The sequence below is a fragment of the Pseudomonas sp. LBUM1669 genome (assembly GCF_059695705.1).
The window spans coordinates 5,170,974-5,226,045 of the sequence record NZ_CP166784.1 but is presented as its reverse complement, the minus strand read 5'-3'; the positions used below and the strand labels follow the sequence as shown (position 1 = coordinate 5,226,045).

The 55,072-nt window shown below is 56.2% G+C and carries 60 protein-coding genes and 1 tRNA gene (2 of these 61 only partly in view); 33 read left to right on the top strand and 28 right to left on the bottom strand.

Going from position 1 to position 55,072, the window contains the following annotated elements; all coding sequences use genetic code 11:
* Positions 1-1,054 carry the 3' portion of an aspartate aminotransferase family protein gene (locus tag ACA051_RS24240; protein ID WP_497305280.1) on the top strand. Its footprint begins 122 nt before the window's first position, so only the last 1,054 of its 1,176 coding nucleotides appear in the window; its start codon lies off the left edge, out of view; its stop codon occupies positions 1,052-1,054.
* Between the two features lie 137 nt (positions 1,055-1,191).
* On the opposite strand, the gene ACA051_RS24235 is transcribed toward ACA051_RS24240, so the two are convergent.
* From ACA051_RS24235 to ACA051_RS24210, 6 genes are all read right to left on the bottom strand, one after another.
* The gene (locus tag ACA051_RS24235) at positions 1,192-1,626 is read right to left on the bottom strand and encodes a bleomycin resistance protein (protein WP_497372252.1); all 435 of its coding nucleotides are present in this window, start codon (positions 1,624-1,626) and stop codon (positions 1,192-1,194) included.
* Positions 1,627-1,638: 12 nt separating this feature from the next.
* Positions 1,639-2,148 carry a P-loop NTPase family protein gene (locus ACA051_RS24230; protein ID WP_497305277.1) on the bottom strand — a complete coding sequence of 170 codons (510 nt, stop codon included), beginning with the start codon at positions 2,146-2,148 and terminating at the stop codon, positions 1,639-1,641.
* Between the two features lie 14 nt (positions 2,149-2,162).
* Entirely contained in the window at positions 2,163-4,085 is a 1,923-nt protein-coding gene (locus ACA051_RS24225) for an alkaline phosphatase D family protein (protein ID WP_497372250.1), read from the bottom strand.
* 113 nt (positions 4,086-4,198) lie between these two features.
* Entirely contained in the window at positions 4,199-4,564 is a 366-nt protein-coding gene (locus ACA051_RS24220) for a hypothetical protein (RefSeq protein WP_497305273.1), read from the bottom strand.
* Positions 4,565-4,668: 104 nt separating this feature from the next.
* Positions 4,669-4,932 carry a hypothetical protein gene (locus ACA051_RS24215; RefSeq protein ID WP_497372248.1) on the bottom strand — a complete coding sequence of 88 codons (264 nt, stop codon included), beginning with the start codon at positions 4,930-4,932 and terminating at the stop codon, positions 4,669-4,671.
* A complete protein-coding gene (locus ACA051_RS24210) occupies positions 4,922-5,713 on the bottom strand; it encodes an MlaA family lipoprotein (protein WP_497372246.1) in 792 nt (263 codons plus the stop codon). Before ACA051_RS24210 ends, ACA051_RS24215 begins: the two co-directional genes overlap by 11 nt.
* Before the next feature lie 167 nt (positions 5,714-5,880).
* Between ACA051_RS24210 and ACA051_RS24205 the strand changes: the two genes are divergently transcribed.
* From ACA051_RS24205 to ACA051_RS24195, 3 genes are read left to right on the top strand one after another with little or no spacing between them, the layout of a single operon-like run.
* Positions 5,881-6,591: a response regulator gene (locus tag ACA051_RS24205; RefSeq protein ID WP_497372244.1), complete on the top strand. Its 711-nt coding sequence runs from the start codon at positions 5,881-5,883 to the stop codon at positions 6,589-6,591.
* On the top strand, positions 6,588-7,928 hold the full coding sequence (locus ACA051_RS24200) for a sensor histidine kinase (RefSeq protein WP_497372242.1): 1,341 nt from the start codon (positions 6,588-6,590) through the stop codon (positions 7,926-7,928). The genes ACA051_RS24205 and ACA051_RS24200 overlap by 4 nt, the downstream gene beginning before the upstream one ends.
* Positions 7,929-7,957: 29 nt before the next feature.
* Positions 7,958-8,326 (top strand): PH domain-containing protein, encoded by a 369-nt coding sequence (locus tag ACA051_RS24195; protein WP_497305266.1) that lies wholly within the window; start codon positions 7,958-7,960, stop codon positions 8,324-8,326.
* A gap of 135 nt (positions 8,327-8,461) precedes the next feature.
* Here ACA051_RS24195 and ACA051_RS24190 read toward each other — a convergent pair whose 3' ends face one another.
* The 4 genes from ACA051_RS24190 to ACA051_RS24175 are packed head-to-tail and all read right to left on the bottom strand — an operon-like array spanning position 8,462 to position 13,564.
* Entirely contained in the window at positions 8,462-8,683 is a 222-nt protein-coding gene (locus ACA051_RS24190; RefSeq protein WP_497372240.1) for a formate dehydrogenase subunit delta, read from the bottom strand.
* Positions 8,680-11,562, bottom strand: a complete 2,883-nt coding sequence (gene fdhF, locus ACA051_RS24185; RefSeq protein ID WP_497372238.1) for a formate dehydrogenase subunit alpha — start codon at positions 11,560-11,562, stop codon at positions 8,680-8,682. The genes ACA051_RS24190 and fdhF overlap by 4 nt, the downstream gene beginning before the upstream one ends.
* On the bottom strand, positions 11,559-13,091 hold the full coding sequence (locus ACA051_RS24180; RefSeq protein ID WP_497372236.1) for a formate dehydrogenase beta subunit: 1,533 nt from the start codon (positions 13,089-13,091) through the stop codon (positions 11,559-11,561). Before ACA051_RS24180 ends, fdhF begins: the two co-directional genes overlap by 4 nt.
* Entirely contained in the window at positions 13,088-13,564 is a 477-nt protein-coding gene (locus ACA051_RS24175) for a formate dehydrogenase subunit gamma (protein ID WP_497372234.1), read from the bottom strand. Before ACA051_RS24175 ends, ACA051_RS24180 begins: the two co-directional genes overlap by 4 nt.
* Before the next feature lie 417 nt (positions 13,565-13,981).
* Here ACA051_RS24175 and ACA051_RS24170 point away from each other — a divergent pair, with 417 nt between their 5' ends.
* Together ACA051_RS24170 and ACA051_RS24165 are read left to right on the top strand one after the other, a co-directional pair.
* Complete coding sequence (locus ACA051_RS24170; RefSeq protein WP_497372232.1) at positions 13,982-14,323, top strand: potassium channel family protein; 342 nt, start codon at positions 13,982-13,984, stop codon at positions 14,321-14,323.
* 76 nt (positions 14,324-14,399) lie between these two features.
* Positions 14,400-14,768, top strand: coding sequence for a PH domain-containing protein (locus ACA051_RS24165; protein WP_077431301.1), 369 nt, complete (start codon positions 14,400-14,402; stop codon positions 14,766-14,768).
* Positions 14,769-14,915: 147 nt separating this feature from the next.
* Here ACA051_RS24165 and ACA051_RS24160 read toward each other — a convergent pair whose 3' ends face one another.
* Positions 14,916-15,227: a DUF3077 domain-containing protein gene (locus ACA051_RS24160; protein WP_497372229.1), complete on the bottom strand. Its 312-nt coding sequence runs from the start codon at positions 15,225-15,227 to the stop codon at positions 14,916-14,918.
* 784 nt (positions 15,228-16,011) lie between these two features.
* Between ACA051_RS24160 and ACA051_RS24155 the strand changes: the two genes are divergently transcribed.
* Together ACA051_RS24155 and ACA051_RS24150 are read left to right on the top strand one after the other, a co-directional pair.
* On the top strand, positions 16,012-17,868 hold the full coding sequence (locus tag ACA051_RS24155) for a DEAD/DEAH box helicase (RefSeq protein WP_497372227.1): 1,857 nt from the start codon (positions 16,012-16,014) through the stop codon (positions 17,866-17,868).
* Positions 17,865-18,293: a hypothetical protein gene (locus ACA051_RS24150; protein WP_497372225.1), complete on the top strand. Its 429-nt coding sequence runs from the start codon at positions 17,865-17,867 to the stop codon at positions 18,291-18,293. The genes ACA051_RS24155 and ACA051_RS24150 overlap by 4 nt, the downstream gene beginning before the upstream one ends.
* Positions 18,294-18,485: 192 nt before the next feature.
* On the opposite strand, the gene ACA051_RS24145 is transcribed toward ACA051_RS24150, so the two are convergent.
* A complete protein-coding gene (locus ACA051_RS24145; protein WP_497372223.1) occupies positions 18,486-19,043 on the bottom strand; it encodes a hypothetical protein in 558 nt (185 codons plus the stop codon).
* On the bottom strand, positions 19,044-19,373 hold the full coding sequence (locus ACA051_RS24140) for a hypothetical protein (RefSeq protein ID WP_497372221.1): 330 nt from the start codon (positions 19,371-19,373) through the stop codon (positions 19,044-19,046). It abuts the gene before it with no gap.
* A 1,503-nt stretch (positions 19,374-20,876) separates the two neighbouring features.
* On the opposite strand from ACA051_RS24140, the gene ACA051_RS24135 reads away from it, so the two are divergent.
* The 5 genes from ACA051_RS24135 (at position 20,877) to ACA051_RS24115 (ending at position 26,404) form a co-directional block, all read left to right on the top strand.
* Positions 20,877-22,202, top strand: a complete 1,326-nt coding sequence (locus ACA051_RS24135) for an S-type pyocin domain-containing protein (RefSeq protein WP_497372219.1) — start codon at positions 20,877-20,879, stop codon at positions 22,200-22,202.
* Between the two features lie 7 nt (positions 22,203-22,209).
* Entirely contained in the window at positions 22,210-22,464 is a 255-nt protein-coding gene (locus ACA051_RS24130; protein WP_497372217.1) for a bacteriocin immunity protein, read from the top strand.
* 497 nt (positions 22,465-22,961) lie between these two features.
* Positions 22,962-24,107: a nucleoid-associated anti-phage protein gene (locus ACA051_RS24125; RefSeq protein ID WP_497372215.1), complete on the top strand. Its 1,146-nt coding sequence runs from the start codon at positions 22,962-22,964 to the stop codon at positions 24,105-24,107.
* Complete coding sequence (locus tag ACA051_RS24120; RefSeq protein WP_497372213.1) at positions 24,108-25,406, top strand: anti-phage protein; 1,299 nt, start codon at positions 24,108-24,110, stop codon at positions 25,404-25,406.
* Between the two features lie 56 nt (positions 25,407-25,462).
* Complete coding sequence (locus tag ACA051_RS24115; protein WP_497372211.1) at positions 25,463-26,404, top strand: hypothetical protein; 942 nt, start codon at positions 25,463-25,465, stop codon at positions 26,402-26,404.
* Between the two features lie 245 nt (positions 26,405-26,649).
* Here the strand turns inward: ACA051_RS24115 and ACA051_RS24110 are convergent, their stop codons facing one another.
* The 13 genes from ACA051_RS24110 to ACA051_RS24050 form a co-directional block, all read right to left on the bottom strand.
* Entirely contained in the window at positions 26,650-27,015 is a 366-nt protein-coding gene (locus ACA051_RS24110; RefSeq protein ID WP_497375630.1) for a histone-like nucleoid-structuring protein, MvaT/MvaU family, read from the bottom strand.
* Between the two features lie 68 nt (positions 27,016-27,083).
* Complete coding sequence (locus ACA051_RS24105) at positions 27,084-27,272, bottom strand: hypothetical protein (RefSeq protein WP_497372209.1); 189 nt, start codon at positions 27,270-27,272, stop codon at positions 27,084-27,086.
* Positions 27,235-28,179, bottom strand: coding sequence for a chromosome segregation protein SMC (locus ACA051_RS24100; RefSeq protein ID WP_497372207.1), 945 nt, complete (start codon positions 28,177-28,179; stop codon positions 27,235-27,237). Before ACA051_RS24100 ends, ACA051_RS24105 begins: the two co-directional genes overlap by 38 nt.
* Before the next feature lie 91 nt (positions 28,180-28,270).
* Positions 28,271-31,177 carry a DUF927 domain-containing protein gene (locus ACA051_RS24095; protein ID WP_497372205.1) on the bottom strand — a complete coding sequence of 969 codons (2,907 nt, stop codon included), beginning with the start codon at positions 31,175-31,177 and terminating at the stop codon, positions 28,271-28,273.
* Positions 31,174-31,446, bottom strand: coding sequence for a DUF3077 domain-containing protein (locus ACA051_RS24090; RefSeq protein ID WP_497372203.1), 273 nt, complete (start codon positions 31,444-31,446; stop codon positions 31,174-31,176). Before ACA051_RS24090 ends, ACA051_RS24095 begins: the two co-directional genes overlap by 4 nt.
* Positions 31,443-31,727, bottom strand: a complete 285-nt coding sequence (locus tag ACA051_RS24085; RefSeq protein ID WP_497372201.1) for a hypothetical protein — start codon at positions 31,725-31,727, stop codon at positions 31,443-31,445. Before ACA051_RS24085 ends, ACA051_RS24090 begins: the two co-directional genes overlap by 4 nt.
* On the bottom strand, positions 31,724-32,206 hold the full coding sequence (locus ACA051_RS24080) for a hypothetical protein (RefSeq protein WP_497375662.1): 483 nt from the start codon (positions 32,204-32,206) through the stop codon (positions 31,724-31,726). The genes ACA051_RS24085 and ACA051_RS24080 overlap by 4 nt, the downstream gene beginning before the upstream one ends.
* A 48-nt stretch (positions 32,207-32,254) precedes the next feature.
* Positions 32,255-32,560 (bottom strand): hypothetical protein, encoded by a 306-nt coding sequence (locus ACA051_RS24075; RefSeq protein WP_497372199.1) that lies wholly within the window; start codon positions 32,558-32,560, stop codon positions 32,255-32,257.
* The gene (locus ACA051_RS24070) at positions 32,557-33,165 is read right to left on the bottom strand and encodes a hypothetical protein (protein WP_497372197.1); all 609 of its coding nucleotides are present in this window, start codon (positions 33,163-33,165) and stop codon (positions 32,557-32,559) included. The genes ACA051_RS24075 and ACA051_RS24070 overlap by 4 nt, the downstream gene beginning before the upstream one ends.
* On the bottom strand, positions 33,162-33,416 hold the full coding sequence (locus ACA051_RS24065; protein WP_007903543.1) for a helix-turn-helix transcriptional regulator: 255 nt from the start codon (positions 33,414-33,416) through the stop codon (positions 33,162-33,164). The genes ACA051_RS24070 and ACA051_RS24065 overlap by 4 nt, the downstream gene beginning before the upstream one ends.
* Before the next feature lie 83 nt (positions 33,417-33,499).
* A complete protein-coding gene (locus tag ACA051_RS24060) occupies positions 33,500-34,438 on the bottom strand; it encodes a hypothetical protein (protein ID WP_497372195.1) in 939 nt (312 codons plus the stop codon).
* Positions 34,439-34,684: 246 nt separating this feature from the next.
* Positions 34,685-35,926, bottom strand: coding sequence for a tyrosine-type recombinase/integrase (locus ACA051_RS24055; protein WP_497372193.1), 1,242 nt, complete (start codon positions 35,924-35,926; stop codon positions 34,685-34,687).
* Between the two features lie 165 nt (positions 35,927-36,091).
* A tRNA-Leu gene (locus ACA051_RS24050) sits at positions 36,092-36,176 on the bottom strand.
* 107 nt (positions 36,177-36,283) lie between these two features.
* Between ACA051_RS24050 and queA the strand changes: the two genes are divergently transcribed.
* The 6 genes from queA to ACA051_RS24020 all read left to right on the top strand — a co-directional run bounded on the left by queA (position 36,284) and on the right by ACA051_RS24020 (position 42,371).
* Entirely contained in the window at positions 36,284-37,333 is a 1,050-nt protein-coding gene (gene queA, locus ACA051_RS24045; RefSeq protein WP_497372191.1) for a tRNA preQ1(34) S-adenosylmethionine ribosyltransferase-isomerase QueA, read from the top strand.
* 14 nt (positions 37,334-37,347) lie between these two features.
* On the top strand, positions 37,348-38,463 hold the full coding sequence (gene tgt, locus ACA051_RS24040; protein WP_191635033.1) for a tRNA guanosine(34) transglycosylase Tgt: 1,116 nt from the start codon (positions 37,348-37,350) through the stop codon (positions 38,461-38,463).
* 43 nt (positions 38,464-38,506) lie between these two features.
* Positions 38,507-38,845 (top strand): preprotein translocase subunit YajC, encoded by a 339-nt coding sequence (gene yajC / locus ACA051_RS24035; RefSeq protein ID WP_007916913.1) that lies wholly within the window; start codon positions 38,507-38,509, stop codon positions 38,843-38,845.
* 64 nt (positions 38,846-38,909) lie between these two features.
* Entirely contained in the window at positions 38,910-40,778 is a 1,869-nt protein-coding gene (gene secD, locus ACA051_RS24030) for a protein translocase subunit SecD (RefSeq protein WP_497372189.1), read from the top strand.
* Between the two features lie 9 nt (positions 40,779-40,787).
* Positions 40,788-41,702: a protein translocase subunit SecF gene (gene secF / locus ACA051_RS24025; RefSeq protein ID WP_497305245.1), complete on the top strand. Its 915-nt coding sequence runs from the start codon at positions 40,788-40,790 to the stop codon at positions 41,700-41,702.
* Positions 41,703-41,822: 120 nt separating this feature from the next.
* The gene (locus tag ACA051_RS24020) at positions 41,823-42,371 is read left to right on the top strand and encodes a glycine zipper 2TM domain-containing protein (protein ID WP_027922743.1); all 549 of its coding nucleotides are present in this window, start codon (positions 41,823-41,825) and stop codon (positions 42,369-42,371) included.
* Positions 42,372-42,607: 236 nt separating this feature from the next.
* On the opposite strand, the gene ACA051_RS24015 is transcribed toward ACA051_RS24020, so the two are convergent.
* A protein-coding gene (locus tag ACA051_RS24015; RefSeq protein WP_497303223.1) for an IS3 family transposase occupies positions 42,608-43,833 on the bottom strand; the annotation gives its coding sequence in 2 pieces (ribosomal slippage) (positions 42,608-43,482 and positions 43,482-43,833; 1,227 coding nt in all).
* Between the two features lie 103 nt (positions 43,834-43,936).
* Positions 43,937-44,755, bottom strand: a complete 819-nt coding sequence (suhB, locus tag ACA051_RS24010) for a type III secretion system regulator SuhB (RefSeq protein ID WP_137218382.1) — start codon at positions 44,753-44,755, stop codon at positions 43,937-43,939.
* 146 nt (positions 44,756-44,901) lie between these two features.
* Between suhB and trmJ the strand changes: the two genes are divergently transcribed.
* From trmJ to ACA051_RS23940, 14 genes are all read left to right on the top strand, one after another.
* Positions 44,902-45,672, top strand: a complete 771-nt coding sequence (gene trmJ, locus ACA051_RS24005) for a tRNA (cytosine(32)/uridine(32)-2'-O)-methyltransferase TrmJ (RefSeq protein ID WP_010457884.1) — start codon at positions 44,902-44,904, stop codon at positions 45,670-45,672.
* A gap of 2 nt (positions 45,673-45,674) precedes the next feature.
* Positions 45,675-46,451: a serine O-acetyltransferase gene (cysE, locus tag ACA051_RS24000; RefSeq protein WP_033061461.1), complete on the top strand. Its 777-nt coding sequence runs from the start codon at positions 45,675-45,677 to the stop codon at positions 46,449-46,451.
* 238 nt (positions 46,452-46,689) lie between these two features.
* A complete protein-coding gene (iscR, locus tag ACA051_RS23995) occupies positions 46,690-47,181 on the top strand; it encodes a Fe-S cluster assembly transcriptional regulator IscR (protein ID WP_007903581.1) in 492 nt (163 codons plus the stop codon).
* Positions 47,182-47,231: 50 nt separating this feature from the next.
* Entirely contained in the window at positions 47,232-48,446 is a 1,215-nt protein-coding gene (locus ACA051_RS23990) for an IscS subfamily cysteine desulfurase (RefSeq protein ID WP_497305242.1), read from the top strand.
* A gap of 84 nt (positions 48,447-48,530) precedes the next feature.
* Positions 48,531-48,917: a Fe-S cluster assembly scaffold IscU gene (gene iscU / locus ACA051_RS23985; RefSeq protein ID WP_003443374.1), complete on the top strand. Its 387-nt coding sequence runs from the start codon at positions 48,531-48,533 to the stop codon at positions 48,915-48,917.
* A gap of 28 nt (positions 48,918-48,945) precedes the next feature.
* Positions 48,946-49,269, top strand: a complete 324-nt coding sequence (iscA, locus tag ACA051_RS23980) for an iron-sulfur cluster assembly protein IscA (RefSeq protein WP_007903589.1) — start codon at positions 48,946-48,948, stop codon at positions 49,267-49,269.
* Positions 49,270-49,277: 8 nt separating this feature from the next.
* Positions 49,278-49,799: a co-chaperone HscB gene (hscB, locus tag ACA051_RS23975; protein WP_497310654.1), complete on the top strand. Its 522-nt coding sequence runs from the start codon at positions 49,278-49,280 to the stop codon at positions 49,797-49,799.
* A gap of 51 nt (positions 49,800-49,850) precedes the next feature.
* Entirely contained in the window at positions 49,851-51,713 is a 1,863-nt protein-coding gene (gene hscA, locus ACA051_RS23970; RefSeq protein WP_497372187.1) for a Fe-S protein assembly chaperone HscA, read from the top strand.
* 2 nt (positions 51,714-51,715) lie between these two features.
* Positions 51,716-52,057 (top strand): ISC system 2Fe-2S type ferredoxin, encoded by a 342-nt coding sequence (gene fdx / locus ACA051_RS23965; protein ID WP_219094529.1) that lies wholly within the window; start codon positions 51,716-51,718, stop codon positions 52,055-52,057.
* 14 nt (positions 52,058-52,071) lie between these two features.
* Positions 52,072-52,272: a Fe-S cluster assembly protein IscX gene (iscX, locus tag ACA051_RS23960; RefSeq protein ID WP_282375258.1), complete on the top strand. Its 201-nt coding sequence runs from the start codon at positions 52,072-52,074 to the stop codon at positions 52,270-52,272.
* Positions 52,273-52,364: 92 nt separating this feature from the next.
* Positions 52,365-52,790, top strand: a complete 426-nt coding sequence (gene ndk, locus ACA051_RS23955; RefSeq protein ID WP_007916882.1) for a nucleoside-diphosphate kinase — start codon at positions 52,365-52,367, stop codon at positions 52,788-52,790.
* A gap of 28 nt (positions 52,791-52,818) precedes the next feature.
* Entirely contained in the window at positions 52,819-53,961 is a 1,143-nt protein-coding gene (gene rlmN / locus ACA051_RS23950) for a dual-specificity RNA methyltransferase RlmN (protein WP_497305237.1), read from the top strand.
* A gap of 17 nt (positions 53,962-53,978) precedes the next feature.
* Positions 53,979-54,737, top strand: coding sequence for a type IV pilus biogenesis/stability protein PilW (gene pilW / locus ACA051_RS23945; RefSeq protein ID WP_497305235.1), 759 nt, complete (start codon positions 53,979-53,981; stop codon positions 54,735-54,737).
* Positions 54,737-55,072: the 5' portion of a RodZ domain-containing protein gene (locus ACA051_RS23940; RefSeq protein WP_497372185.1), read on the top strand. Its footprint extends 702 nt past the window's final position; 336 of the gene's 1,038 nt are visible here — the first part of the coding sequence; its start codon is at positions 54,737-54,739; its stop codon lies beyond the right edge, outside the window. The genes pilW and ACA051_RS23940 overlap by 1 nt, the downstream gene beginning before the upstream one ends.

The following is a 55,072-nucleotide window of genomic DNA, read 5'->3' as shown; positions in this document are numbered from 1 at the left end:
GGTGACCAACGTCGGCCACTCTCATCCCAAAATCGTGTCGGCGATCAGCGAGCAGGCCGGGCTGCTGTTGCACACATCCAACCTCTACAGCATCGACTGGCAGCAGCGGTTGGCGCAGAAGCTGACGAAGTTATCGGGAATGGAGCGGGCGTTCTTCAACAACTCCGGTGCCGAAGCCAATGAAACCGCGCTGAAACTTGCGCGGCTTTATGGCTGGCACAAAGGCGTCGAGCAACCGCTGGTAGTGGTCATGGAAAACGCCTTCCATGGCCGGACGCTGGGCACGTTATCCGCCAGCGACGGCCCGGCCGTGCGCCTGGGGTTCAATGAATTGCCCGGCGACTTTGTCAAAGTGCCTTTCGGCGACCTCAACGCGCTGGAAAAGGTGCGGCAAGCCCATGGCCCGCGCATCGTTGCCATTCTGATGGAACCGATTCAGGGTGAAAGCGGCGTCCAGTTGGCGCCTGCAGGCTATTTGAAAGCCGTGCGCGAACTGTGCAACCGGCGCGGCTGGCTGATGATGCTCGACGAAATCCAGACCGGCATCGGTCGTACCGGCCAGTGGTTCGCCTTCCAGCACGAAGGCATCGTCCCGGACGTCATGACCCTCGCCAAGGGTCTGGGCAACGGCATCCCCATCGGCGCCTGCCTGGCCCGGGGCAAAGCCGCCGACCTGTTCACCCCCGGCAGCCATGGCAGCACCTTCGGCGGCAACCCGCTGGCGTGCCGGGTCGGCTGCACGGTGCTGGATATCATTGAAGAACAAGGCCTGCTGGAAAACGCCAGGCTTCAGGGCGAACGTCTGCTAACAAGACTGCGCGCCGAACTGTCAGACGACCCGAACGTCCTGGCGATTCGCGGCCAAGGCCTGATGATTGGCATCGAGCTCAAGCAACCGATCCGCGACCTGACCCTGATCGCCGCACGCGACCACGGCTTGCTGATCAACGTGACACGGGGCAAGACCATCCGCCTGCTGCCACCGCTGACGATTGATGAGCGGGAAGTGGAGATGATTGTCAGAGGGGTTTGTCGGGCGGTGAGCTCGGCCTGATGTGATCGTTCCCACGCTCTGCGTGGGAATGCCTCAATGGACGCTCTGCGTCCGCTTTTGGGACGCGGAGCGTCCCGGGCTGTATTCCCACGCGGAGCGTGGGAACGATCTTGCTCGGGGTAATGGTTGTTGCGACCTCAACAGCCTGACAAACACACCCGCTCCCCCAAGCTTTCAACCAACCGAACCAGATACCCATCCGGATCCTGTACCAGAAACTCACGTTGCCCAACTTCCACCGTATCGGCGCGATACCAGACATCGGCACAGGGACGAAACAACGGCCATTCAGCATCCGCCAATCGTTGGAGTATCGGCTCGACGAGATCAACGGTGATCTGAAAGTTGATGCCCCGGCCAAACGGCGCTTGCAATGCTCCGGTCATCCACTGGCCTTCGTCCGGCGCGTATTGCTCCAGCATGATTTGCACGCCGTTGTTATCGAGGTAGGCGAAACCCGCTTCCGGGCGCTCGTAAGCGATCTCGAAACCGATTAACGAGGTCCAGAAATGCAGGCTTTTTTTGATGTCGGTGACCATCAGTTCGGGCACCAACTTGCTCCGTGCAAACATACCTATCCTTTTTTAAACGCTATGAGATGAGTCACGAAAGGTGTTCGCGAAGGCCGTGATTTCACTTCGATTTATGAGTCTGATTTTTGAACCGCTGAACCCTTCAAACAATTGCCGGTGCGCGGAAAACCCACTGGAGTCTTCGCGAACACGATAACTGCCGGCCCATTCCAGCAACGCGATCAGCAACTCGTCATCGTCCCGCCTGTTTTCTCGCTGACGGATATTAGCGACGCACGTTTGGTCTTCAACACACAGCCAGACAAGCACTGTCGCACGGTGGATCAGTTCGCTGACGATCCAGCCGTAAACACCCTCAATCACCCAGCGTTCTTCATCGGCCAGCACGCGCGCCATGCCCAATGCTTCGGAGCGAGGTCGGGCGATGCTGCATTCATCCGACACCCAGTGAACCCGATCAAGATCGGTCCACGGCGCATGAAGGTGTTCGGCCAGTCGTTTAGCCAGCCAACTTTTGCCAGCGCCAGAGTTGCCGATGATTAGGGTTCGGGTGAGGTTCATGGTGGCTCACACGTTCAGTCGTCATTGTCAGGTGCAATCATCCGCGTCTTCGGCGCACCGTTTGAGTTGTGCTGATAGATGTCCTGCGGCTGTCCCTTTTCATTGAAGAACACTTGGCCGATCCCTGCCGAATTCCACAACCGTTCACCCGCTTCCGCATGTTCAGGAGTGTGCGGGATAATGCGCATGCGACGGCGTTTGGTCAGCCAGTTGAGCGGCGAGCGCGGCGAGTAGAGCCAGCGGTTGAGGCGGTCGAACCATTCGAGCAGCGCGGGCGGGAATTCGTTTTTGATGCCGCTGCTGGTGATCTGCCAGATCCTCGGCCCCGCCTTGCGGTGTCGGATCAGGACTTCGTAGACGAAGGAATAATGCACATCACCCGACAACACCACGTAGTTACCCGGTGTGCGCGAGTGTCGGAAAATGTTCAGGATCACCTGGGCGGCGCCGCGATGGGCCATCCAGTTTTCTGCGTCGACCAGCAGGGGATAACCGCACCAGCTGAAGACGCGTTGCACGCTTTCGATCAGTTTGACGCCGAAGATCGGTGCCGGCGAAACGATGATCGCCGACGGGTGATCGAGCAGTTCCTGTTGCAGTTCGCTGAGGGCTTCCCAGTCCAGCAGACCCGAGGGTTGCTTGAGATTCATCTCGCTGCGCCAGCGTCGGGTGCGGGTGTCGATGACCACCAGCGCCGGAGTGGTCGGAAGCACGTAATGCCAGTGTTGAAAGCCGAGCAACTCATCGATCAGAGAGTCCTGGACGTCGCTGTCGAGATAATCGTCGTGCCCCGTGGCACTCAATAATCGGGCTTTTTCCAGCACATCGCCGAACGCATCCGGGTTGTTGCCCCAGCCCTGGCACAGCATGTAGGCGAGCAGCGCGTTGCCGATGATGCGCTTGGAGAACGGATGGCCGTAGGCCGTTTCTTCCCATTGCGCAGACAGATTCCAGTCATCGGTAATGTCATGGTCGTCAAAAATCATCAGGCACGGCAGATGCGCCATCGCCCGCGCGACACCCCCCAGGCCCACCTTGAAGTCATCAATGCGCGTCTGTTCAAGGGCATAACGTTTGCGTCTTTCGGGCGTCAGCGTCGGTGGTTGTGGCGCGATCAGCGTCCAGGGTGTCGGCGACCAGACCAGCAGGTACATGGCCATGACTTCGGCGAATGTCACCAGATGGTTGTCGGCACTGTTGCTGGTGAAAATCGGCTTGCGCGCCCCGCCGAAAAATCGCTCGCGCAAGGTTTTGTTACTCTCAAGCGCCGGCAACAAATCCGCACGGTGGTAATAACTGGCAGGGTGTTCGTAGAGCTTGGCGCTGTCGCTGACCACCGCGCCTTCGAGGTGTTCTTCGAACAGCCCCAGTTGTGTGATCAGGGCATGGATTGCTCGCAACATCGGGCCGGCAACATCGTCGGCGTACACCTGATCGCCGCTCATCATCAGCAAGGCCGGGCGCTCTGTCGCGGAGTGCGCTGTCGCCAGAAAACGATCCACGCACAGCAAACCGTCGGCTGCCGGGTGGTGAGGTTTACGGCAGGAACCGTGCAGCAACTGATCGATGCGCGAACGCAAGACAAAATTCGGGCAACGCGCTTCACCGTACAGCAAATGAGGCGCCCAGTCGGCGATGCCTTCCAATGCGTCATCAATCAGCAGGTCATAGTCGATCAGGGTGTCGCAGGGCAGGGCGGTCGCCAGCGGCACATCGATCAGGTGAACGAAGGCATGCTTGCCCACCGGGATGACCGTGCATTGCCCGGCATCGAGGCGAATGTCGCCGACACCTTGCAGGCGCAAGGTCAGCGACAAGGCCCGGGTTCCCACCAGCCAGAGCACCAGGCGGGAGGGCTCCAGACGCCGTAACAGCGGGCCGGCGAGGACCGGTGGCAGAGAGCGATGACTGTCGGGGAATGGCGAAGACATGGGCATGCAGGTTCAAGACTCTTGGTGCACAGAGCGCGCGATGATAGCGCAGCCAGCGCCCAGGATGTCTGATAGCCACTGGCTTGCAGCTGAAGCTGTCACGCAGCGCCGGGTGGTCGTCATTTGGGCGGAAAGATCACTGCCCACAACACCAACGTGAGGAATGCCGTCACCAGACTGCAGGTTCCAGCAATCAAATGACGGCCAACCGGATACTCATCCTGCTTGAACCTGGCGGCTACGAAGAGCCAGGTGCCGATGAAGACGCCGATGATCGTCATGAACGAATAAAGAAAGTAGGCCGGCGCCCGCGTTTCTGGATCATCGGGGCTAATAAAAATCAGCACGACAACCCCGATCATGAAACTGGCCAGAGCACCTGCCAGGTTGGCGAACCACAGATTGAAGCTGCCACGGTTCCTGACGATCCAGAACCAACTTCCCGCTGATGCAGCCAAGAACACCAACATTGCGACGAGTACCATTCATTCTTCCTTGTTAACAATGGCGTCCATTGTTCTTTGAGGTGAAGCGACGGCGTGCACGATAGCAAATCAGTGGCTTGGAGTTGAAGCAAGAGGCGCGACCCTCAAGGCCGCGAAAGGCTGTCCGCTCTCATGACACTGGTTTCCCCATTGGCCACCAGCCAGCGAAACAGCTCGCTCAGCGACACCGTATGACTGCGCTCGATCCAGCGCACCACCGCCGGGCCGTAGTGTTCGGTGTAGCGGCTGAGCACCAGTTGGCGGCAGTCCGGTGACAGGCGCAGGGTGATTTCCCGGCAGTGCACATTAGCCCCGTCGTGCCGTGTCACTCGCTGTTGCAGTGTTAAATGATTGCTTTCAGAAACCATCGGCGGGTGCTCCTTCGCATTGAGGTTTGGTTGCTTGCGCTGAGCCTTGCTTGCCATCCGCCACATAAGCGGCTCGATGCTCGGCGACCACGTTGCGCAAGGCGCTGTAGTAATCCGGCAGTTTTTCCAGGCTGTCGGTCAGTGGTAACGCTTCTGCTCGACCATCGACGATGCCGCCGACCGTGTTGATCGTGGACAGCGTGTCCACGGTATCGCTGTTGCTGCCAAACGGGTCGACCACAAAACCGAGCACCCGCCCGGCCGCATCGCGGCTGTTCGAGGTGCCGAGCAAGGGCAGCTCGACGATCGGACCGTTGCCGATGCCCCACACCCCGAAAGTCTGGCCGAAATCTGCGTCGTGACGCGGGATGCCGGCCATGCCGGACACATCGATCAAGCCCACCACACCCACCGTGGTGTTGAGCGCGAAACGTCCCAACGTGTTGACCGAGCGCATCGGGTTGCCTTGCAGCAGGTCATTGATAAAGACCTTGGGCTCGCCAAAGTTCGCCACAAAGTTATGCACACCTATCTGGAAAAAGTCCGGCAAGTAGCGATAGCCACGGGCGACCGGCGCCAGGGCATAGTCATCGGCTACCCGATTGAAGGCGAAGACACCACGGTTGAACGGTTCCGCCGGGTCGTACACCGAATAGCTGATTTCGGCACAAGTCACGGTGGCGGTCGCAGGCGGTTGGCTGCTGCAACCCGCCAACCCGGCGGCCAGCACGGCCATCGACGTGTTGCGGGTCAGCCAGGGAGCACATTTGAAAGGCAACATGGACGCAAGTCTCGGGAGGAATTCGCCGAGAGGCTGAGCCCCAGGCCTTGCACAAAGATGTCTGCTTTATTGCGGCGCTGATGTTTTATTGCAGGATTGAAATATATGACGCGCTGCCGTGAATGGTTTTAGATGGCGGTTCCATTCGGCCCCTTAAGTGACCTTCGGTGAACAGCCTTTTAATTGTGGACGACGACCTTGAAGTCCTCGATCTGCTGAAAAAATTCTTCGTGCTGCACGGCTACAGCGTCGAGGTCGCCACCGACGGCGCGTCGCTGTGGGCGGCCATCGAGCGCCAGCCGCCGGACCTGATCATTCTTGACGTGATGTTGCCGGGGGACAGCGGATTGATCCTGTGTCAGCAACTGCGGATTCGCTATGCCATGCCGGTGATCATGCTGACCGCCATGGGCGAACTCAGCGACCGGGTCGTCGGCCTCGAACTCGGCGCCGATGATTACCTGACCAAACCCTTCGACGCCCGCGAGCTGCTGGCCCGGGTGCGCGCCGTGCTGCGGCGCGTGGACGAACGCCGCCCGGTCGTGCAGGAGCGCCCTCGGCCGCTGATCGACTTCGCCGACTGGCACCTCGACGTCACCCGCCGTGAACTGCGCTCGCCGGACAACGTGATGATCCCGCTTTCGGCTGGCGAATTCGATTTGCTGCTGGTCTTCGTCGAACATCCCCAGCGGATCCTCACCCGCGAACAGTTGCTGGACCTGGCGCGCGGGCATTGCCATGACGCGTTTGATCGCAGCATCGATGTGCAAGTCAGCCGCCTGCGGCGCAAACTCGAATCCGACACCAAACGCCCAGCGATGATTCGCACGGTGCGCAATGGCGGTTATCTGTTCACCCCCAGCGTGACCCGGCGATGAGCTGGTTGAAGCGGATTCGCCGTGACACGGTGGCGCGCTGGATCGCCTTGACCATCATCCTGGCCATGCTTATTTCACTGGCGCTCAACGGACTGTTTATCCAACTGGCCGGGGTGTGGGCGCGCCCGCCGCTGACGGAAACCGGGCTGCTGGACAAAATGGCCGCCATCACTCGCATCATCCAGGCCGCCCCGGCGCCACTGCGCAGCCAACTGGCGCACGCCGTCAGCGATAAGGGCTTCATCGTCAGTTGGCACCTTGATCGACGTGAGCTCAATCTGCCAACGGTGGAGGACCTGGATTCCGAAATCGGCTCGACCATCCTGCATCCGTTGCTTAAGTTCGCCGGTCGTATTCAGGTCTATGAGCCGGCTGACTGGACGGAAAACTCGGCGGACGCGCATTACGCGCTGCTGATCGAGCTTCCGGACGCCTCTTGGCTGATGTTCGCCGCACACTCGCGCAATTGGGGCCTCGACGACACGCCACGCTACCTGATCGTCATCTTGCTGGTACTCATCTCAACCACCCTCGTCACACTGATCGCCACCCGCCGCCTCGCCACTCCTTTGCAGCACTTCGCCGAAGGCGCCCGACGCTTCGGCGTGGACTTCCGCGCCCCGCCTATCGAGCCACTAGGCCCTCAAGAAATCCGCCAGGCGATCCTCGCTTTCAACGCCATGCAGGCTCAGCTGCAACACTTCATCCGCGACCGCACGCAAATGCTCGCCGCCATTTCCCACGACCTGCGCGCGCCCCTGACGCGGATGCGTTTGCGCGGGGAATTCATCGAAGACAGCGAGCAACAGCAGCGGCTGTTTCGTGATGTGGATGAAATGCAGGCGATGATCAACTCGGCGCTGGAGTTCTTCCGGGATGATGCGCGGCTTGAACCGGCGACCCAGTTTGATCTGGCTGAACTGCTGCAAACCTTGCTGGATGATTATCGGGATCAGGGGGTTGAGATGGCCTACGTCGGGCCGTTGCGGCGGGTGTATTTCGGGAGGCCGTTGGGGCTTAAACGGGTGATGACCAATCTGCTGGATAACGCGATCAAGTACGGCAGTGAGCCAGCGATTGAGCTGATTGCCGATGCTGGGGAAGTGCGGATCAAAGTACTGGACCGTGGGCCGGGTATTCCTGAGGCCAGCCTTGAACAAGTGTTTGTGCCGTTCTTTCGCATGGAAGGATCGCGCAACAAAAGCACCGGCGGTGTGGGCTTGGGATTATCGGCGGCGCGGGCGATAGTGTTGGAGCATGGCGGGGAATTGAAACTGCGTAATCGGTCGAAGGGCGGGCTGGAGGCGTTGGTGGTGTTGCCCGTGCATCCGGCCTAGACGTTCATTTGAAAAACAGGGAATGACAGATGATTGATTTCAACAACAAAGGCTTCTTCAAACTCAAGCAAAACGACGAATACGCCGAACGCGTCACTGCGTTGCTGCTGGAAGGGGAGCAGGTCATCGACGCCTATAAATCCATGCGCGACGGGGTGGTGTTTACCAACAAGCGAATCATCGCGGTCAACGTCCAGGGCCTCACCGGCAGCAAGAAAGACTTCACCTCGTTGCCGTATAAAAACATCGTGGCGTACTCGGTGGAAACGTCCGGGACGTTTGACCTGGATTCCGAGTTGGAGATTTATTTTTCATCGCTGGGAAAGGTGAAGTTTGAATTCACCGGGAAGACATCGATGGTGGAAATTTCGAAACTGATTTCCAAGCATCTACTCTGAACACACACATCCCATGTGGGAGCGAGCCTGCTCGCGATAGCGTCAGTTCAGTCAATATTGATGCTGAATGTACTGGCCTCATCGCGAGCAGGCTCGCTCCCACAGGTTTTTAGCTAGTCTCAAGTTCGTGTGAGCTTAGGCCTCCCAACCTGCGCCACTGACCGCCGCTTGCGCCAGTGGATGCAAATCCGCCCCCTGATGCTCCGTCTGCCAGGCCAGCAATTCTTTGCGCATGCCCGGCGTCCAGTACATTTGCAGATGATTACGCACACCGAGCACGGCCTGTTGCGGGTCGGGTTCGGTGGCGAAATACAGGGCGATCTGGTTGACCATCTTGATCAGGTTCTCAGTACTCATCGGCGCACCTCCGCTTTAGCGCCACGGGCATGCCGGCGTTCCTTGAGCAGACGGTCCTGTTCATCACTGAAGGCCTGATAGCGTTTTTGCCACTCGGAAGGGTGGTAGACGCGGCTGACTTCCACGGCGGTGACCTTGTACTCCGGACAGTTGGTGGCCCAGTCGGAGTTGTCGGTGGTGATCACGTTGGCCCCCGATTCCGGGAAGTGGAAGGTGGTGTACACCACGCCCGGCGCGACCCGTTCAGTGACCCGCGCACGCAGCACGGTCTGGCCGGCGCGGCTGCCGATACCGACCCAGTCGCCTTCGTTGATGCCACGGCTCTCGGCATCGGTCGGGTGGATTTCCAGGCGGTCCTCGTCGTGCCAGGCGACGTTTTCGGTTCGCCGGGTCTGAGCACCGACGTTGTACTGACTGAGGATGCGCCCGGTGGTCAGCAGCAGCGGGTAACGATTGTTGACCTTCTCCTCGGTGGGCACGTACCCGGTGAGCATGAAGCGCCCTTTGCCGCGCACGAATTCCTCGATGTGCATGGTCGGCGTGCCGTCCGGCGCCGCGGCGTTGCACGGCCATTGCAGGCTGCCGTGGCTGTCCAGTGCGGCGTAGCTGACGTTGGTGAAGGTCGGCGTCAGGCTGGCGATTTCGTCCATGATTTCTGACGGATGTTTGTAGTTCATCGGGTAGCCCAAGGCGTTGGCCAAGGCCACCGTGCCTTCCCAGTCAGCCTTGCCGCCCAAAGGCTCCATGACCTTGCGCACTCGCGAGATGCGCCGCTCGGCGTTGGTGAAGGTGCCGTCTTTTTCCAGGAACGAACTGCCCGGCAGGAACACGTGAGCGAACCTGGCGGTTTCGTTGAGGAAAATGTCCTGCACCACCACGCACTCCATGGCCGACAGCGCCGCGGTGACGTGCTGGGTATTCGGGTCGCTCTGGGCGATGTCTTCGCCCTGGCAATACAAGCCCTTGAAGCTGCCGGCCAGGGCCGACTCGAACATATTCGGGATACGCAGGCCCGGGTCGGGTTGCAAGGTGACGTTCCAGGCCTGTTCGAACTGCGCCCGTACCACTTCGTTGGAGATGTGCCGGTAGCCGGGCAATTCGTGGGGGAAGGAACCCATGTCGCAGGAGCCCTGGACGTTGTTCTGCCCACGCAGCGGGTTCACGCCCACACCTTCGCGGCCGATGTTGCCGGTGGCCATGGCGAGGTTGGCGATGCCCATGACCGCAGTGCTGCCCTGACTGTGTTCGGTGATGCCCAGGCCGTAGTAGATCGCCGCATTGCCGGCGCCCGCGTACAGACGGGCGGCGGCACGGATGTCGGCAGCGTCTACGCCGCAAATGTCGCCGAGCACTTCCGGCGAGTGTTCCGCACGGCTGACGAACTCGCTCCAGCGGGCGAAATCGCTGCCCTCGCAACGGGCGTCGATAAAGGCCTGGTCGAGCAAGCCTTCGGTGACGATAACGTGGGCCAACGCATTGAGCATGGCGACGTTGGTGCCCGGGCGCAGGGCCAGGTGCAGTTCGGCGCGGGCATGCACCGAGTCCACCAGATCAATACGGCGTGGGTCGATGACGATCAGTCGCGCACCTTCACGCAGGCGGCGTTTGAGTTGGGAGGCGAACACCGGGTGGGCGTCGCTGGGGTTGGCGCCCATCACCAGGATCACGTCGGCCTGCATCACCGAATCGAAGCTCTGGGTGCCGGCAGATTCGCCCAGTGTCTGTTTCAGGCCATAACCGGTCGGCGAGTGACAGACCCGTGCACAGGTGTCGACGTTGTTGTTGCCGAACGCGGCGCGCACCAGTTTTTGTACCAGGTAGGTTTCTTCGTTGGTGCAGCGACTGGAGGTGATGCCACCGATGGAGTCGCGGCCATATTTTTGCTGCAGCCGGCGGAATTCGCTGGCGGCGTAGGTCACCGCTTCATCCCAGCTGACTTCCTGCCACGGGTCGTTGATGTGCTGGCGGATCATCGGTTTGGTGATGCGGTCCGGGTGGGTGGCATAACCCCAGGCGAAACGCCCTTTGACGCAGGAATGGCCGTGGTTGGCCTGGCCGTTCTTGTCGGGAACCATGCGCACCAGTTGGTCGCCTTTCATCTCGGCACGGAACGAGCAACCCACGCCGCAATAAGCGCAAGTGGTGATCACGCTGCGCTCAGGCTGACCCAGTTCCACCACGCTTTTTTCCATCAGGGTCGCGGTAGGGCAGGCCTGCACACAGGCACCGCAGGACACGCATTCCGAATCGAGGAAGTTATCGCCACCGGCCGCCGCGACCCGGGATTCAAACCCGCGCCCGGTGATGGTCAGGGCAAACGTGCCCTGGGTTTCTTCGCAGGCGCGCACGCAGCGGTTGCAGACGATGCACTTGCTCGGGTCGTAGTCGAAGTAGGGGTTGGAGGTGTCCTTCACGTCAGCCAGATGGTTCTCGCCTTCATAGCCGTAACGCACTTCACGCAGGCCGACCTGGCCGGCGACGGTTTGCAGTTCGCAGTTGCCGTTGGCCGAGCAAGTCAGGCAGTCCAGTGGGTGATCGGAGATGTACAACTCCATGACATTGCGCCGCAGGGTCGCGAGCTTCGGCGTCTGGGTGTGCACGCTCATGCCTTCGGTGACCGGCGTGGTGCAGGACGCCGGGTAACCGCGCATGCCGTCGATCTCCACCAGGCACATGCGGCACGAGCCGAAGGCTTCGAGGCTGTCGGTGGCACACAGTTTCGGAATGGTGGTGCCGAGCAGCGCGGCGGCGCGCATCACCGAAGTGCCTTCGGGCACGCTGATGCTGCGGCCGTCGATGTTCAGCGTGACCTGTACGTCGCTGTCGCGGGCCGGGGTGCCCAGATCAATGTCGGTGTTCGGGTCGAAGAGGGTGATCATTGGTCGGCCTCCGAGGCTTGCAGACCGAAGTCGGCGGGGAAGTACTTGAGGGCGCTGACCACCGGAAACGGGGCCATGCCGCCCAACGCGCACAGCGAACCGTATTGCATCGTGTCGCACAGGTCCTTGAGGATGATCGCCTGCTCATCGCGACCGCTCTGGTCCGGCGCGGCCAACAGACGGTCAATCACCTCAACGCCCCGGGTCGAGCCGATACGGCAAGGCGTGCATTTGCCGCAGGATTCCTCGGCACAGAACTGCAGGGCGAAACGCGCCATTTGCGCCATGTCCAGGCTGTCGTCCGCGACCACCACGCCACCGTGACCCAGCATCGCGCCAATGCCGGCGAAGGTCTCGTAATCCAGCGGCGTGTCGAATTGCGACGGCGGCACCCAAGCGCCGAGCGGACCGCCGACCTGCGCGGCTTTCAGCGGCCGGCCACTGGCGGTACCGCCGCCGTAGTCTTCCACCAGTTCGCGCAGGGTCAGGCCAAAGGCCCGTTCCACCAGACCGCCGTGACGAATATTGCCCGCCAATTGGAAAGGCATCGTGCCGAGGGAACGGCCCATACCGTAATCGCGATAGAACTGCGCACCCTTGGCCAGAATCAGCGGCACCGAGGCCAGAGTCAGCACGTTGTGCACCAGCGTCGGTTGGCCGAACAGCCCCTTCAATGCGGGGATCGGCGGCTTGGCGCGGACGATCCCGCGCTTGCCTTCGAGTGAGTCCAGCAACGCGGTTTCTTCACCGCAGATGTACGCGCCTGCACCGACGCGCACTTCCATATCGAAGGCCAAGCCGCTGCCGCCGACATTGGCGCCGAGGTAACCGTTGGACCGGGCAATCTCCAGCGCCTCGTTCAGCGTGGCGACGGCCTGTGGATATTCCGAGCGCACATAGATGTAGCCGTAACTGGCGCCGACGGTGATGCCGGCAATCGCCATGCCTTCGATCAGCAGGAACGGGTCGCCTTCCATCAGCATGCGGTCGGCGAAGGTGCCGGAGTCGCCTTCGTCGGCGTTGCACACAATGTATTTCTGCGCCGCCTGGGTGGCGCGAACCGTGCGCCATTTGATCCCGGCGGGGAACGCCGCGCCGCCACGGCCACGCAGGCCTGAATCGAACACCTCCGTCGCGGTTTGCTCACCGCCAACGGCCACGGCCCTCGTTAAACCCTCGAAACCGCCATGGGCCCGGTAATCGTCCAGCGACAGCGGCCGGGTGATGCCGGCGCGGGCGAACAGCAGGCGTTGTTGGGTCTTCAGATAAGGCAATTCTTCCACCAGGCCCAAGGCCAGTGGGTGCGAGGACGGATCACCGTGCAGCGCATCAAGCACGGACGGCACATCGGCAGTGGTCAACGGCCCAAAGCCGATCCGACCTTGCGGGGTGTCCACTTCCAGCAAGGGTTCCAGCCAATACAGGCCACGAGAACTGGTGCGTTGCAGGTCCTGGCTGGCAAGGGCAGACGCCACCGCATCGGCACCCACGGCACGGGCCAGCGAATCACAGGATAGATAGAGGCTCATACGTCCTCCCGGCAAGCGTCGAGCAACGCATCGAGACGCTCGGCACTGAGCCGCGCATGCACCTGACCATCAAGTTCCAGAGCCGGCGAGCAAGCACAAGCCCCGAGGCAATACACCGGGCGCAAACTGATGCTGCCATCGGCGCTGCTGCCGTGATCGTCCAGTTGCAGACGTTCGCGCAATTGCGCGGCCAGCTGCTCTGAACCGCGGCTCTTGCACGACTCCGCCCGGCACAGACGCAGGATATGCCGGGCTGGAGGCGCGGTACGGAAGTCATGGTAAAAGCTGATCACCCCGCGAACCTCGGCCTGACTCTGATTGAGCGCGTGGGCAATCTCGGGGATGGCGGCATCGGGGATGTAACCGATGCCCGCCTGAATCTCATGAAGGATGGGCAACAGTGCACCCGCAGAGGCCTTATGGCGCTCCAGCACGCTGTTGACCATGGGCAGGTGCAACATCTCATCAGGCATTCAGCAATCCTCACGGTCACGGACAAACCAGATGGTTGTCGGTCGTCCGAAAGTGTCGGCTGCGGCACTCACACCACGTCACGGTATCGTGGCAATTTCAGGCCGTTGGCCAGGGCACCCTTGGCGGGCATCTTGTTGTGCCCGGCGCGGTCTTTGCCGCACCTTTATAAGGGCATAAAAGTCAGCTTGCCACGCTGCCTTTGATTCATCTGCACAAAAGCGACGTGTTTGGTTCTTTCTACGACTCTGTATTGAGTCTAGAAGAGCGCAGCCGAAGGCGTTCGTCAGGTGAATATCTTTCAGAAAATCCTTGAGCGCGATGAGCGGAGCATCGAGTTCGCTTGTGCCAAGCTGATGGGGTGTATATACGCCGTGCATTCAATTGCCGGTCAAGCTAACCCCCAAAGGGGCCAAGACATGAACACCACTCATGCAGCGCACGTTCGTCGAGAGTTCTACAAAGCAGTGCGGTTCTACCTTCACGTTGTCTGGCCGATTTTTTCCATTCTGCTGTTTGTTATCGTGCTGTTCGGCCTGATCATCAGCTACCTGGAAGGCTGGAATCCATTTGACGGTATCTACTTCGCATTCGTGACCGGCCTGACCATCGGTTATGGAGAACTCGTTCCCAAACTGGCCGTCTCGCGGATTCTGGCGATTTTGCTGGGGTTTAACGGGGTGCTGATGACCGCGATATTTGCGGCGATCAGTATTCGGGCGATTGAGACTGCTGTGCGGGTGAGCGATCAGGTGGAGTAGGGGGCGCGGCGGCGCAGTGGGAAATGCGGTAGGAAGCCATGCTCGCGATGTTCATTTAAAAATCAGGGAAAGACAGATGATTGATTTCAACAACAAAGGCTTCTTCAAACTCAAGCAAAACGAGGAATACGCCGAACGCGTCAGCGCGCTGCTGCTGGAAGGGGAACAGGTCATCGACGCCTACAAATCCATGCGCGACGGCGTGGTGTTCACCAACAAACGCATCATCGCCGTCAACGTCCAGGGCCTCACCGGCAGCAAAAAAGACTTCACCTCGCTGCCCTACAAAAACATCGTGGCGTACTCGGTGGAAACGTCCGGGACGTTTGATCTGGATTCAGAACTGGAGATCTACTTCTCGTCGTTGGGAAAAGTGAAGTTCGAATTCACCGGCAGGACATCCATGGTAGAAATCTCAAAACTGATCTCCCAACACGTGCTTTGACCTGAACACGAAAAAGCCCCGAAAAATTCGGGGCTAACGCATACCTAATGTAGGAGTGAGCCTGCTCGCGATAGCGCCAGCCCAGCCAACATCAAAGCTGAACCTACCGCCGCCATCACAAACACCCCACTCCCCATTTTTCAACCACTACCCTTCAGACATCGCCCCCGCCCGCTCTGGCGCCGCCGCAGAACCCCGCCCCCGCCCAAGCACCTTCACCGCATCATCAACCACCGCCTTACTCATCGCCGTCAAATAATGCGCAGCCCAGGCATGGCGGTCGGTGTCTGTGGCGTACGCGGCATCTTCGTTCAGCTTCTTGGCGAGAAACAGGAAGTCAGAAGCCATGGCCAATGCATCGGCGAGGGGGACGCCGCGAGTGACGTGGAAGAGGGGTTGATCCGCGCAGTAAAGGGCGGGGGTTAGGCCGATGGTTTTCAGCTCGGATTGATCGGTCATTGGCCACCTCCGGTGATGGAGAGGCGGTGGGAGAGGGTGGACAGTGGGACATTACGCAACTGGGAGTCGCGTTGAGGGAACAGCCAAATTTTGTACGGATTGATGCTGCGCATTATCAGACTCCTTGATATATGGAGCTGCCAGATTCGTTACCACACGAATGGGTGACAGCTGTGCGCAGGGTGGTAAACCGGGAATCAAGGAAACCGGCACGCCCGAAGGCGTCCCACGCACAGCCGCCATGACTCACGCCGCAGGCATAAAAAAAGCGCCTGATGACGTGTCTGGGGCGCTGTTGCGCCTTGAATAACTCGGGTTACCACACCCGGTCGCTGAATTGGCAGCGACGGTGGGAGGGTAGCGTGCCGAGCCTTTTCTCGCAACCTTCGAAAGCTCCTGACTTGTGCGCAACTTTTGCTGCAATTCATTAGCTTTAGGCTGCGAAGAAAATATCCCTACGGCTATTTCGGATCCCTCTGACATTTTCCATTTGTCGACCTTCCAGTATCGTTCTATTTAGCGAAGGATCGACAATGCATGGGCGTATTCACAACGACATTATCAGGGACAATTGGGCAAGCATGTCCTTGTGAGCTAGGCTCTGGAAGCATAATCCCGTTGCTGGCGTTTAATTCTCATTATTGAGTTTTTACGGCTCAACCCTGATGGTGAGGCCGCAGGAAGGGGGCGCGATGCAGGAGCAAAAATGAGTCACTTGACGAATTTTCGCTAGCCTTTCAGATTTTCATTATTTGGGCGTTCTATTCAGGGATTAGATAATAATATGAATTATTTTATTGATACTGCTGTGAATATCGAAGGCAACAGCAGGTTGCGCACACCACAAATCGAAGCGTACCTAAAGATTAAATCTTTTTTTTGTGTTTCGGAGAATAAAGAGGCTTTGGTAGTCCTACCTACGGGCACTGGTAAAAGCGGTCTTATTTCTATTGCTCCTTTTGGTACGTGTAGCGGGCGGGTTCTCATTGTTACTCCTGGGCTAGTTACTAAGGATAGTATTAGGAAGACTCAGGAGGCACTGTATGATAATTTTTGGATTAATTTCGACGTTTTATTCAATCATCAAGACTTGCCAGTTACGGTTGAGTATTCTGCGGGGCTGCTAAGGCAGCATCTGGATGATAGTAATATAGTGTATTCAAATATTCAGCAGCTTACGCATAGTAGAGGGAATTCGCTGGTTGATGCAGTTCCTCCAGATTATTTTGATTTAATAATAATTGATGAGGCTCATCACGCTCCAGCCGATAGTTGGAAGCAGTTGCTAGGATATTTCGGATCTGCAAAAAAACTTTTTGTAACGGGGACGCCCTACCGTGGCGATAATCAAGAGCTTCCTGGTGTTCTTATCCATGAAACGCAACTCTCAGAGGTGATGAGAGATAAATATGTAAAATGGTTAAGGAAAGAGACGGTCAACGCGCACTCACTGTTCTTTACTATTGCTGATTATCCTGGGCGAAAATTTACTCGGGATGAAGTGCTGGAGCTTAAGGATAAGGAGTGGGTGGAAAAGAGCGTTGCTTTGTCAGAGGAGTGTTCAAGGGATGTAATTAATCACAGTATTGAGAAGTTGAAGGAGCTCAAAAAGCAATCTCCTAAAGTGCCACATAAAATTCTGGCTGTTGGATGCAGTATTGCGCATGCTGAAGACTTGAAGAAATGGTACGGTGAACTAGGTTTGTCCGTAGCTCTTGTGCATAGTCAGATGGAATCAGTTGATGTTTTGTCTGAGTTCAGAAAAATTGATGCGCACGAGGTCGATGTAGTAGTTTCTGTGAATATGTTGATGGAGGGTTATGATCACAAGTATCTCACCATTCTCGCTTTGTTTCGACCTTACCGAAGTATTAATGCCTTTGCACAAATTGTAGGGCGTATTCTTCGAGCGATTCCTGTCGAAGAGATCAGTGCATTTGAAATCGATAATAATGCCTTGATCATCTACCATCAGGAAACTGGTCTTGATGAGATGTGGCGTATCTTTCAGCAAGAAGTAGATAGGGCTAAGCATCAGAGGACTAGAGAGTACGAGTTTTTAGAGCGTGATTATGTAGAGCGTGATAGCTCATTAGGCGGAGTCGTAACAGAGGCTATTTTCTCGGGTAATGCCGAATCCTATTTGGAGGATTTAGACTTCAATCTGCTGTTTAAGCAAAAGCGTCAAGAAATTAACGACGCGGCAGAGGCGCAGCTCACAGAGATTCAAAAGGCAGGTAACTTTGATGAGGAAACTCTCAAGCGTTTGAAAGATGTGTTGGTAGATGCAAAAACCAAAGAAGTATCGCAATATATTGATCCAAATTTGATTGAGAAAAGACCTGCTCTAGCCCGTCAACAACTTCGCAAGATACTAGCGAAGAAAGTTCAGGATGAGTCCGCTAGCTTGCTATCCGATCGTGGGTTGGAAGATAAAGGGGTGGAGCTAAGTAAAACTTTCAAAAAGTTTGTAAGTTATATTAAGCTCGACACCCCTAATGATGGTGTGCTTGTAATTTATATCAATCACAAGCTATACTCCCGCTTCGGTAAGCGTGAGGTCTTGGAAAATAAGGCCTTAATGCAAGCTTTAGAGTATGTTCCAGCTATAGTGGAAGAGTTAAGAGGTATGCTCCGATGAATGTTTCTTTGGATAAAGCGGTCCAAGGCTTGCTTGATCTGCATCTGACTCGGGGTGTTCAGCCTTCCGATCTTGCTGATAATTTGTTTGATGTAGAGTATACGGAATACAGTTTGAAGAAGAGGGGGGCGGTTTTGATTCTCGATCTCTCTTATGAAGAGAGCTTAGAAGACTGCTCTCAGAAAATTTGTATGCGCTACACGTATAGCATGGAAAGATATCTGGTTAGAGTTGAGCAACGTATCGGCTCGAGTAAGTTTTCTGTTCAGTGGTGCAGAAGTGCAGCTATAGCGAAAGCAGTAGCGGACGTTACTCTTTGCCTGTCCAGCGCAGGATTGTCATCCAATGCTATTAGTAAGGTGCTTGATACTTTACCTCAAGATCTGATCAGTTCAATTGGTGAGCGATTAAAGCTAGTAGCATGATTGTCGTGCTGAATATAACCCGGTGCTGAACCGGGTTTTTCTGTTTATATGTGGTTGTTCTTAATAGAAAAGTGCACAGTTTTATTATTTTTTCGATATTAAAAGACCTGCTCACGGTAAAGCGCATGGCGGGCGAGTCCTACGGTTTTTACCACAAGGTGGGGTTGAAGGCGCTTATCGAAGAGTCCAGTTCTAGCAGCTTTCGGAAAACTCACGAAGCTTTGCAAGCAAGCGAAACCCGACATAGTCGGATTGGTGTTTGTACCGACGTCGGTAGTAGCAATCCCAGTAACTGATCATGCGTGCTTGCGTCGTCTGAAAGTACGCCTGATTGTCTCGAATGAAACGACCGTAAAGCGCCGAATCGAGCGTGGGCAGATGCGTTTCAGCAGTTTCGAGAATCTGGATGACGTACTCGCCCGTCAACTGGATTACGAACGGGACAATCCAGGGCTCATGCACTGATAGAATGCGTTCCAGATGACGTTGACGCACATGACCATCGTGGTGCCGTGTCAGAAGACACGAGTACAAAATGCTCTGGGTTTCAGTCAGGTGGACAAAGATATCCTCATCACCTTGGTGATAAATCCGGTAGGGGATGGCCAATTCCTCCTCGCCGACTCTGACCTCTATGAATCGATGCATTGCCACGCGCGCCTGATGGAGCTGGCCCACAACCTGGTCGAGAGCCTTCGCCTCTTGTTCAAGACAAGACGGAAACGCCTGGTGTGCACGTTGGATCATCATTCACTGAATGTCTTTCAAATAGTCCTTAAGCGCAATGACTGGCGCTTCAAGCTGCTCCATTTTCTGCGTATTGCTGAAATCAGCAGACAACCTATGCAGTTCACGCCCAAGCGGCGTGTCAATACCACCTATAGCCTCCAGCGCCAAACCAATGCAGTGCGCCACTCGAAACTGAATCCCCTCGACATCACCCCGGCGCACCAGCAACCCAAATACCTCCCGCTCGTAATCGCTCATGATCGGATCATCCCGCAGAATCGGACTCAACCCCTCCGTCTCATAAGCCAGCTTGAGACAGAACAGAGCAACAGTTTCCAGCAGCAATTCCATGGGGGTGAATCCTTGAGAGGGGGCGTACCGACCGAGGATGCGAGAAATCAAAAAGCATCGCCAGCAAGCCGGCTCCTACAGGTCGGCAGGGCGTCAGCCACTTTATCGCAGACGAAAAAAAAGGCCTTGCAAAGCAAGACCTTTCTTAATTTTGGTGCCCGAGGGAGACTGTAGTCTTCCATGTAATCCGTGGCCTACAGCCAGATTTCACGGTTCGGGATACACGTAGGGATACAGCTTGCTTGGCCCTATGATCGCACAATCTCAGATATAGGCTAAAAATCCCCTATCGGTAGTCGAGAATCTAGCTGGTGTGGCAAGGATTGCAGCAATAGTAACAACCATTAATCCTTAGGGTGGGGTTAGCCGCTCGAGCGGCGCTTACAGCACCAGCGCACGATGTATGACTTCCCAGCGATGCCTGATTGGCAGGCAACGGCATGAACTGACAGCCAGTCGTCGTGTTGTGCACTTCGTAGTCGCCATTTGCTTGAACGTTTCTATTCACGATAAATGATGGCATTTGCTAGTCCTCGCTTCCGTGTGTCGGATCGGTAATGACTCAAGAGTTCTAACCATGTGTGCCGTACTAGCGGAAATCGCGATGGCTAGCAGTGATGGAGGTTAGCTGCAGCATGGCAGAAAGCAATCAGTCGCCAGAAAGCCGCCGGGGACCCTGGGACTATCTGAAGGACACGGGGTCGGAAACCCGCGGGACTGCGTTAGTGGAAGGATTTCAAAGTTACTGAAATTTCAGCCATTGAAATCGAAAGAATTCTGGTGAAAAAAGGCCATCGTTACCGCACCGGTAACGATGGCCTTTTGTGTTGATGATTTTGGACACCTTAGGCCGTCAACCGAGTCAACCTGTCAACCAATGTAGAAAAATCAGCCACTGCCAAGATCGCGCGGGTTTTGTGCCCCGTGTCATTCAGAAATGCTCAGGGTCCCCGGCGACTTCCCATCATCTTGTGCAATTTCACTGGTGAACTGCGTGTTCACCCGGTTCACCTGTTCACTAAGCTGGGTACCTGTCCGCTAACAAAGTCCGGCGGGTTTCCGACCCCGTATATGTCTCTTTTGCTCAGGGTCCCCGGCTCCTGCCGGAATATCTGCGCTGGTGGAACGCGTTGCTGATGGGGGGCGGGGCGGATGTACAGAAAACGACGTGTAACTGGTGTTACAGGTGTAGCTTTTCTATTCAACCTATTGATATTGTTGGATAAAATAGGCGTTACACTGGCTCGCGCCCCCTGTGGTTCTCGGTGTAACAATTACAAAAGGTGTAACGTTTTTAGCTTGTACCGGCTGCCATGCCGCCAATCGATCAACCGAGAAAAACGAGATCTGTTCTCCCATCACGGATCGACGGTTAGTCCAATAAACCCTGAGAAGGTTATCTGTGCATCCCTATGGCCTTCTGCCGGTATTCAAGGTAGCGAGCTGTACCGGGTATCATTTGCAATCTAAGGAATTGCACTTACACGGATAAGGAATCAAGGATTGAGCGGCTACGTGCCAAACACCCCCAAGGGCCACCGCTACAGCGGCGTAGAACCTGTAGACACTCATGCCCAGCGTTGGGCTGAGTACAAGGACATTCCCACCAAAGACCACCCCAAACCAAAGAGTTTGGGGTGTGTGTTCGCCAAGAGCTGCGATCTGCCTGACGGTGTGATCGATCACAAAAAACCGTCTGGCTTCATCCCTGTCGAGAAGGTAGGCAATTACGGTGATTTCGCCATTCTCGGTGGCCGTGAAACGGACGCACAGGGAAACATTCCACTCAAGAAAATCAGCGGTTCACTACCTGCAACGCTGGGAACGCTTCTTTTAGGCGGGGCTACCGCATCAGCCGCTACTGTCTCCTGTGGTGGTTTGTGCACTGCTGGTGCTGCTGTAGCCACTGAAACTGCTGCAACTGGGGCCGCTGGTGGATCGGGGGTACTCACTGCGGGTGTGGCTGCTGGTACTTTGGCAGGTATTGTCGCCATGATGTGGCCGTCGAGCCTGGGCGATAGCAGCCTGTATACAGACGAACAGCTCAAATCCCTAAAAGAAGGCCGCACACGCGTTCGGATACATGTCGAACAGCAAGCAGATGGCACCTTGAAGGGATACGGGTACAACACTCAGAAGCGCACCGACTGGGAGATGATTCCGGTCGTGCAATTCGTTGAGCAAAGTTCTCAGCAGGTGGCAGACTTTGGCAACGGGGTAACGCTGATTTGGACGCCAGCCATTGACCCATCCAGCACCTCAGGAATTCCACCGTTAGAGGGCGCACCCCAAACACCCCAAATATGGATCTATCCGCCTACGGAACAGGCAGATAACATCATCGTCAGCCCGATCTACCCCGATGAATACAAAGACTTCATCCTTGTGTTCCCGGCTGACTCCGGTATCTCGCCGCTGTACATCGTTATCAGTGCCCGTCATGCGCCGGGGATAGCTACAGGGAGGGGCGAAGATGTAACAGGGGTCTGGCTCGCAGATGCTGGTGTCGGGCTTGGTGCGCCAATCCCTACGCGGATAGCGGACGCATTGCGAGGCCAAAGTTTCGGAACGTTCGATAGCTTCAGGCGGGCTTTCTGGAAAGCTGTAAGTAACGACCCGGAGTTACTTAGCCAACTGAGCGAGGACGATCAGGCGCGTGTGCTAACTGGTAATGCGCCTACGGTTCGATTCAGAGATTCGGTAGGAAAACGGGTGACGTTCGAAATACACCATGTCGAACGAATCGTAGACGGTGGGGCGGTGTACGACGCGGATAACTTGAGGGTGAATACCCCACGAAACCACATTGACCTTCACAAGAGAAAGTAGGCACAACATGGAAGATATTTCTGATTTCACCGAAGTCGAATTCATCGCCTTCATCAAAAACATTCGAGTCGTTAACAAGGGCGGCACTGACGATGAGCTGGGTGGACTGCTTGACCAGTTCAGCAAGCTTGCGGGGCATCCAGATGGCTACGATCTGATTTTTCACCCAGAACCCGGTGCGGACAACTCTGCCGAGGGCGTCACTAAGACAGTGAAAGAATGGCGCGCTGCTAACGGCCTGTCGGCATTCAAAGAGGGCTGATTCAAGTGCCTGGCCCACAGTGTGCCGCAAGCTGCCCGCCCGCTAAAATTCTGCGTTTATTTAGAGTGATAACGTGCAGGCACGGATTGGGGCGCAGTGCTGGCGACAGCGGCAGGTGGGGGAGACGGATGACCTGTTGGCGTTGAAGGGCGCGTTCCACTGCAACTGAGTTAGGCGACTACTCAGAATGATGTGCTCCTGACTGAGCATCCGGTTCTTGGCCTTCTCCCGCCTGTCGCAACCCGCCGAGAGGGGGCAGAGAGCGGCCAAAAGCGCACCATCGCTTGCCGGGAGCTGACGTTGAAAAAAAACGCAGATACTGTATATTCATACAGCTTAAATGGAATCGTTGGTGCCGCTTGGCCATCATGCATTTGAGGTGTATACAGAAAGATGCCGACATGGATGTCCTTCAGTTGCGTTTGCGAACGATGCCCGTGTCTTAATTTCTGACCTGTGAGTCGAATTCTTGCAGGCTAATAAGCGGGGGTAACAGTTTGAACACTTTATCGACTTCTGTTAATCAAAGTGAACTTGAATCTATAGATGATGGTTTAGCTTCTCCTCCTAGCTTTGAAATTGTAGCAGCTATTACTGCCTCGTTAGAGCGAGATGTAGAGTTGCAAGGGAAGCCATTCAAGTACGTAATGGGAACAGTCTGGAACCTAAAAAACCCTGCCACTGTAGAGTTTATCGAGCAGGTAGAAAAAAAGTTTAGAAAGAAGAATAAATTTCACAGCTATTTTTCTGGCCTCCCATCAAATCAGACTCCACAAAATCTGCAGAAGTATATCGATGCCGATCTTGAGTTCGGAGATTTTGCTAAAGCAGAGATGAGGCTGCTCACAAGTTTCGCTAACGAGGCTGAGCGAGCGTCTCTTTCGGGCGGAAATCTTGTTTTTATTCATTATAAAACGTTTGGCGACGAGGATGATTATGGTCGTCTGATGGTAGTAATGGTGGATAAAAAAGGCGCTTTTGAATTTGACGAAGAAAACCTAGAGCCAAAGAGGTTGCAGCCTATCGATACTGATGCACTGAGGCAGGCAGCCATGTTCGATTTAACGCTGTTCTCAGCTATTTACCCAGAGAAGTCTGGGGCTGCTTATCTCCACTTCATCGAAGGTAGATCTAAGTCAGAGTTTTTTAAATCCGCTTTAGGGTGTGATAGCGCTGTATCTAATAAGCAAAGCGTTGCAAATCTTTTTGAAGCGATCAAACAGTTCTCAATTTCAAATGCTGTAAAAAGCTCTGTGCAAGAAAAAATAACTGAGAAGGTCTACGAACATATCGAGAAGAATATTGGCAAGCAAGTCGCTTTGGTAGATATCCAGCATATAATCGATAAGCAATTGCCGGATGGACATGCTGCAGTAGGGCAGTTTTCGGAGTATGCGAACGAAAATGGTCATCAAGTTAACTCAATATTCGAGGCTACAAGGCACGCACTGAACAAGGGAGTGTCAATCCAGATAAAGGATTTTCAGAATAACTACTCTGTTTCTGTCAAAGCTAAGTCAATTGGTTATTCGGGTGCAAATAAGCCTGTAATTGTCGATGAAGAGTTGACATACATTATGATCCCATTATCGCCTGAAGATCGTGAAAACATTCGTTCGGCAATCGGAACTACTGAGAATTAAATGAGACAGATAGCTTCGTTGCTCGATGCTTCCACGCTCCAGATAGATGATGGTTATCTGGAAGTGTACTCCGACGTAAAACATCTGGAAGCCTTGTACAATGCTGTCTGTGATCTAGGTTATACGGGTGAGCAGTCTATTGCTAAAACGGGTGAAGACTCCTACCTGTCGCTAAATTTAAGTGTCGATTCTTGGCCTGCCAATTCACCATTCCATCCAAATATGATGGATTTTTGGCAGCACTCACTCGCTCGAAAAGATTTGCCCGAAAACTTCTACATTATCGACGGTAAGATTTTCAGCGGGCAAGAACCTGAATGTCAGGCTATCGGCAGTATTAAATATTATTTTCAGTGGCGAGCATTGTTATCCTCACTAAAGGATCACGGAGGAAGCGAAGGGGTAGAATCAACACTAGTTTTTTTTATCAGCACCGAGAAGGGTGCGAAGATGTACGAAGTGAACCCTCGTCGAATTGATTTTTCTCAGGTTTTAGAGGGATTCAAAGGTTTAGGAGAAGATAAAGACATTGCTAGCTTGGCAGAAGTAATTGCTATAGAGGACGGGCATCAGAAAGAGAGGCGAGATGTATTAAGGGCATCACTCGCTGAGTTATTGGAAGAGGAACACTCAGGGCCAACTTCTGCATGGTTGCTCAAACAGGGTGCTAGACTAAAGAAAAAGTATCATGAAAATTATGATGTGTATCTTCATAAATTTTCAGTTAATAAGCTATTGTCAGAGATCGAAGAAAAATCGACGGATTACATTTCAAAAATAAATGATTCAATATCTTCTAGTCAGGCTAAAGCATTTGCAATTCCTGGTGCGTTGATCGCAATTGCAGCGCTAATAAAGAATGCAGATTTGTTTTCACTTCTATTTGTTTGTGCCGGCTTGCTCAGTGTGAGTTTTTTGACCTTTGTGGCGAATAATATTCATTGCGAAGCTTATGGGGCGCTCAAGGATCAAGTGCAGCGATCACTTAAAAGATATGAAATAATTAAAAATGAAGATGCTGTCAGAGTCAGCGCCGAGGAAGCTAAGAAGAAACTGTTAAATCTGATTGAAAAGGCAGTGAATAGGCTTAAGCTGATAAACTACTTGTCTGTTGCAATTTTTCTTCTTGGTGTTGTCTATACTGTGCTTACTAGTCCTGAAGCTATTATTTACGCTCAGCGACTATTGATCTATGTGGTGAGTTGTTTTGGTGTTTTCTATGGCTCTATCCCATCGTATAGTTCTGTAAGTGATTTAAGTTTTGAGCTTGGATTTAAGCATTGGGTTGGGTTTCGTTAAATCTAAGTGGCGAACTTTATGAGTTGGTCTGCGTAGTTTGCGCTGGAGAGTGCGATATGAGGCAATATCAAGGGGCAGTTTTTTTTGTAGATATGCTGGGAGTTGGCGCATTAACGCAAAACCAAGTCGCTCTCAGCGCACACGATTTTAAGGTATGGGGGATTTCATCTTCACCCCTTCCTTCCGCTAATCTATTTTGTGGCCAGCTACTGACAGAGTTTCGATCCTGCCTCGCATCAATCAATGCCTCTCATAAAGATGTCAAAATCGCTCAGCTTTCTGACTGCGCATATATTTGGTCAGAGAACGTCGTAGCTGTTTTGGATGCGGCTCGATCATTTATGTGGAGCTCCGTAAGTCTAGGACTGCTGTCTAGAGGTGGGATCGCTTACGGTGAGATTGTTGAGCCTAGTAAAGTCAATAGGTCTATCGGCCATTTTATCTTAGGAGGCGCCGTAACTCGTGCGGTGGGTTTGGAAAAGTCTGGAAAAGGGTGCAGAGTATTTATTGATGACTTTATTTACGAACACTCGACGACTTTAGCCGATAGTCCATTCAAGCAGGGCGCGGTAAATGTAATAAAGAACCCCCTTGATGGTTCGTTAGTTAAAGAGTTTTGCTGGTATAAAACAGCTGGAAGTACTGGTGATTGGCAGCATGAGCAACATTATGGGGCTAATCAGATAATTACGTTATTGACAAAGCTGCAGTTCTCTCCGCGTTTCAATTGGAACGAGTCGAGCCGTCAGGGGCAAGCTCAACTTGCATGCAGCATTGATGCTGTTTCTCACAGCACATGTGAATTTATTGGTAATGGTAATTATATAACGAAAGGGGAAGAATATATCTTGTCATTAGGTCATCGCGACAAACGCTGCTCGCGCTCTTTCGAAACTATACTCGAATCACGACTGGACGATGTCGCTAGGTTTTTTATTGATGGCAAACAAAAAGATATATTTCTTCATTGGTTAGAAAAAAAAGGAATCGATACGTAGCCGGTTTGCTCGGGTAATTTAATGGCTGTGATATTCGATGGTCTGGACAATTATAGTTCAAGGAAATGATCAATCGAGCGTTTGCTGTTTGCTTATAGCCCAAAGCGATATTTAACTTCGCACGTAGAAAACGTCGGTAGTGAAACTTGGTCGACACAAGGCATATCAGATTACGTCGACCTTTTTGTTCTAAGCGTAGGCACAAAAAAAAGGCCCGTCTGGGCCCTTTTTCAGGTGAAGCTATTTTATTTCTTCAGCCATCCCTCAACTACATCGGCGCCGTGCTCAGCTTTCCACTCTTTCAACGCCTTGTGATTCCCACCCTTGGTTTCGATGACTTCCCCGGTGTTCGGATTTTTGTAGACCTTTAGTTCGCGTGGCTTGCGTGTGCTGACGGCCGGAGCTGCGGCTTGGCGCCGCGCCGGGGTTTGCGGCTCTAGAATGTTGATGATGTGCTTCAGGCTGAACCCGTAGTGCTCGAGGAGCTTGCGCAGCTTCGTTTCGAACTCAATTTCTTTCTTCAGTCCGTCATCACCTTTCAGTGCCTCCAGTGCCTGGAGCTGCTCAGCGAGGTGTTTTTCCAGCTGACGGTATTCTGAGAGTTTGGACATTTTCATTTCCTTGTTCTGACTGGCTGTACGTGATTATTAGGATAGTAGCGGTGGATACAAGTTCAGCACTATTTCCGGCGATTCAGTTGGCTTTCAATATGCGCCATCTCCGATTTAATCGCGTTGATGGTTAGTGTTTGGATCGGACTGGTTTTGCCCGGCCCTGCGTTGATGGTCTTCAGCAGGGCATTGAGATGCGCCTTTCGAGTTTTGAGCGTGTCAGACCAGCTCGCGCTGTTCTGTATTGGTTTGTTCATTACGTTCATCCCTGCGTTGTTCTGGATTGTTCATATCTTCGGGCTGCTGCGGTACCGGCAGGCTGTCGAGCTGGATTAAGTCCCGCGCGCGGTATTGGCGTGAGCGACCTGACAGCTCTTCCCACGTCCACTTCCCAAAGTTTTCACCTTGTTCAGGAACGGCAAGCTTCATCAGCCCTATCTGGTCTCGGCCAAGCAGGTTGTAACTCGCCCATAGCTTTCCGCCCGCCTCGAACAACGCTTTAGCGGCTTCATTCCATTTTTCTTCGAGTACCGTGTGCGAAAGCAACAGAGCCGTGCGCTCAATATCTTTATGCTTTACCTGTGCTTCTGAGATGTATTTATCTACGGTGAGCAACTCCTGCTCCAACGCGGCTATGATCAAGAGTTGCCGACGGTTATGTTCAGCGGCGGTTGTCAGGTTCTTCGCGGCCTTTTGTGCGTCGGCGTTGGCAGTTTTCTCGCCTTCGGTGTCACCCCACGCAACGGCCTGCGCGTACGCAGTGGCAGCGTCCGTTTCGGCCTGACGGGCTTTGGTCATATCCTCCACCGCCTGTTGTTGGATCTGTTCCAGGCGGGTACTCAGGCTGTGGCGCTTTTCGTTTAGCTCCTGCTCATCAGCCTTCCAGTTATCCATGGCCTCGATGTAACCCGTCATCAGGGAATCGCAATTGGCGAGGTTTTCTCGGCGATTGATTCGCCGGTCCAACAGATCGGCATTGAGATTGCGCGAGTCGAATTTGCCTTTCAATTCGTTGTACTTGTCCCGCAGTTCGCGCTTGCGATCCGGTTCGATAGCGTCGTCGCTTTCCAGCACCGTTTCGAGTGGCAGCATTTCGGCATGCAGCGTTTCAGCCTCGCTGCGCAATTGGTCGCGTTGGTCTTTCAGGTCTTGAAGCTCGTTCATCTGTTTAGTCTCTGTGCAATTCGATTGTGGGTTGGTTGAGTGGCTGGCGAGGCCGGGAAAGCCGGCGCTACCTCAATCAGCAGAGATGCCCTCAGGCAGCCCGAGCCTCGCTCTCATCCATTCCCGGAATCGTCTTCACGACGTAGCAGCGTTGCGTGCCTAGACCGGGCAACCGGATCAAACTCGATGCCTTGCCATCACCTCCGGGCTCCAGAACACCGCGCTGTAGCAGTTCCTTGTTCACGGCAGTGATGTTCATGCCTCGGAAGATCTCCGAGCGCCATAACTCGGGGAGCACGTAATAGGTGTTGGTGGTGTGCAGGGAGTCGCCCAAACCGTGCTCCAGCGTCTTGCGAAAGCCGAGACGGTCGATGGTGCGCGGGCCGTGTTCGTCGATCTTTGCGGCTGCCGATTCCCAACGGGTAAACCGACTTTCGCCAAAGCGCTCAATGACCTGGCGCAGCCGCGCCAAGATCGCATCACCCTCGAAGTTCCCGGCTCCGCCTCGCTCGTTCATCCATGCGTTGAGGCAGACGCGAGCAGCGGTGGTGGCCGTACCGTCCGGCCAGCCTGTGATACCCATCGCGGTGGCCAGCTCACCCGCTGCGGCCGCGAGGCCGAAACGTGCGGCGGCACGGTGTGCCTGTCCGCTGGCCGAGGCTGGTAGCGACTGGGCGATAAACCCTTCCAGCGTGCGGCGTAGGATGGCGGACCAACCGTGGCGCTTGCCCGGTTCGCACAGCGCCGTGAGAAAGGCGGTAAGCGGTGTGCCGTAATACTTCGCTACCCGTGCCTTCAGCGAGTCGGCCAGTGCCGCCGCATCCTCAAAACCGTTGAGTGTGTCGAACATGCCGAGGCCTTTGCTCGCATCGGCCGGGACAGCGAGCATGCGTACCTCCATGCCCGCTTTCAGCTCCTTGTTGGCCTCAGCCATGTGCTGAGCCAGTGTCTTCTCACCGGTGGAGAGAAACAGCAGACGCCATTCCTGTACCTGTCGGCCTGCTTGGCCTCGGTCATTGGCGCGGGCCTTGCCGGTGCCGTTGCCAAGCATGTACACCGTTTCGCCGATGATGCGCGGGTCGCACATGCCGATTTCATCCAGTACCAGAAGGCCATCGGAATGCGCGGCGGCGATGGATTCGAGCGCGTTGTCGGTGGAGCGCCAAGAACGTACAAGACGTGGCCCGCCGTAGATCGAGGCGGCAACTTGCAGGTGCGTGGTCTTGCCGCCCGAGCTGTCGCCGTATAAGTGAAAGCCACCCGATTCATGGCCAAGCATGTGTAGCAGGGGGCCCGCAAAAGCCACGCCGACGACAAACGCCAATCGATGATTGCCGACGCACAGTGCGCCGATCTGCTCCTGCCACTGCTCAAGCGTGCCCGCTTCGCTGATCGGCGGAAGCTGAGAACCGGCCTCGTAAAAGTGCAGGTGTTCGCTGTGCGCGCCGACCTGTTGCTCTGGCAGTAGAAAAGCGCTGTCGTGCCAGCCCAAGCGAGTGACCAGTCGTGCCCGTTGCGCGCTGTCGAATCCGCCGAGGTAACTTTGCAGGTCGTTGCGTGCATTGCGTCCGGACCGACTACCGGCCAGACGCAACCCCATGTCTACCAATGGGCCAAGTACGTCTTTGCCGAAGTCGCCGGTCATGGTGCGCGCCGGGATGTTCCAGCGTTTTTTGGCGCCGTCGGGATCGTCGAACTCGACCAATAGGCCCCAGTTCTGGCCTTTGTCGTCGCGGGTGCGAGCTAGGATTTCCAGAGGCGAACACACCGGCCGCGCTTCGCCGTCGTCGCCTGCATAAAACACGCCTTCTGACGTGAGGCGAAAGCCACCGGGCATCAGGTCATTCTTTGGCTTCGAGGGACGCTTGGCTGGTGCTTTTGCCTTCGGTTCCGGGCTAGCCTTGGCCTGCTCAGGCTCCGATTTTTCCACAACTAAACCGAACAGTTCACCGCTGCTTTCCAGATTGGTGAAGTGGGGCGCTGTCCAGCCTTTGGCAAGCGCATCGGCTGCATCGTCGCCGTCGTCCCATTGACCACCTTTAACGAAGTCAGCGGCGCCGTTCTTCAGTGTGGGCTTGCGCTTGAACACCTCTAGCGCGATGACTCGCACCGACGCGGCGCCGATCTCGCGCAGCTTGTCGGCTACGGTTTTCATGCAGGCTGTACCGCTGACGTCATTGTCTGGCCACAACAATACATCGCGACCTTTGAGCGGTGTCAGGTCGGCTTTGTGCCAGGAGTTGGAACCGTTCGGCCAGCAGGTGGCCACGTGGCCCGGCATCAGTTCTGCCGCGGCATCGGCAGCTTTCTCGCCTTCGCACAGAACTACCGGTGCGTCAGCGCGTTGAACGAGTTCATCAAGGCGCAGCAGTGGACGCGGATCGGGCAGGCCCTGCCAGCGCCATTGCGTGGTTTGGCCATCGGTGCGCTGACACCATGTCAGGGGTGCAAAGACCTTCTTCGGTTTGCCGTCCTCGTCAGGGGCGAGGTCGAAGCGGTAGAGCGCCATGAGCGGCTGGCCCTGAGCATCGCGGTAGATCCACACCTTGGAAGGCACGCCGTGCTGCCGATGCTTGGCCGGGCACTTGTTCATGGCCTCGGCCGGGATCGACTGAATGGCACTCCACTCAGGCGCTTTTGCCTTGGCAGGCGCTAGCTTCGCGTTGGCGGCGCCGGGCGATACGTTGAGCAGGTCTGCCAGTTTATTGCAGGCTTCGACGTCCGTGCCGCCGTCCAGATAGCGCACCAGATCGATCAGGTCGCCGCCCTTGTCGCCGGTGGCAAAGTCGGACCAAGTGCCCTTGCTCAAACTGATCTTGAGCGAACCGGAGCGCTTATCGCTACGGGTTGGATTCGGAGCGGTGTATTCCTTGCCGCCGTCGACGCGCTTGCCGTTGGGCAGCCAGTGCGACAAGACACGATCAATGTCTTTCAGCGCGGCGGCTTTCACGTCGGCGAAGCTTGGGCGTTTTTTGTTGCTGTTCGGGCGCTGGCTCATGTGTCAGCCCTCGACAGAAACAGTGCGTCGTTGATGTCATCGATCAGGGCTTTGGCCATCTCGCCAAGGTACAAAGCAGGCCAACTGAAACGCTCACCGCTGTCACTCATGGCGGCGTCGAAGTTGAGTTGGTTGGCGTGATGCTGCAGCAGGGAAACCATCTCCAATGCATCCTCGACCGGTACTCCGGCATTGACCCGGAATAACTTCAAGTCGGTGGCGTTCACGCGAGTAAAGGTGGCGTGCCCCAGCGTGGTGGAGGTGGTCATAGCGCACCGCCTTTCTGCACAGCAGGCATCGAGGTGGAATCGCCGTGCAAGGTCAGCGTCTTAATCAAACCAAGGGTGCCGCGCACGTCCCATAGGACGGCCGCAATGACGTGATTGGCAAGGCGCGAGGAGTCGCTTTCAAAGTGATCTTCAAGCAACGTCAGCACCGAGTCGGCGCGATCAATGGCGCAGGTGATAGCGTCAATCGGCACTCCGGCGCTTGCGGCAGGGTTAACGCAAAGCAGGTCTTCAGGTAGAGCAAACCTAAGGGCGTTGTTCATTGGGCACCGCCTGCGGTTTCGAGTGCGCGGGCTTTGGCCATGTGGCTGTTGTAGCGGGAGAGTCGTGTAGCGAGACTGGAGTTTGCGTGTAAAGCGGCGAGAGCCATTGCACGGTGTGCAGCGGCGCGATTTTTGAACGGATTGAAGGCGTGCATGAGATGGAACTCCAACTTTAGTTTGGAGCTGCCACGTTCGTTACCAAGCGAATGGGTGGCAGCTGTGCGCAGGTTGGTAAACCGGGAAAGTTGGCACCCGGCAGACCCGAGGGTCTCCCACGCACAGCCACCGCAAAACAGAAATGCGGGCACAAAAAAAGCGCCTGCTTTCAAATGGGGACGCTCGTGCGCCAACTTGATCGGGTTACCAAGCCCGGTCGCTGAATTTGCAGCGACGGCCGAAGAGTAACGTCCGTTTTTGGAAAGTGCAACTGCGTTGATAACTTGCGGAATTTTCAGGTGCGGCATAAATTGTTCGTGCATGTAGATTGACCTCAACGCCTCCGGATCGCCCCCGGAGGCGTTTTCATTTCAGGCGTGGGCTTCCCAGCGCAGGGAAAGGAGGGGCAGGAAGCCACCGCTGAGCATCGATCGTGCATCTTCGTAGGCTTGCGTTTGCTGGCCTTCGTCGGCGATCACGGCTCCGATTTTTTCGCAGTGGAGGGCGAGGGCACACCAGGTGCCGTCGGCCCAGCTGATTACACTGACCACTCGACCTTGTTTGTCCTGTTGGCTGCGATAGCGCTCAAGGCGCTGCATGAGGCGGGGCGAAAAACCAATCCGGCGCAGTACCGAAAACGGATGCATCAGAGCGTTATCAGCGATCTTTTGTTTCATGCTGCCTCCTGCGCCAAGGCGAACAGCGGCGGTGGCGTTTCGCCCTTGAGCCAAGCCAAAATCTTGCTGTCTTCGGCGCAACGTCGGCGGTGTTCGACGGCCATCACATCGCGACGTTGTGCCAAGCATTCATCCACGTACTCGGTCAGATCCGAGGTCAATCGCATGCTTTTGTGAAGGTTCTCGGTACCGGTTTTTTCCACGGCGAGATCGGCATCCGTGATGCGTTGCCATACCGCCGGATCGTTCGCGTACCCAGCCGATTGATCCACCAGCCAGTAGGTGACCCAGTCGGTCATGCCTCGCGTTTTCAGTGAAGCAAGACGGCTTTCGCTCATGGCGAAATAGCCGGTGCCGTAGACGCTCGAAAACTTTCTGCGCACCGCATTTTTACGGATCAGTTCTGGCAGCTCCCAAGGGTTGGCTCTGAGTGGAAGCACGAGACCGTCAGGGGTGAAAAAGAACGCTTCCTGGTCTTCGCCGTTCCAGCTCACGCCCGCGATGGTGCGATGACGCCAGTTGATCGCTCCGGGCTGATAGAGGCGGAATCCGATGCTGTACGAGTCGAGAAACGGCCCGTTGAATGGGCAGTAGTTGCGCTTCATGCTGCCACCAGGTCACGGGCGGCGATACGCGCTCGTGTCCACGCCTGTACCTCTCCCAATACCCATGCAACTGGAGCACTTCGGGCGTTGCTGTTACTCAGCTTCACTGGCAGCGGGAATCCGCTCTCAGGTTGGCGCATGAGCTTGTAGATGGTCGGGCGTGCGAGCCCTACGATTGAGATGACCTCCGGCATACGAATGAGCGTCGTAGCGGGGTCGTGCGAGGCGATGGTTTTTAGTTGGGTAGTCATAGCGATCTAAACCTGTGTGAATAGAGACAACAGGTCATACGCTACGGAGGGGAGAGGGAACGGACTGTGTCTGTTCCCTTTTTTTATTTCAAGGGTCTGAGGCCTAGGGCGGTCAAATGCTCTCGAATGGTTTTTTTTGTGCCATGTACTGTTTGATCGAAAAGAAGGTTGGTTAGCTCCGCATCGCTGAGGCTTCGCTTCTCAATCTTGCGTCCATCAATAATCGTTTCTGCGGCAGCCTTGATTTTTGACCGTCGATCCATGGCTTCCGTTTGTGTTTTTGAGCTGGGGTCTAGGTTGCCTTTACCTGCTTCTTGGCCACGCCTCGTTGCTTTCGCTGAGAAAGCTTCGTCGAGCATTCGGTGCATTAGACTTGATGTGTTGAAACCATTTTTGGATACATCCATGTGCTCCACTTGTTGATAAAAATTTGCCATTAACAGCGTCTGATTAGCCTCTCCCATAAAAACAGCGAATTGCTCTCGTGCTTGAATTTCAAGTCCGCTACGTCGGTATCGTTCTTTCTCGATGAGGGCGAGGTACTGGCGCGGCGATTCATTTCTCAGTTGCTCTATCAGGTCGGCATCAATGTCGTAAGTCGCAAGCTCAAGCTCGAATAGCCAATTCGCGAGGACCTCCAATGCTTGGGTGCCGAGCACTAGGGCGAAGGCCGCGACCAGTTGCGAGTCCGTCGCCTGATGATTGAAGCCTGGGAGGTGTCGAATCACATTTGGCAATGAGCCGGCTTCCGTAGCACTAGCATGTTCATCGATTACGTCACGGAGTCGAAACAAGGTTCCTGTGACGCGCTCGGCACACAGCGCGTAGGCGCCATCATCAAGCCAGAATGAAGTGGCGGCGTTGATAAGATCGAATGCTTCTCGAAAATAGTAGGTGAACTGCGGGTACAGCGCTAACTCTAGAACTGCAGTTTCGATATCGTCCATGTCCCTAATTAGGCATTCGACGTCGACTCCTGCAATTTCCAGCTCCGCTAATTCAGTGTCCAGTTCAATATCCATTCTGGCTCCCCCGTCGCCCCGAAAACGGTGTGTTGTCGCAGCGGCGCGCGTCATATGGAGAGGCCGCCAGCGGGAGTGAAGGGGTTTGAATCCTGTTACACGACTCAGAGATGTTACACATAGAGGGGGACGGTATTGTGCTGCGTGTAACTAGAAAATAATGCAATAAAAACAGTGAGTTAACGTTATTTGTTACACCTGTAACACGCGTTACACTGGTTTTGCAGTGGGTGCGAGGAAGGGAAGTCATATTGCCTTTCCAAACTGGCCTTGCACCACATTGCCGACTGCAAGTCCATCAAGATGATCGGCATACCACTGCATCATCGTTACGCGCTGCTCTAAGTATTGAGCTTTGTTATAGACCCCTGAAATACCTTCTTCCTTGTGTGCTAGCTGCGCTTCAACATGCTCCTTCGGCCAGCCATGTTCTCGAAGTAACGTGCTCGCTGTGTGTCGAGTACCATGCCCAACGAGGCGACCTTTGTAGCCGATGGTTGCGAAGACTTTGTTTATTGTGTTTTCACTGATGGTCGGGTTCTTGGCTCCTACTCCGGGGAAAAGCCAGCGACTCCGTCCTGTTAGGCATTGCAGTTCCTTAAGGGTAGTAACAGCTTGGTGGGGCAAAGGGCACACAAAATCCCGACGCATCTTCATCTTGGCGGCAGGCGTAGTCCACATGGCTTTCTCAAGGTCGAACTCTTTCCATTCAGCCAGGCGAACCATTCCCGGGCGCGATGCTGTCCATAAACAAAGCCATGCAGCTGTGCGGGCTGTCAGTCTGCTCGGAGTGTTTTTGAGTGCGTGAAGGAATTCAGCCAGTTCAGGTTCCAGCAAGTGTGGGTGTTGCTGAGTCTTAGGGGCCTGCGCTGCAATGTCACGAAGGCGGCTGCCCGGATCGTTTTCAGTAAGTCCTAAGCCGATAGCACGGCCGAAGATCTGGTTGACCCAGGTGCGACACTTTTCCGCCACGTTGTGTGCGTTTCGGGCTTCGAGGGATGCCTGAAGATTCGCGCAGTCTGTACGGGTGATTTCATCGAGGGGCTTATCTCCCAATGCTGGGAGTATGTCTTTGTCGAGGTAGGTGCGGATTTTGTTGAGGGTGGAGGTAGCGAGGCCCTTTTCTTCTTTGGCCTTCAGCCAAGCTTCAGCAGCCGCTCGAAAGGTTCGAGTCTTGGCAGCGTTAATGGCTGCTTTGGCAGATCTCTTCTGTTCGAGAGGATCGGCACCGCTACTGACGATTTTGCGTAGATCGGCCGCTTTGTCCCGTGCCAATGCACCGCTTACTTCCGGGTAACCCCCAAGCCCCATCCAAGCCCAATTGCCCGCCGGACGTTTGTAGCGAAGCTGCCAAGACTTGCCTCCATCAGGTTTAACCCTTAAGTAGAGGCCGTTTCCGTCCAGCTCTCGGTATTCCTTTGATTCCGGCTCCAATCCCGCAAGCGTAGTGTCTGCGAGAGGGCGGCGCTTGATGTCTGCGCGCTTCATCCTTGTATCCCAAAGTTCGGTATTTTTGTCAGGATACAAGCAGGGATACAGGGATACAACGGATAAGGGGATACAGAAGTAGATAGCCAGACACAAAAAAACCGGCTCAAGTGGCCGGTTTCTTTGGGTCTGAGAGTCTGGTAGAGACTTTCAGATACTGCTATATGGTGCCCCGAGGGAGACTCGAACTCCCACTTCTTGCGAAAACGGATTTTGAATCCGCCGCGTCTACCAATTCCGCCATCAGGGCTCAATGGCGGCGAAGTATAGAGATGAGATTACCGTCGGTCAATCAGGTACATAGAGAATTTTCACTATTTCGGCTAGACTTCCGGCCCCTGCTAGACGAACCCCATCATGCGCGTTGCTGACTTTACTTTCGAACTCCCTGATTCGCTGATTGCTCGCCACCCTTTGGCCGAGCGTCGCAACAGTCGCCTGTTGACCCTGGATGGGGTCAGCGGCGCCCTGGCGCACCGTCAATTCACTGATTTGCTCGAGCATTTGCGCCCGGGCGATTTGATGGTGTTCAACAATACCCGGGTGATTCCGGCGCGGCTGTTTGGCCAGAAGTCTTCCGGCGGCAAGCTGGAGATTCTGGTGGAGCGGGTGCTCGACAGTCATCGCGTGCTGGCCCATGTGCGATCCAGCAAGTCGCCGAAACCGGGTTCGAAGATCCTGATCGACGGCGGTGGCGAGGCTGAAATGCTGGCGCGTCATGATGCGTTGTTCGAGCTGGGGTTTGCCGAAGAGGTGTTGCCGCTGCTCGACCGCGTCGGGCACATGCCGTTGCCTCCTTATATAGATCGTCCGGATGAAGGCTCGGACCGCGAGCGTTATCAGACGGTGTACGCCGAGCGCCTGGGCGCGGTGGCGGCGCCGACGGCGGGGCTGCATTTCGATCAGCCGCTGATGGAGGCGATTGCCGCCAAGGGCGTCGAGACGGCGTTCGTGACCTTGCACGTGGGGGCGGGCACGTTCCAGCCGGTGCGCGTCGAGAAGATCGAAGACCACCACATGCACAGCGAATGGCTGGAAGTCGGCCAGGACGTGGTCGATGCCGTCGCGGCTTGCCGGGCTCGCGGTGGTCGCGTGGTGGCGGTGGGGACCACCAGCGTGCGTTCGCTGGAAAGCGCCGCGCGCGATGGCGTGCTCAAGCCGTTCAGTGGCGACACCGACATCTTCATCTACCCGGGCCGGCCGTTTCATGTGGTCGATGCCCTGGTCACCAACTTTCATTTGCCCGAATCCACGCTGTTGATGCTGGTTTCGGCGTTCGCCGGTTATCCCGAAGCCATGGCCGCTTATAAAGCCGCTGTGGAGCATGAATACCGCTTTTTCAGCTACGGTGATGCGATGTTTATCACCCGTAACCCCGCACCACGTGGCCCTGAGGACAAAGAATGAGTCGCCAAAGTCGTATGTCGTTTGAGTTGCTTGCTACTGACGGCAAGGCTCGTCGCGGTCGTTTGACCTTTCCACGCGGTACCGTCGAGACCCCGGCCTTCATGCCGGTGGGCACGTATGGCACCGTCAAGGGCATGCTGCCGCGGGATATCGTCGCGACCGGCGCGGAGATCATTCTGGGTAATACCTTTCACTTGTGGCTGCGTCCTGGCACCGAAGTGATCAAGAAGCACGGCGACCTGCACGATTTCATGCAGTGGAAAGGCCCGATTCTGACCGACTCCGGCGGTTTTCAGGTGTTCAGCCTGGGCGCGATGCGCAAGATCAAGGAGGAGGGCGTGACCTTCGCTTCTCCGGTCGACGGCGCCAAAGTGTTCATGGGCCCGGAAGAGTCGATGCAGGTCCAGCGTGACCTGGGCTCGGACATCGTGATGATTTTCGACGAATGCACCCCGTACCCGGCCGACGAAGACGTCGCACGTATTTCCATGGAGCTGTCGTTGCGTTGGGCCAAGCGTTCCAAAGAAGCCCATGGCGACAACACGGCGGCGCTGTTCGGCATCGTTCAGGGCGGCATGCACCAGGATTTGCGCATGCGCTCCCTGGAAGGCCTCGACCAGATCGGCTTCGATGGCCTGGCCATCGGCGGTCTGTCGGTGGGTGAGCCCAAGCACGAGATGATCAAGGTGCTGGATTACCTGCCGGGTCAGATGCCGGCTGACAAACCTCGTTACCTTATGGGCGTTGGCAAACCGGAAGATCTGGTTGAGGGTGTGCGCCGCGGTGTGGACATGTTCGATTGCGTGATGCCAACCCGTAATGCCCGCAATGGGCATCTGTTCATTGATACTGGTGTGCTGAAGATCCGAAACGCGTTCCATCGCCATGATGATTCGCCGCTCGATCCGACCTGCGATTGCTATACCTGCCAGAACTTCTCCCGCGCTTATCTGCATCACCTGGACAAGTGCGGCGAAATGCTGGGGAGCATGCTCAATACCATCCATAACTTGCGTCATTATCAAGTGCTTATGGCTGGTTTGCGCGAGGCTATTCAACAGGGTACATTGGCCGCCTTTGTCGATGCCTTCTACGCCAAACGCGGGTTACCTGTTCCGCCTTTGGACTGAGTTTTCTGACCCCAAGATTCAACATTTGCAACTGGAGTGCTAAATGAGCTTTTTTATCTCTAATGCCATGGCTGACGCTGCTGCACCTGCTGCTGCCGGCCCAATGGGTGGCGGTTTTGAGTGGATTTTCCTGGTCGGTTTCCTGGTCATCTTCTACCTGATGATCTGGCGTCCACAGGCCAAGCGCGCCAAAGAGCAGAAGAACCTGCTGAGCAGCCTGCAGAAAGGCGACGAAGTTGTGACCACCGGCGGCATCGCCGGCAAGATCACTAAAGTGGCTGATGATTTCGTGGTTCTGGAAGTTTCCGACACTGTCGAAATGAAATTCCAGAAAGGCGCCATTGCCGCCACGCTGCCAAAAGGCACGCTGAAAGCGATCTAAGTTTCAACTTCATATTCAATCGACGGGGCGCGCAAGGCGCCCCGCGTCATAAACGGGCGGCGTGATGCTGAACAAATACCCTCTGTGGAAATACATTCTGATCCTGGCGGTGCTGGCGGTCGGTCTGATTTATTCCGCTCCCAATTTATATCCTGATGACCCGGCCATTCAGGTCAGCGGTGCAAGCACTGCGCTGCAAGTCAATCAGGCTGATCTGGACCGTGTGAGCATTGCGCTCAAGGAATCCGGGATCAACGTCAAGGCAGCCACGCTGGCTGCGAACGGCAAGGGCGGTCTGATTCGTCTGACCAAGGCTGAAGATCAGCTGCCGGCCAAAGACGTCGTGCGCAAGGCGTTGGGTGATGACTACGTCGTTGCACTGAACCTGGCACAAACCACCCCGCAATGGCTGCGCAGCCTGGGCGCGCACCCGATGAAGCTGGGTCTGGACTTGTCCGGTGGTGTGCACTTCCTGCTCGAAGTGGACATGGACAAAGCCCTCGACGCACGCTTGAAAGTGTACGAAGGCGATGTGAAGAGCCTGTTGCGTAAAGAGAAACTGCGTTATCGCAGCCTGCCGCAACTCAACGGCGCCATTCAGCTGGGTTTCAGTGATGAAGCTTCCCGCGAACAGGCCCGTGCACTGATCCGCAAGAACTTCAACGATTTCGACATTGTTCCGGCCGACCTCAATGGTCAGGCGGTGCTTCGTCTGGCGATGACCCCGGCCAAGCTGGCGGAAATCCGTGAATACTCCATCAAGCAGAACTTGACCACGGTACGTAACCGCGTCAACGAGCTGGGTGTTGCCGAGCCGATCGTTCAACGTCAGGGCGCCAACCGCATCGTGGTTGAGCTGCCAGGCGTGCAGGACACCGCAGAAGCCAAGCGTATCCTCGGCAAGACGGCCAACCTTGAGTTCCGTCTGGCTGCTGAGCCGGGCGCTTCGAAAGCCACTTCCGAGACTTTTGAGTTCCGTGAAGGTAATCGTCCATCGGCACAGATCGAGCGTGGCCTGATCATCACCGGTGACCAGGTGACTGACGCCAAGGCTGGCTTCGGCGAGCAAGGTACGCCAGAAGTGAACATCCGTCTGGATGGTCACGGTGGCGAGCTGATGAGTCGTGCGACTCGCAGCAACGTTGGCCGCAGCATGGCGGTGATCTTCATCGAGCAGCGTCCAGTCACCACGTACACCAAGCAAATGGTGAACGGCGTTGAGAAAGACGTAGCGGTTCAAACCTTCAAGGAAGAGAAGAAGATCATCAGCCTGGCGACCATCCAGTCGCCGCTGGGTGCTCAATTCCGCATCACTGGCCTGAACGGTCAGGGTGAGTCGTCCGAACTGGCGCTGCTGTTGCGTGCCGGTGGTCTGGCTGCACCGATGTACTTCGCTGAAGAGCGCACCATTGGCCCGAGCCTGGGTGCGGACAACATCACCAAGGGTGTCGATGCATCGCTGTGGGGCATGCTGTTTGTTTCGCTGTTCATCATCGCCATCTACCGCTTCTTCGGCATCATCGCCACCGTCGCTCTGACGGTGAACATGGTGTTGCTGCTGGCCCTGATGTCGCTGCTGGGTGCAACGCTGACCCTGCCGGGTATCGCCGGTATCGTATTGACCATGGGTATGGCGGTCGATGCCAACGTACTGATCTTCTCGCGGATTCGTGAAGAGATCGCGGCGGGCATGACCGTACAACGGGCAATCAGCGAAGGCTTCAGCCGGGCATTTACCGCGATCCTCGACTCCAACCTGACAACGTTGCTGGTCGGCGGGATTCTCTTTGCGATGGGCACCGGCCCGGTCAAAGGTTTCGCAGTGACCATGTCCCTCGGGATCTTTACCTCGATGTTCACGGCCATTATGGTGACCCGCGCGATGGTCAACCTGATCTTCGGCGGTCGTGACTTCAAGAAGTTGTGGATTTAAGGGGCTGCCATGTTACGTACAATCAACTTCATGGGCGTTCGCAACGTTGCGTTCGGCGTCACATTGTTCCTTACCGTACTGGCTTTGTTCAGTGTCGCCACCAAGGGCATGAACTGGGGTCTGGACTTCACCGGTGGTACGCTCATCGAGCTGACCTACGATCGTCCGGCCGATGTCACCAAGGTGCGTGAGCAACTGGTCACCTCGGGTTATAACGAGGCGATCGTGCAGAGCTTCGGTGCGACTACCGATTTGCTGGTACGCATGCCGGGTGAAGACCCGCAGCTGGGCCATCAAGTGGCAGAAGCGCTGCTGAAGGTTGGCGGCGACAACCCGGCGACGGTCAAGCGTGTCGAGTTTGTCGGTCCTCAGGTCGGTGAAGAACTGCGCGACCAGGGCGGCCTCGGCATGCTGATGGCGCTGGGCGGTGTCCTGATCTACCTGGCTTTCCGCTTTCAGTGGAAGTTTGCGGTCGGTGCCATCGTTTCGCTGATCCACGACGTGATCGTGACCGTCGGTATCCTGTCGTTCTTCCAGATTACCTTCGACCTGACGGTGCTGGCGGCGGTATTGGCGATCATTGGTTACTCGCTCAACGACACCATCGTGGTATTCGACAGGGTTCGTGAGAACTTCCGGGTACTGCGCAAGGCCAGCCTCATCGAGAACATCAACATCTCGACCACGCAAACCCTGCTGCGGACCATGGCGACGTCGATCTCCTCCTTGCTGGCGATCGCGGCCCTGTTGTTCTTCGGTGGCGACAACCTGTTCGGCTTCTCCATTGCCCTGTTTATCGGTGTTCTGGCGGGTACTTACTCGTCGATCTACATCGCGAACGTGGTGCTGATCTGGCTGAACCTGAACAGCGAGGATTTGATTCCTCCTGCGGCGAGCGAGAAGGAAATCGACGACCGTCCATAACGGCCATCGCTTTTCCAGCTGTCAGCCCAAAAAGGCGCGAGTTGAACTCGCGCCTTTTTTTATGCTCCAAGGCTGGGAGAAGCGCGGGCTTTGCCCGCATGTGATGGTCAGGAGGTTCATGTGAACAAGTCGTTGCTGGTTGGTGCGGTATTGGGTGCTGTCGGTGTAACTGCCGGGGGTGCTGTTGCCACCTACAGCCTGGTTAAAAGCGGCCCTGAGTATGCGCAAGTGCTAGCCGTTGAACCGGTCAAGACACAAATCAAGACGCCACGTGAAGTGTGCAAGGATGTAGCAGTGACCCGGCAAGCGCCGGTGAAAGATCAACACCAAATTGCCGGTACGGTGGTCGGCGCCTTGGCTGGTGGCCTGTTGGGCAATCAGATCGGTGGTGGTACGGGCAAGAAAATCGCTACAGTGGCCGGTGCGGTCGGTGGCGGTTATGCGGGCAACAAGGTGCAGGAAGGCATGCAGGAGCGTGATACCTACACCACGACTCAAACCCGTTGTAACACGGTGAATGACATCAGCGACAAAGTGGTGGGTTACGACGTTCGTTACTCGCTGGATGGCAAGGAAGGCAAAGTGCGGATGGATCGTGATCCGGGCAACCAGATTCCGGTCGACAAGGAAGGCAAACTGGTCCTGTCGCAGAATGAAGAGAACCGCTAAATAGTGGGGTTTCAGATTCAAAAAGAAGCATCCTGCGGGGTGCTTTTTTTGTGTCCACGATTTAAGCGACACCGCTAACCCTTGTAGGGGTGAGCCTGCTCGCGATAGCAATCTATCATTCGAAACAGGTGGTGACTGATGCATCGCTATCGCGAGCAGGCTCACTCCTACATTGGGTCTGTGGTGTGGCAGGGGTGGATTCCAGTGTCTAGTCCTGAAATAGGTTTACACCTGTTTCACCCCAACGCCCGATGCACCGCATCGGGCGTTTTGTATTTTAAGGACAGGTGCGGGCGTTCCTGGTTGTAGATCAGGATCGCTTCTCGCACCATTTGCTCCGCTTGCGCCAAGTCTGTCGGCCGGTGGAGTAATAGTTCTGTTTTCAAGATGCCGTTGACCCGCTCTGCCAAGGCGTTTTGGTAGCAGTCGTAGCCATCCGTCATCGAACACGTGATGCCATGCTTGGCGTGGAGCTTTTGATACAGCGCCGAGCAGTACTGGACTCCTCGATCCGAGTGATGGACCAGTTTCTGACGTGTTCGACGTGTCTTTAACGCCATGCGTAAGGCTTGGGCCACCGAGTCGGCATGCAGGCTGCCATGCACGTGATAACCGACAATTTTTCTTGAGAAGGCATCTGTGACCAGGCTCAGGTAGACCGGATCGTCACGCTGGGTGGACAGGTAAGTAATATCGGCCACCCAGACCTGTTCCGGACCGGTTGCAACGACTTGCTGCGGGCCTGGCTTTAGCAGATTGGGATGGCAGCGAAAGTGATGATGGCTGTCGGTCGTCTTGTGATACGCCCGTTTCCTGCGAACCAACTGCCGGTGCTCGCGCAGCACTTCAAACAAGCGATCCCGGCCAACATGCAACTCAGGTTTCTCATGCTCCGCGTGCATCAATGACTGGAGCTTGCGTGCGCCAATGCAGGGTTGGCGCACTCGGATTGCCTGCACAAACTTGATGAGTTTCTGATCTTGATCGACTCGCGCCCGATAGACGCGATCACGCTTGTAAAAGGCTTGGCGACTGATCCCCATAAACTGGCAAGCCCTGCTGACACTCAGGGTTTGGGTTTGCGCAACGACTTGCCGGGCCGCTTTTTTACAATGGATACGCCGTAGTCATTCTTCAGGACATCAACCACATCTTCAAAGAATTTGGCTTTCTGATTTGCTAGTGCCAGTTGCTCCTCAAGCTCTTTGATTCTCTGCTCGGGGGTCAAAGGCAAAGTTGGCTCGTCCATCGGTCGAGTCCTCTGCGTACGAATGGAGGCGCCTTGGCTCCAATCTTGTCGACCATGCTTGCGTAACCAGACCAACACCGTCGACCGACCTTGAATCCCATAACGCCGCTGAGCCTCTTTATAACTCAACTCGCCTTTTTCTACTTGGTCGACAACCGACAATTTAAAAGTCAGCGTGTAATCGCGCTGACTACGTTTTGCGCCCGTATCCATTGCACCTTCCTGATAAAAAGCCAGAAGGTGTAAACCTTATTCAGGACGAGACACAGGCATAAAAAAAGCACCCCGAAGGGTGCTTTTTTTTGGGGGCAGTGGCTTAGCGCTTCAGCGAAGCCGGCAGGTGCGGCTGGATCGCCGTCAATACTGCCTTGAAGCACTTGGTGTTACCGGCAACGATATGGCCTTTTTCAAGGAAGTCGTGGCCGCCGGTGAAGTCGCTCACCAAGCCGCCGGCTTCCTGGATCAGCAGGGCGCCTGCCGCCATGTCCCACTCGGACAGGCCCGACTCCCAGAAGGCGTCGAAACGGCCGGCAGCCACGTAGGCCAGGTCCAGGCTCGCCGAACCTGCACGGCGGATGCCGGCGGTCTGGCCCACCAGGGCGCGGAACATGCCCAGGTAGTTGTCGAGGTTGTCCATCTGGTCGTCGCGGAACGGGAAGCCGGTACCCAGCAGGGCGCCGTCCAGACTGGTGCGGCCGCTGACGCGCAGGCGACGACCGTTCAGTTGAGCGCCGCGACCACGGCTGGCGGTGAATTCTTCCTGGCGAACCGGGTCCAGAACAACAGCGTGCTCCAGGCGGCCGCGGTATTTGCAGGCGATACTGACGGCGAAGTGAGGAATGCCGCGCAGGAAGTTGGTGGTGCCGTCCAGCGGATCGATGATCCACAGGTATTCTTCGCCTTCGATCCCGGTGCCGGCGTGCATGCCGGTTTCTTCACCCCGGATCGAGTGATTCGGGTAGGCCTTGCGCAGCGCGTCGATGATTTTCTGTTCGGCGGCGCGATCCACCTCGGATACGTAATCCTTGGCGTCTTTTTCGTCGACCTTGATGGTATCCAGGCGCTCGATGGAGCGGAAGATCAATTCACTGGCGCTGCGGGCGGCGCGCAGCGCGATATTCAGCATGGGCTGCATGGATGTGTCACCTAAGGTTGTTAAAGAAAGCCGGGCATTCTATCAGAACTTTTCTACAGGTGAAGGTTGGTGTTCGCTTTCATAGCTTAACGGTAGGTTGAGCTGTAAGATTCTGCTCCCCAATTCTGTGTGCGAGATTGCCTCCCGTGCTGCATAACATTCGTGTCGTCCTGGTCAATACCAGCCACCCCGGCAACATCGGCGGGGCTGCGCGTGCCATGAAGAACATGGGCCTGTCGCGGCTGGTGCTGGTCGAACCGCGGTTGTTCCCGCACCACGAGGCCGATGCCCGTGCTTCCGGCGCCGGGGACATCCTTGAAAACGCGCAAGTCGTCGCCACCTTGGAAGATGCCCTGGTCGGCTGCAATCTGGTTCTTGGCACCAGCGCCCGTGACCGTCGCATTCCCTGGCCGTTGCTCGATCCCCGCGAATGCGGTGTGAAAGTGGTCGAGGAAGCCGCGTCGGGCGCCGAGATTGCCTTGGTCTTTGGTCGTGAAGATTCCGGCCTGACCAACGAAGAGCTGCAGCGATGTCATTATCACGTGCACATCCCATCTGACCCTGAGTTCAGTTCGCTGAACCTTGGGGCTGCGGTGCAGGTGTTGAGTTATGAAGTGCGCATGTCCTGGCTCGCGGCCCAAGGCCAGCCGAGCAAGGTCGAGAAGGATGAGGTGGCGTCCACTAAAAGTGGTGAGCTGGCGACCATGGATGAGCTGGAGCGATTCTATGAGCATCTGGAGCAGACCCTGGTGGCCATCGAATTCCTCGATCCGGAAAAACCACGGCACTTAATGGCGCGCCTGCGCCGGTTGTACGGTCGCAGCTCGGTGAGCCGGGCGGAAATGAATATATTGCGTGGCATCCTCACGGAAACCCAGAAAGCGGCCCGTGGCGAGCTTCTAAAGCGGAAGGATTAAAAATGTTCGAGCGTTTGCGTGAAGATATCCAGAGTGTTTTCCATCGTGACCCGGCAGCGCGCAACGCCTTTGAAGTCCTGACCTGCTACCCCGGCATGCATGCCATCTGGATCCATCGCCTGTCATCGGCCTTGTGGGGCATGGGCTGGAAGTGGCTGGCGCGGCTGGTGTCGAACTTCGGTCGCTGGCTGACCGGGATCGAGATCCATCCGGGCGCCAAGGTCGGGCGTCGCTTCTTTATTGACCATGGCATGGGCATCGTCATCGGTGAGACCGCCGAGATCGGCAACGATGTCACCCTTTATCAGGGTGTAACCCTCGGCGGCACCAGCTGGAACAAGGGCAAGCGTCATCCGACGCTGGAAGATGGCGTGGTGGTCGGGGCGGGCGCCAAGGTGCTCGGTCCTTTCACGGTGGGCGCGGGCGCAAAGGTCGGCTCCAACGCCGTCGTTACCAAGGCGGTTCCGGCCGGGGCGACGGTGGTCGGGATTCCGGGGCGGATCATCGTCAAGTCCGATGAAGAGCAGGACGCCAAGCGCAAGGCCATGGCCGAGAAGATCGGTTTCGATGCCTACGGTGTTGGCGAAGACATGCCGGACCCGGTGGCGCGGGCTATTAACCAATTGCTCGATCACCTGCAGGCGGTCGATGGTCGTCTGGAGGGGATGTGCGGGGCGTTGAAGGATCTGGGCAGCAATTACTGTGCGAAAGATCTGCCTGAGCTTCGCGAGGAAGACTTTGCCTGTGTGAAGGACAAGGATCAGAGCCAGGCCAGTTAAACCGCGCCGACCCCTTCGCGGGCAAGCCTCGCTCCTACACGGTTGCGCCGATCCTGTAGGAGCGAGGCTTGCCCGCGAAGAACGATAACGCGCAATTGCTGGCTGTACGCCGCCAGCCTTTGCTATGATGCGCGCGCTCTTTTGCGGGTAATCCTGACTAAAGTACTAGGTCTTATAGTTGACTTAAATACTCGGGAATTGCATACTCGCCCCATTCCGAACTCCGTGGTAATTGTCCATGCGACTGACTACAAAAGGCCGATACGCCGTAACCGCCATGCTCGACCTGGCGTTGCACGCGCAGCACGGGCCGGTGTCTCTGGCCGATATCTCCGAGCGCCAAGGCATCTCCCTGTCCTACCTCGAACAGCTTTTCGCCAAATTGCGCCGCAGCAATCTGGTCTCCAGCGTTCGTGGTCCGGGCGGCGGCTACCAACTGTCCCGCGACATGCAGGGCATCCAGGTCGCCCAGGTGATCGATGCGGTGAACGAATCGGTCGATGCGACCAAATGCCAAGGCCAGGGTGATTGCCATCAAGGCGACACCTGCCTGACCCACCACTTGTGGTGCGATCTGAGCCTGCAGATTCACGAATTTCTGAGCGGTATCAGCTTGGCTGACCTTGTAACTCGCCGTGAGGTGCAAGAAGTAGCCCAGCGTCAGGACCAGCGCCGTTGCAACAGCAAGGCGCCACGCCTGGACAAGATTGAAGCGTCCGCCGTCGAATGACAGCCAGAGAGCAAAGCGGTACGCCAGCCAGCCTGATTAGGAGATAGTCCATGAAATTGCCGATTTACCTTGATTACTCTGCGACCACCCCGGTTGATCCGCGTGTTGCGCAAAAGATGAGTGAATGCCTGCTGGTCGACGGAAACTTCGGTAACCCGGCGTCCCGTTCCCACGTGTTCGGCTGGAAAGCTGAAGAGTCCGTCGAAAACGCTCGTCGTCAAGTCGCCGACCTGGTCAACGCCGATCCGCGTGAAATCGTCTGGACCTCCGGTGCCACCGAGTCCGATAACCTGGCAATCAAGGGTGCGGCGCATTTCTATGCGACCAAAGGCAAACACCTGATCACCACCAAGATTGAGCACAAGGCTGTCCTCGACACCATGCGCCAACTGGAGCGTGAAGGCTTCGAAGTCACCTACCTCGAGCCTCGCACCGACGGCCTGGTCACACCAGAGATGATCGAAGCCGCCTTGCGCGACGACACCATCCTGGTTTCGGTCATGCACGTGAACAACGAAATCGGCACCATCAACGACATCGCAGCCATCGGCGAACTGACCCGCTCCAAGGGCATCCTGTTCCACGTCGACGCTGCTCAGTCCACCGGCAAGGTCGAGATCGACCTGTCGAAGCTGAAAGTCGACCTGATGTCGTTCTCTGCCCACAAAACCTACGGCCCTAAAGGCATCGGCGCGCTGTACGTCAGCCGCAAGCCGCGTGTTCGCATCGAAGCGACCATGCACGGCGGCGGTCACGAGCGTGGCATGCGTTCCGGCACCCTGGCGACCCACCAGATCGTCGGCATGGGTGAAGCGTTCCGCGTAGCCAAGGAAGACATGGCAGCCGAGAACATCCGTATCAAAGCCCTGAGCGACCGTTTCTTCAAGCAGGTCGAAGGCCTGGAAGAGCTGTACATCAACGGCAGCATGACCGCCCGCGTACCGCATAACCTGAACCTGAGCTTCAACTATGTTGAAGGCGAGTCGCTGATCATGGCGCTCAAGGATCTGGCGGTTTCGTCCGGTTCGGCCTGCACCTCGGCATCGCTCGAGCCTTCGTATGTGCTGCGCGCCCTGGGCCGCAACGACGAACTGGCACACAGCTCGATCCGCTTCACCTTCGGACGTTTCACCACCGAAGAAGAAATCGACTACGCCGCGCAGAAAGTCTGCGAGGCCGTTACCAAGCTGCGCACCTTGTCGCCGCTGTGGGACATGTACAAAGACGGTGTCGACATTTCGAAAATCGAGTGGGCGGCACACTGATTTCAAGTCGCCGCAAACCGGCCCTGCAAAACCAAGGTTTTCAGGGCTCAAGAGCGACTCTCTGATGAGTGAGGATTAAGAATCATGGCTTACAGCGAAAAGGTCATCGACCACTACGAAAACCCGCGCAACGTCGGCAAGATGGACGCGGAAGACCCTGATGTCGGCACCGGCATGGTCGGCGCTCCGGCGTGCGGCGACGTGATGCGCCTGCAGATCAAGGTCAACGAACAAGGCATCATCGAAGACGCCAAGTTCAAGACCTACGGTTGCGGTTCGGCGATCGCCTCCAGCTCCCTGGCGACCGAGTGGATGAAAGGCAAGACTCTGGATGAAGCAGAGACCATCAAGAACACTCAACTGGCCGAAGAGCTGGCCCTGCCGCCAGTCAAAATTCACTGCTCCGTACTTGCTGAAGACGCTATCAAAGCGGCCGTTCGCGACTACAAGCAGAAGAAAGGCTTGATCTAAGCATTAAGCGACGAGTAAGGAGTCACCGATGGCTATCAGCATGACAGAAGCGGCTGCTCAACACGTGCGACGCTCCCTCAATGGGCGCGGCAAAGGTGAGGGGATTCGCCTGGGTGTTCGCACCACAGGCTGTTCCGGCCTTGCCTACGTGCTGGAGTTTGTCGACGAGGTGGTTGCAGAGGATCAGGTGTTCGAAAGTCACGGCGAGAAAGTGATCATCGACCCGAAAAGCCTGGCCTACCTGGACGGCACCGAACTCGATTTCGTCAAGGAAGGGTTGAACGAAGGTTTCAAGTTCAACAACCCCAACGTGCGCGGTGAATGTGGCTGCGGCGAAAGCTTCAACATCTGAGGCTGCTCGTGGGTACTCCTTGTCATTTCGCTTTATTTGAACTGCAGCCGAGCTTCCGCCTGGATCTCGATCAGTTGGCCACGCGCTATCGTGAGTTGGCGCGCGGTGTTCATCCGGACCGTTTTGCAGATGCTTCCGAGCGCGAGCAGCGGCTGGCGCTAGAGCAATCCGCGAGCCTCAACGAGGCCTATCAGACGCTCAAAAGTCCCCCAAAGCGCGCGCGATATCTGCTCGCCATGGGCGGGCGCGAGCTGCCGCTGGAGGTCACGGTGCATGATCCGGAGTTCCTTCTGCAGCAGATGGAGCTGCGTGAAGAGCTCGAAGACCTGCAAGACAGCGCCGATTTGGCGGGTGTTGCAGTGTTCAAGCGTCGCCTTAAGACGGCTCAGGATGAACTGAACGAAAGCTTCGCAGCCTGTTGGGATGATGCAGCAAAGCGTGAGCAGGCCGAACGCCTGATGCGGCGCATGCAGTTCCTCGACAAGCTCACCTACGAAGTGCGCCAGTTAGAAGAGCGCCTCGACGATTAACCCAGTGCCGCTCCGGTCGCACGCCTGATATACAGATAAGTCCTGATTACGATGGCCCTACTGCAGATCGCCGAACCCGGCCAAAGTCCTCAACCGCACCAGCGTCGTCTGGCTGTGGGGATCGACTTGGGCACTACCAATTCGCTGGTCGCTGCGTTGCGCAGTGGTCTTTCCGAGCCCCTGGCCGACGCCGAAGGGCAGGTCATCCTGCCGTCCGCCGTGCGCTACCACGCCGATCGCGTCGAAGTCGGCGAGTCCGCCAAGCTGGCGGCCGCTACCGATCCTTTGAACACCGTGCTGTCGGTCAAGCGCTTGATGGGTCGTGGTCTGTCCGACGTCAAGCAATTGGGCGACCAACTGCCGTACCGCTTCGTCGGTGGCGAGTCGCACATGCCGTTCATCGACACCATTCAGGGCCCGAAAAGCCCGGTCGAAGTCTCCGCCGACATCCTGAAAGTGCTGCGTCAGCGCGCCGAAGAGGCATTGGGTGGCGAACTGGTGGGCGCGGTGATCACCGTTCCGGCCTATTTCGATGACGCTCAGCGTCAAGCCACCAAGGACGCGGCCAAGCTGGCCGGTCTGAACGTGCTGCGTTTGCTCAATGAGCCGACTGCCGCCGCAGTGGCTTACGGTTTGGATCAGCATGCCGAAGGCCTGGTCGCGATTTACGACCTGGGTGGCGGTACATTTGATATTTCGATCCTGCGCCTGACCGGCGGTGTGTTTGAGGTTTTGGCTACCGGTGGCGACAGCGCCCTGGGTGGCGATGACTTTGATCACGCCATTGCTGGCTGGATCATCGAGAGCGCCGGTTTGTCGGCAGACCTCGACCCGGGTGCGCAGCGTCATCTGCTGCAAGCCGCCTGCGCGGCCAAAGAAGCCTTGACCACTGTCGCGACTGTTGAAGTCGCTTACGGTGACTGGAAAGCGCAACTGACTCGCGAAGCCTTCGATGCGCTGATCGAGCCAATGGTCGCCCGCAGCCTGAAAGCCTGCCGCCGCGCAGTGCGTGATTCCGGCATCGAGCTGGAAGAAGTGCACGCCGTGGTCATGGTTGGCGGCTCGACGCGGGTGCCTCGCGTTCGTGAAGCCGTCGCTGAAGCCTTTGGTCGCCAGCCGCTGACTGAAATCGATCCGGATCAAGTGGTGGCCATTGGTGCTGCGATCCAGGCCGATACGTTGGCCGGCAACAAGCGCGATGGCGGCGAATTGCTCTTGCTCGACGTCATCCCGTTGTCCCTGGGGCTGGAAACCATGGGCGGCCTGATGGAGAAGGTGATTCCGCGCAACACCACCATCCCTGTCGCTCGCGCCCAGGACTTCACGACTTACAAAGACGGCCAGTCGGCCATGGCGATTCACGTGTTGCAGGGTGAGCGTGAGCTGATCAGCGACTGCCGTTCCCTGGCGCGCTTCGAATTGCGCGGCATTCCGGCCATGGTCGCCGGTGCCGCGAAAATCCGCGTGACGTTCCAGGTCGATGCCGACGGTCTGCTCAGTGTTTCGGCCCGCGAACTGGGTTCGGGCGTCGAGGCCAGCATTCAGGTCAAGCCGTCCTACGGCCTGACCGATGGCGAGATCGCCAAGATGCTCAAGGAATCGTTCCAGCACGCCAACGACGACAAAGTCGCCCGGGTTTTGCGTGAGCAGCAGGTCGATGCCCAGCGCCTGATCGAGGCGGTTCAGGCCGCCCTTGATGTCGACGGTGAGCGCCTGCTCGACGCCGAAGAGCGCATGGTCATCGAGCTGCAGATGCAGGAACTGACCGAACTGATGAAAGGCACCGATGGTTTCGCCATCGAGCAGCAGACCAAGCGTCTGTCGCAAGTGACCGACGCTTTTGCTGCCCGCCGCCTGGACTCGACGGTGAAAGCCGCGCTGGCGGGGCGCAACCTGAATGAGATTGAGGAATAACGATGCCGCAGGTCATTTTTCTGCCACACGAAAAGTTTTGCCCGGACGGCATGGTCGTGGAGGCTGAGCCTGGTACGTCCATCCTCGAACTGGCGCATGAGCACCATATCGAGATGGAAAGTGCCTGTGGCGGCGTCTGCGCCTGCACCACCTGCCATTGCCTGATTCGCGAGGGCTTTGACTCGCTGGAAGAGGCTGATGAGCTGGAAGAAGACTATCTTGATAAGGCTTGGGGGCTGGAAGCCCAGTCACGCCTGGCCTGTCAGGCAAAAGTCGGGACTGAAGACCTGACTGTCGAAATTCCGAAATACTCGCTCAACCATGCGGCCGAAGCGCCGCACTGATTCAAGGAAACGTCATGAGTCTGAAATGGGTTGATGTGCTGGAAATCGCGATCCAACTGGCTGAATCCAAGCCGGATACGGACCCGCGTTACGTGAACTTCGTCGATCTGCACAAATGGGTGCTGGCATTGCCGGAGTTCAGTGATGATCCGACCCGCGGTGGCGAGAAGGTGCTTGAAGCCATTCAGGCCGCCTGGATCGAAGAAGCAGACTGAGTCTGCGCCGTATGCAGTTAGGCAATACCAAAGAACCCGCGTATAATTCGCGGGTTTAATTTTTCGCAAATTACCGTTTCTGGAGTTACACCATGGCTGTTCAACGTACTTTCTCCATCATCAAGCCTGACGCTGTTGCAAAAAACGTTATCGGCGAGATCACCACTCGTTTCGAAAAAGCTGGCCTGCGCGTTGTAGCTTCGAAACTGAAGCAACTGTCCAAAGCTGAAGCTGAAGGCTTCTACGCTGAGCACAGCGCTCGCGGTTTCTTCGGCGACCTGGTTGCTTTCATGATCTCCGGTCCGGTTGTCGTTCAGGTTCTGGAAGGCGAAAACGCTATCGCTCTGAACCGTGAGCTGATGGGCGCTACCAACCCTAAAGAAGCTGCTGCCGGCACCATCCGTGCTGACTTCGCTGATTCGATCGATGCCAACGCTGTACACGGTTCGGACTCCGAAGCCGCTGCTGCTCGCGAAATCTCGTACTTCTTCGCAGCTACTGAAGTAACCACTCGCTAAGCATTGGCTTATGAGTGAAGGTGAATCCATGACTACATCGACTGTAAAAACCAACCTGCTGGGTCTGACTCAGCTGGAAATGGAAAAATTCTTCGACTCGATCGGGGAGAAGCGTTTCCGTGCCGGTCAGGTAATGAAATGGATTCACCACCTTGGCGTCGATGATTTCGACGCCATGACGAACGTCAGCAAGGCCTTGCGCGACAAGCTCAAGGCTATTGCCGAAGTTCGCGGTCCTGAAGTCGTCAGCGAGGACATTTCCACCGACGGTACCCGTAAATGGGTAGTGCGCGTGGCGTCCGGCAGCTGCGTCGAGACCGTCTACATTCCCCAGGGCAAACGCGGCACTCTGTGCGTTTCGTCCCAGGCAGGCTGTGCCCTGGATTGCAGTTTCTGCTCCACCGGCAAGCAAGGTTTCAACAGCAACCTCACCGCCGCCGAAGTCATCGGCCAGGTATGGATTGCCAATAAATCGTTCGGCAGCATCCCGGCGACCGCCGACCGTGCCATCACCAACGTGGTGATGATGGGCATGGGTGAGCCGCTGCTGAACTTCGACAACGTCGTGGCCGCCATGCATCTGATGATGGATGACCTGGGCTACGGCATTTCCAAGCGCCGCGTGACCCTGTCCACTTCGGGCGTGGTGCCGATGATCGATGAGCTGTCCAAGCACATCGACGTCTCCCTGGCGTTGTCGCTGCACGCACCAAACGACGCATTGCGTAACCAATTGGTGCCGATCAACAAGAAATATCCGCTTAAGATGCTGCTCGAGTCGTGCCAGCGCTACATGTCGTCCTTGGGCGAAAAGCGCGTGCTGACCATCGAGTACACCTTGCTCAAGGACATCAACGACAAGGTCGAACACGCGGTCGAAATGATCGAGTTGCTCAAGAACATCCCGTGCAAGATCAACCTGATTCCGTTCAACCCGTTCCCGCATTCCGGTTACGAGCGCCCGAGCAACAACGCGATTCGCCGTTTCCAGGATCAGCTTCACCATGCCGGCTTCAATGTCACCGTTCGCACCACCCGCGGTGAAGACATCGATGCCGCGTGTGGCCAATTGGTAGGGCAGGTGCTGGATCGCACCCGTCGCAGCGAACGTTATATCGCCGTGCGTGAGTTGAACGCCGAAAACGATATCGCGCAAAACGCTGCGGAATAAATCAAGAGAGGATCTCTATGTCCCTGCGCTTCGCGCTGCTTTTGCTATTGGCCAGTCTTTGTGCTGGTTGCGTCCTGTCGGGCGATTTCAACCCGATGAAAACCAGCAAAGGTCGCGACGAAGCGCGTACTGCCTACGTGCAACTGGGCTTGGGATACTTGCAGCAAGGCATGACCGAACGAGCGAAAGTGCCGTTGAAGAAAGCCTTGGACCTGGATGACTCGGATCCCGATGCCAATGCGGCGCTTGGGTTGGTGTTTCAGGCTGAAATGGAACCTGAACTGGCAGACCAGCACTTTCGCAAGGCGCTGTCTTCCCGTCCCGACGATGCTCGAATCCTCAATAACTACGGCAGCTTTCTTTTCGAAGAAAAACGTTACAAAGAGGCTTACGAGCGCTTTGAACAGGCCGCCGCCGATACCCTGTATCCTGAGCGTTCGCGGGTGTTCGAGAACCTGGGCATGACCGCTTCGAAGCTGGGGCAGCGTGATCTGGCCCAGCAGCAACTGGAAAAAGCCCTGCGTTTGAACCGCCAACAACCGCGTGCATTGCTGGAAATGGCTGAGTTGTCCTTCGAAGACAGGCATTATGTGCCCGCGCGTGACTACTACGATCGTTTTAGCCTGCTCACCGAGCAAAATGCACGTAGTCTATTGCTCGGCGTTCGGCTGGCAAAAGTGTTTGAAGATCGCGACAAGGCCGCCAGTTTTGGCCTGCAACTAAAACGACTCTATCCCGGTACGCCGGAATATCAGCAATACCTGTCGGAGCAATGATGAAAGCGGCGCATCCCGAAGTTGTAGCAGCGAATCGCGTTAACCCCGGTGACACTTTGCGCCAGGCCCGCGAAAGCAATGGCTGGTCGCTGGCCGAAGTGGCCCTCAAGCTCAACCTCACCGTTAATTCCTTGAGTAATCTGGAAGCCGGCGCTTTCGACAAGCTACCGGGGCACACCTTTGCTCGCGGTTATATTCGCGCGTATGCCAAATTGTTGGGCATGGACCAGACCGTTCTGGTGCAGCAGTTCGACCAATCCACCGGTACCGATTCCCAGGGCAGCAACGTCCACAGCCTTGGGCGTATCGAAGAACCAGTTCGGGTTTCCCACACT

Excerpts from the sequence above, each read along its gene's own strand:
- ACA051_RS24235 (WP_497372252.1), bottom strand. The coding sequence starts at position 1,626 with ATGTTTGCACGGAGCAAGTTGGTGCCCGAACTGATGGTCACCGACATC.
- ACA051_RS24230 (WP_497305277.1), bottom strand. The coding sequence starts at position 2,148 with ATGAACCTCACCCGAACCCTAATCATCGGCAACTCTGGCGCTGGCAAA.
- ACA051_RS24225 (WP_497372250.1), bottom strand. The coding sequence starts at position 4,085 with ATGCCCATGTCTTCGCCATTCCCCGACAGTCATCGCTCTCTGCCACCG.
- ACA051_RS24220 (WP_497305273.1), bottom strand. The coding sequence starts at position 4,564 with ATGGTACTCGTCGCAATGTTGGTGTTCTTGGCTGCATCAGCGGGAAGT.
- ACA051_RS24215 (WP_497372248.1), bottom strand. The coding sequence starts at position 4,932 with ATGGTTTCTGAAAGCAATCATTTAACACTGCAACAGCGAGTGACACGG.
- ACA051_RS24210 (WP_497372246.1), bottom strand. The coding sequence starts at position 5,713 with ATGTTGCCTTTCAAATGTGCTCCCTGGCTGACCCGCAACACGTCGATG.
- ACA051_RS24200 (WP_497372242.1), top strand. The coding sequence starts at position 6,588 with ATGAGCTGGTTGAAGCGGATTCGCCGTGACACGGTGGCGCGCTGGATC.
- ACA051_RS24195 (WP_497305266.1), top strand. The coding sequence starts at position 7,958 with ATGATTGATTTCAACAACAAAGGCTTCTTCAAACTCAAGCAAAACGAC.
- ACA051_RS24190 (WP_497372240.1), bottom strand. The coding sequence starts at position 8,683 with ATGAGTACTGAGAACCTGATCAAGATGGTCAACCAGATCGCCCTGTAT.
- fdhF (WP_497372238.1), bottom strand. The coding sequence starts at position 11,562 with ATGATCACCCTCTTCGACCCGAACACCGACATTGATCTGGGCACCCCG.
- ACA051_RS24180 (WP_497372236.1), bottom strand. The coding sequence starts at position 13,091 with ATGAGCCTCTATCTATCCTGTGATTCGCTGGCCCGTGCCGTGGGTGCC.
- ACA051_RS24175 (WP_497372234.1), bottom strand. The coding sequence starts at position 13,564 with ATGCCTGATGAGATGTTGCACCTGCCCATGGTCAACAGCGTGCTGGAG.
- ACA051_RS24170 (WP_497372232.1), top strand. The coding sequence starts at position 13,982 with ATGAACACCACTCATGCAGCGCACGTTCGTCGAGAGTTCTACAAAGCA.
- ACA051_RS24165 (WP_077431301.1), top strand. The coding sequence starts at position 14,400 with ATGATTGATTTCAACAACAAAGGCTTCTTCAAACTCAAGCAAAACGAG.
- ACA051_RS24160 (WP_497372229.1), bottom strand. The coding sequence starts at position 15,227 with ATGACCGATCAATCCGAGCTGAAAACCATCGGCCTAACCCCCGCCCTT.
- ACA051_RS24155 (WP_497372227.1), top strand. The coding sequence starts at position 16,012 with ATGAATTATTTTATTGATACTGCTGTGAATATCGAAGGCAACAGCAGG.
- ACA051_RS24150 (WP_497372225.1), top strand. The coding sequence starts at position 17,865 with ATGAATGTTTCTTTGGATAAAGCGGTCCAAGGCTTGCTTGATCTGCAT.
- ACA051_RS24145 (WP_497372223.1), bottom strand. The coding sequence starts at position 19,043 with ATGATGATCCAACGTGCACACCAGGCGTTTCCGTCTTGTCTTGAACAA.
- ACA051_RS24140 (WP_497372221.1), bottom strand. The coding sequence starts at position 19,373 with ATGGAATTGCTGCTGGAAACTGTTGCTCTGTTCTGTCTCAAGCTGGCT.
- ACA051_RS24130 (WP_497372217.1), top strand. The coding sequence starts at position 22,210 with ATGGAAGATATTTCTGATTTCACCGAAGTCGAATTCATCGCCTTCATC.
- ACA051_RS24120 (WP_497372213.1), top strand. The coding sequence starts at position 24,108 with ATGAGACAGATAGCTTCGTTGCTCGATGCTTCCACGCTCCAGATAGAT.
- ACA051_RS24115 (WP_497372211.1), top strand. The coding sequence starts at position 25,463 with ATGAGGCAATATCAAGGGGCAGTTTTTTTTGTAGATATGCTGGGAGTT.
- ACA051_RS24110 (WP_497375630.1), bottom strand. The coding sequence starts at position 27,015 with ATGTCCAAACTCTCAGAATACCGTCAGCTGGAAAAACACCTCGCTGAG.
- ACA051_RS24105 (WP_497372209.1), bottom strand. The coding sequence starts at position 27,272 with ATGAACAAACCAATACAGAACAGCGCGAGCTGGTCTGACACGCTCAAA.
- ACA051_RS24100 (WP_497372207.1), bottom strand. The coding sequence starts at position 28,179 with ATGAACGAGCTTCAAGACCTGAAAGACCAACGCGACCAATTGCGCAGC.
- ACA051_RS24095 (WP_497372205.1), bottom strand. The coding sequence starts at position 31,177 with ATGAGCCAGCGCCCGAACAGCAACAAAAAACGCCCAAGCTTCGCCGAC.
- ACA051_RS24090 (WP_497372203.1), bottom strand. The coding sequence starts at position 31,446 with ATGACCACCTCCACCACGCTGGGGCACGCCACCTTTACTCGCGTGAAC.
- ACA051_RS24085 (WP_497372201.1), bottom strand. The coding sequence starts at position 31,727 with ATGAACAACGCCCTTAGGTTTGCTCTACCTGAAGACCTGCTTTGCGTT.
- ACA051_RS24080 (WP_497375662.1), bottom strand. The coding sequence starts at position 32,206 with ATGCACGAACAATTTATGCCGCACCTGAAAATTCCGCAAGTTATCAAC.
- ACA051_RS24075 (WP_497372199.1), bottom strand. The coding sequence starts at position 32,560 with ATGAAACAAAAGATCGCTGATAACGCTCTGATGCATCCGTTTTCGGTA.
- ACA051_RS24070 (WP_497372197.1), bottom strand. The coding sequence starts at position 33,165 with ATGAAGCGCAACTACTGCCCATTCAACGGGCCGTTTCTCGACTCGTAC.
- ACA051_RS24065 (WP_007903543.1), bottom strand. The coding sequence starts at position 33,416 with ATGACTACCCAACTAAAAACCATCGCCTCGCACGACCCCGCTACGACG.
- ACA051_RS24060 (WP_497372195.1), bottom strand. The coding sequence starts at position 34,438 with ATGGATATTGAACTGGACACTGAATTAGCGGAGCTGGAAATTGCAGGA.
- ACA051_RS24055 (WP_497372193.1), bottom strand. The coding sequence starts at position 35,926 with ATGAAGCGCGCAGACATCAAGCGCCGCCCTCTCGCAGACACTACGCTT.
- queA (WP_497372191.1), top strand. The coding sequence starts at position 36,284 with ATGCGCGTTGCTGACTTTACTTTCGAACTCCCTGATTCGCTGATTGCT.
- tgt (WP_191635033.1), top strand. The coding sequence starts at position 37,348 with ATGTCGTTTGAGTTGCTTGCTACTGACGGCAAGGCTCGTCGCGGTCGT.
- yajC (WP_007916913.1), top strand. The coding sequence starts at position 38,507 with ATGAGCTTTTTTATCTCTAATGCCATGGCTGACGCTGCTGCACCTGCT.
- secD (WP_497372189.1), top strand. The coding sequence starts at position 38,910 with ATGCTGAACAAATACCCTCTGTGGAAATACATTCTGATCCTGGCGGTG.
- secF (WP_497305245.1), top strand. The coding sequence starts at position 40,788 with ATGTTACGTACAATCAACTTCATGGGCGTTCGCAACGTTGCGTTCGGC.
- suhB (WP_137218382.1), bottom strand. The coding sequence starts at position 44,755 with ATGCAGCCCATGCTGAATATCGCGCTGCGCGCCGCCCGCAGCGCCAGT.
- cysE (WP_033061461.1), top strand. The coding sequence starts at position 45,675 with ATGTTCGAGCGTTTGCGTGAAGATATCCAGAGTGTTTTCCATCGTGAC.
- iscR (WP_007903581.1), top strand. The coding sequence starts at position 46,690 with ATGCGACTGACTACAAAAGGCCGATACGCCGTAACCGCCATGCTCGAC.
- ACA051_RS23990 (WP_497305242.1), top strand. The coding sequence starts at position 47,232 with ATGAAATTGCCGATTTACCTTGATTACTCTGCGACCACCCCGGTTGAT.
- iscU (WP_003443374.1), top strand. The coding sequence starts at position 48,531 with ATGGCTTACAGCGAAAAGGTCATCGACCACTACGAAAACCCGCGCAAC.
- iscA (WP_007903589.1), top strand. The coding sequence starts at position 48,946 with ATGGCTATCAGCATGACAGAAGCGGCTGCTCAACACGTGCGACGCTCC.
- hscA (WP_497372187.1), top strand. The coding sequence starts at position 49,851 with ATGGCCCTACTGCAGATCGCCGAACCCGGCCAAAGTCCTCAACCGCAC.
- fdx (WP_219094529.1), top strand. The coding sequence starts at position 51,716 with ATGCCGCAGGTCATTTTTCTGCCACACGAAAAGTTTTGCCCGGACGGC.
- iscX (WP_282375258.1), top strand. The coding sequence starts at position 52,072 with ATGAGTCTGAAATGGGTTGATGTGCTGGAAATCGCGATCCAACTGGCT.
- ndk (WP_007916882.1), top strand. The coding sequence starts at position 52,365 with ATGGCTGTTCAACGTACTTTCTCCATCATCAAGCCTGACGCTGTTGCA.
- rlmN (WP_497305237.1), top strand. The coding sequence starts at position 52,819 with ATGACTACATCGACTGTAAAAACCAACCTGCTGGGTCTGACTCAGCTG.
- pilW (WP_497305235.1), top strand. The coding sequence starts at position 53,979 with ATGTCCCTGCGCTTCGCGCTGCTTTTGCTATTGGCCAGTCTTTGTGCT.